This is a genomic window from Shewanella decolorationis S12 (assembly GCF_000485795.1).
GTDB lineage: Bacteria > Pseudomonadota > Gammaproteobacteria > Enterobacterales > Shewanellaceae > Shewanella > Shewanella decolorationis.
The window spans coordinates 173,015-230,685 of sequence record NZ_AXZL01000068.1 but is presented as its reverse complement, the minus strand read 5'-3'; the positions used below and the strand labels follow the sequence as shown (position 1 = coordinate 230,685).

Here is a 57,671-nt window from a genome sequence, read left to right as displayed (position 1 = left end):
ACCCAATTCTTTTTGGATGGCTTTCATCTGCTCGTTCAGATAATACTCACGCTGGCTCTTTTCCATCTGTTTTTTAACGCGGGTACGGATACGTTTCTCGACCTGTAGCAGGTCAATTTCCGACTCCATCATCGCCATTAAATATTCCAGACGCTCACCGACGTTAGTCATCTCCAGCACGGACTGTTTGTCCTCAAGCTTGAGTGGCATGTGGGCCGCCATAGTATCGGCAAGGCGCGCCGCTTCATCGATGCCAGAAAGCGAGGTTAAGACTTCAGGCGGGATCTTCTTGTTGAGCTTGATATAACCTTCAAATTGGCCAATCGCGCTGCGAACCAAGACTTCCTCTTCTTTATCTTCTAAAGGCTCAGATTCTAGATACTCCGCCTTAGCCACAAAGAAATCCGTTTCTTGGGTATAACGGGTAATACGGGCGCGGCGACCACCTTCGACCAGTACTTTTACCGTACCATCAGGCAGTTTAAGCAGTTGCAGAATAGACGCCACTGTACCGACTTCAAAGATATCGTCTTTGGTCGGCTCGTCTAACTCAGCGTCACGCTGAGCGACTAAAATAATTTGCTTATCCTGGGCCATTGCCGTTTCGAGACAACGAATCGATTTTTCTCGGCCAACGAACAACGGAATTACCATATGGGGATAGACCACCACATCTCTCAGTGGTAGCACGGGGAGTTCGATATGCGCTTCACGCTCTAAGGTCATAGTTCGATTCCGTTTAGATGAAAGGGATTAGTTAAGGAGTATATTGGGGCGCTTTAGTGGGTTTCAATGGGAAAAATAAAAAAAGGAGCCCGATGGACTCCTTGATTTTCAGATTATTAGCAATCAGTACAATTATTGTTCGCCAGAGGCAGCTTGCGCTTCGTTGCGTTCGTAAATCAAGATTGGTGCAGACTCGCCATTCACCACAGATTCATCGACAACCGCCTTCACCACGCCCTCAATCGAAGGAATATCGTACATAGTATCGAGTAAGATACCTTCAACGATTGAACGTAAACCACGGGCACCCGTTTTGCGTGACATAGCTTTATGTGCAATCGCTTTGAGCGCATCTTCGCGGAACTCTAGCTCAACCCCTTCCATCTCAAACAGCGCGTTGTACTGTTTTGTCAGCGCGTTTTTAGGCTCAGACAGAATTTGCACTAATGCTTCTTCGTCCAGCTCGGTCAGCGTCGCAACAACGGGCAGACGGCCAATAAACTCAGGGATCAAGCCGTATTTGACTAAGTCCTCGGGTTCGACTTGAGATAAGGTTTGCGAAATTGTTGCCTTATCTTTCTCGCCCTTAACCTGCGCACCGAAACCGATACCTGAACCTACATGAGCACGCTGTTCAATCACCTTTTCAAGGCCAGCAAAAGCACCACCACAGATAAACAGGATCTTAGAGGTATCTACCTGTAAGAACTCTTGCTGTGGATGCTTACGACCACCTTGAGGCGGAACCGCGGCAACCGTACCTTCGATAAGTTTCAGCAGCGCTTGCTGTACGCCTTCACCCGATACGTCACGGGTAATTGATGGGTTATCCGATTTACGGCTGATCTTGTCGATTTCGTCGATATAGACGATACCGCGCTGTGCTTTTTCAACATCGTAATCGCACTTTTGCAGCAGCTTTTGAATGATGTTTTCAACGTCTTCACCCACATAACCCGCTTCGGTTAAGGTGGTGGCGTCCGCCATAGTAAATGGGACATTCAATGAGCGCGCAAGCGTTTCAGCCAGCAGTGTCTTACCACTGCCCGTTGGACCAATCAGCAGAATGTTACTCTTGCCTAATTCCACACCATCTTTAGGAGAAGAATTTCTCAGGCGCTTATAGTGATTGTACACAGCGACAGACAGCACTTTTTTAGCCCTGTCCTGACCAATCACATAATCGTCTAAATGCGCACGCAACTCATGTGGCGTTGGCAATTTATCATTATCACGCTTAGGGGAGATTTCTTTAATCTCTTCACGAATGATGTCGTTGCATAATTCAACACATTCGTCGCATACGTATACTGATGGGCCTGCAATCAGTTTTCTGACTTCATGCTGGCTCTTACCGCAAAAAGAGCAGTACAGCAATTTACCGCTGTCACCATTATTTTTGTTGTCGCCCATTAATTACCTCATTTGCAGTCTGCTCTACTGCTTGTCTTAAACTTGCTAACCCTTTACTGGGCTTTGCTTAATAGAGCATAGCCCAGTCAAAAGTAAAAATCAGCCGCGTTTAGTCATCACAGCGTCAACTAAACCATATTCAACCGCTTGAGTCGCACTCATGAAGTTGTCGCGATCGGTATCACGTTCAATCACTTCGAGTGGCTGGCCAGTGTGCTCTGACAACATCAGGTTCAGTTTATGCTTGATGCCTAAGATCTCTTGGGCATGAATCGCGATATCAGAAGCCTGACCTTGGAATCCACCCAGAGGTTGGTGGATCATCACGCGTGAGTTAGGTAAGCAGAAACGCTTGCCCTTTTCGCCACCGGCTAATAAAAACGCGCCCATGCTAGCCGCTTGACCGATACACACAGTGCTCACATTCGGCTTAATAAATTGCATGGTATCGTAAATCGCCATGCCCGCAGTGACTGAACCACCGGGTGAGTTGATATATAAGAAGATATCTTTATCTGGGCTTTCTGACTCGAGGAATAGCAACTGCGCCACAATCAGATTCGCCATATGCTCTTCAACTTGACCCACTAAAAAGATAATCCGCTCTTTTAACAGACGAGAATAAATATCGAATGAGCGTTCACCCTTAGCCGTCTGTTCGATCACCATAGGCACTAAAGCACTTTGTATGTCTGACGCATTATGCATTATTCGTTTCCCTAAATAAAAATGGCTCGCATGAGGAGCCTCATACGAGCCATTATAAATGGCGAACTGCCAATCAAGTCAAGCTTAGGTTATGCGCGACCTGTAGCCTTGTTCATAAATTCTTCAAAAGCGACTTCTTTTTCGGTCACTTTGGCAGATTTTAGCAGTGCTTCAACAGCTTGCTCTTCAAGCGCAACGTTGCGCATGTTTTGCATCAGTTCTTTGTTGCTGTTGTAATAAGCAATCACTTCACTTGGATCTTCGTAAGCAGAAGCCATAGAAGCGATTAACGCTTGTACACGCTCATCTTCCGCTTTCAGCTCGTTAGTCTTGATAACTTCGCCTAATAACAGACCGATTTTCACGCGACGAGCCGCTTGCTCAGTAAATAATTCCGCTGGCAGTTCTGGCATGTTAGCCGTTTGACCGCCGAAACGTTGCATCGCTTGTTGACGCAGCACGTTAACTTCGCCATCGATCAGTGCTTTTGGCAGTTCGATGTCGTTGTTGGCTAATAAACCAGTGATCACTTGCTCTTTCACGTTTGCTTTTAACGCTTGCTCAAGTTCGCGGTTCATGTTTTTACGGATTTCAGTTTTCAGCGCTTCTAAGCCACCTTCGCTGATACCGAATAATGCAGCAAACTCATCGTTTACTTCTGGTAAGTTAGCCGCTAACACTTCAGTTAAAGTGATAGCAAACTTAGCCGCTTTACCTTTTAAGTTTTCAGCGTGATATTCTTCAGGGAAAGTCACGTCGATAACGAATTCTTCACCAGCTTTGTGACCTAAGATACCCGCTTCGAAACCTGGGATCATACGGCCGCTGCCTAATTGCAGTTCGAAATCGTCAGCTTTACCGCCTTCGAATTCAACACCGTCAACTGAACCAACAAAGTTCATTTTCACTTTGTCGCCGTCAGCCGCTTCACGCTCAACAGCGGCGAAAGTCGCGTGTTGCTTACGTAAAGTTTCGATCATGCTGTCTACGTCAGCATCGGTTACAGACGCTTTTGGTTTTTCTACTTCGATTGCATCTAAACCTTTCAGCTCAACTTCTGGGTAGATTTCAAAAGTCGCTACGAATTCGAATTTTTCACCGTCAGTCGCACCCGGTACGAAAGTGGGTGCGCCAGCTGGATTTAATTTCTCAGCGATGATCGCTTCGATAAAGTTACGTTGCATCACTTCACCAGTGATGTCTTGACGAATTGCGGCGCCATAACGTTTGTTGATTACAGTAACAGGCACTTTGCCAGGACGGAAACCTGGGATACGAGCACGCTTAGCTTCACGTTGTAAACTGTCTTTAACCAGTTTTTCAATTTGTTCAGCAGGAACAGAAATGGTCAGGCGACGCTCTAGGCCTTGGGTTGCTTCAACAGAAACTTGCATTGTTTTACCTCGAAATTTGTCTAACGTCCTTTGTAATAGTCGAATCTTCAACTATTCAGGTATTCGTTTCTTGATCATTAAATTTGACTACAATGCCCACCACTACTGGCTTTCGGCACAGGTCGCTGTTAGTTGATATCTATCAAGACGCGACATTATAGCCACCGTTTTGTGCTGAGTCGAGCCTCTACGGCCGAATCTAGGGTATAAAAAAAGCGACCAGTGGTCGCTTTTTTTATTTTGTACTCAAAGTACTTAAAAATGGGGTGACTGATGGGGCTCGAACCCACGACAACCGGAATCACAATCCGGGACTCTACCAACTGAGCTACAATCACCACTGAAACTGGCACGCCCGGCAGGATTCGAACCTGCGACCATCCGCTTAGAAGGCGGATGCTCTATCCAACTGAGCTACGGGCGCATGGTTTACAGACTCTGCTGTATCCTAACCTACGTGGGATAACTGAATTAGGTTATCCGCTATTACCCGCTCAAATTAACTGAATAATCATGAGCCAATAATATTAAAGTGGTCGGTGATAGAGGATTCGAACCTCTGACCCTCTGGTCCCAAACCAGATGCGCTACCGGACTGCGCTAATCACCGAAGGTCTTACATATTCTCGTATTCATTCAGAGGTTCTCTCTGGTCCACTCCCATCAAAATCATGATGCGCTATTGGACTACATTAATTACCAAGAATCTTTGTTTTCAGAGCAAATGAGCACATCTGCTTGAGAACGGAGCGCATCTTAGCCCCTCACTTTGCACCCGTCAACGATTTTTTTAAGCATTCAAACTAGATGCTGAATTATCAGGCGAATACGCCTGTTTTTATCCATTTCGCCGCGGCTTTGACCATGACACACCCGCAACGCCCTGTTAAAATAGCCGCGATTGCCACTCTCTGTGTTAACGACAGTTTTCACCATCGCCCATATAAAGGATATCCTACACCCATGACAGCCCAAATAATCGACGGCAAGGCGATTGCTCAATCCATCCGTACACAACTTCGCGAAAAAGTAACCGCCCGTAAAGAGGCAGGACAACGCGTACCAGGTTTAGCCGTTATTCTCGTGGGAGCCGACCCTGCTTCTCAGGTTTATGTTGGTAGTAAACGTAAAGCCTGTGAAGAAGTGGGATTTATTTCTCGCTCCTACGATCTCGATACCAGTTATACCGAAGAAGCCTTATTAGCCCTTATCGACGAACTCAATGATGATCCGACGATCGACGGTATCTTAGTGCAGCTTCCTCTGCCTGCGCATATTGAAGACTCTAAAGTAATCGAGCGTATTCGCCCCGATAAAGATGTCGACGGTTTCCACCCCTATAACGTTGGCCGTTTAGCCCAGCGCATTCCCGTATTACGTTCATGTACCCCCATGGGGATCATGACCTTAATCAAATCAACGGGTGTCGATACCTATGGACTAGATGCCGTTGTTGTTGGCGCATCAAATATCGTCGGTCGCCCAATGACACTGGAGCTACTGCTTGCAGGCTGCACCACAACCACATGCCATCGTTTTACAAAAAATCTCGAACAAAAGATCCGTCAGGCAGATTTAGTGGTTGTTGCCGTGGGTAAACCTGGCTTTATCCCTGGTGAATGGATTAAACCCGGCGCCATTGTTATCGATGTGGGTATTAACCGCTTAGAAAACGGCACCTTAGTGGGCGATGTGCAATATGATGTTGCTGCGCAAAATGCCAGCTTTATCACCCCAGTACCCGGTGGTGTCGGCCCTATGACGATTGCCAGCCTACTTGAAAATACCCTGTATGCGGCAGAGCAATATCACGACTAATCAGCTTCGCTATCGCGTATTAGATGATGGCATAAGCTATGGAGTAAGTTATGGCGTAAATCGCAGCATTTAAACCTGCTATTTAGCCATCTAAGCTCCAGTAGCCTGTGACGCAATAACATGAGCTTAATCAAACACGTGAGACTATAAAAAAACCTGCCATTGGCAGGTTTTTTATTATCGATGCAAATCTAACTTAAGCGGTCGGATTATTTCTTACGCCAACCTATTTCTTACGCCAAGTGGTACCGCTTGGACCATCTTCTAAAACAACGCCAAGCTCATTTAACCGATTGCGCGCAACATCAGCCGCAGGCCAATCTTTTTCGGCGCGGGCACGATTACGCTCAACGATAAGCGCTTCAATCTCTGCCACTTCATCGTCACTACCTTCGCCTTTAAAGAAGGCATCGGGCGTTTGGTGCAATAATCCCAATACATCGGCCAGTTGCTTCATGGCAACGGCCATCGCTGAAGCCTGCGCCATATCAGTGGTTTTCAAGCGGTTGATCTCACGCACCATATCGAAAAGCACTGAGTAAGCTTCTGGCGTATTAAAGTCATCGTCCATGGCCGCTTTAAATTTAGCGACAAACTCTTCCGCAGGTGCCGCTGTAACAGTCAGGTCAACATCTTTAATCGCAGTGTATAAACGCTCTAAGGCGGCACGAGCCTGCTTGAGGTTTTCTTCTGAGTAGTTGATTTGACTACGATAGTGACCCGATAGCAGGAAGTAACGCACGGTTTCAGCGTCGTAATGGCCTAATACATCACGGATGGTGAAGAAGTTACCTAAAGACTTTGACATTTTCTCGCGGTCAACCATCACCATGCCAGTGTGCATCCAGTAATTCACGTATGGCGTATCATGGGCGCAGCAAGACTGAGCAATTTCGTTCTCATGGTGCGGGAATTGTAAATCTGAGCCGCCGCCGTGAATATCAAAATGCAGACCTAAGTGCTTGCTGTTCATTGCCGAACATTCGATATGCCAGCCTGGACGACCTGGTCCCCATGGCGATTCCCATGTTGGCTCGCCCGGTTTAGACATTTTCCACAGCACGAAATCCATTGGATTTTGCTTGTTATCGTCAACCTCAACCCGTGCACCCGCCTGCAATTGCTCCAGATTCTGACCTGATAGGCGGCCATACTCAGGGAAAGAAGCCACACTGAACAGCACATCGCCATCGGCTGCCACATAGGCATGCCCGCGAGCGAGTAGACGCTCAACCATATCGATGATTTCGGCAATGTGCAGAGTGGCACGTGGCTCGAAATCGGGACGGATCATATTCAGCGCATCGAAATCCTTGTGCATTTCCCCAATCAAGCGATCGGTTAAAGTATTGCAATCTTCTTGATTTTCGTTGGCGCGTTTGATGATTTTGTCATCAATGTCGGTGATGTTACGTTGAAAATTCACTTCATAACCCGCGTAACGCAGGTAGCGAACGATCATATCGAAGGAAACAAAAGTACGCCCATGGCCAATATGACACAGATCGTATACGGTCACCCCGCATACATACATCCCAACTTTCCCGGGAGTAATTGGCTTAAATTCCTGTTTTTGACGGGTAATACTGTTGTAAATCTTCAACATCGGCATTCTCTTCAATGATAGATTCGAGTGTAAAATCAAGGGGTCAGTCTACCACGCTGACAAGGGTTTTGAATACTGCACTTTGCGTGCAATCCGAGATAAGTTAGAATCGCGCCACTATTTACTGAGAGTATGAAAACATGATCACATTACACACTAATTTTGGCGACATTAAACTGCAACTGAACGCCGAAAAAGCACCGCTGACCGTGGCAAACTTTATGAAATATGTTGACGAAGGTTTCTTCGACGGCACCATTTTCCACCGTGTAATTGACGGCTTTATGATCCAAGGCGGTGGCTTTACCGCTGAAATGAGCCAAAAACGTTGCGATGAGCCAGTGAAAAACGAAGCCAACAACGGTTTATCAAACCGTACTGGTACTATCGCGATGGCACGTACTTCTGATCCACACTCAGCGACGGCTCAGTTCTTCATCAACGTCAACGATAACACCTTCCTCGATTTCAAATCTGAAAGCATGCAAGGTTGGGGTTATTGCGTATTTGGTGAAGTGGTTGAAGGCATGGACATCGTTGAAAAAATCAAAGCTGTCAGCACTGGTAACCGTGGCATGCACCAAGATGTGCCATTAGAAGCGGTTGTGATTGAAAAAGTCAGTGTGGCCTAATTCCCTAGGATGCGGACCTTATTTATTGGCGATCTGCACTTAAGTGCCGATCGCCTCGATATCACCCAAGCCTTTAATCGTTTCCTCGATACAGAACTTGATGATGCCGATGCCCTCTATATTTTGGGGGATTTATTTGAGGTATGGGTCGGCGACGATTTAGCTGCGCCCTTTGCCCTCGAATTAGCGCGCAAGCTCAAGCAAGTCTCTCAAAGATTGCCCATCTATTTTATTCACGGTAATCGTGACTTTATGTTAGGCAAACAATTTGCTGATGCTGCAGGCATGCAAATGTTGCCCGAAGTCACTTGTTTAGATCTCTATGGTGTGAATACGGTTATCTTACATGGCGATAGCTTGTGCACCTTAGATAAAGCCTACCAACGCTTTCGCAAATTACGCAGTTTTGCCTTCGCCCGTTGGCTTTATAGCTGTTTGCCGAAGAAAAAACGTCAAGCGATTGCCAATAAGATCCGCAGCAATAGTCAGAGCAGCAATCAACAAAAAAGCTATGTCATCATGGATGTGGAACCGAGTGCGGTGGATGCGTTATTTACCCAAACCCACTGTAAACAGATGATCCATGGTCATACCCACAGACCCGCCATCCACGACTTAACTAATGACTGTAAACGAATTGTGGTCGGTGATTGGTACGAGCAAGGCAGTGTGTTGGTGGTCAGCGCCGACGGAGTGGAGTTAAAAAGCCTGCCTTTCGGCGCTAGCTAAGAAACGATTGATAGTAACGGTAATCAACAAATCATTTAGGCGCCAACATCAAAAACGTTATCGCCTCTAACTCCTAACGCCTCTAGCAAACACTTGATAGAGGCCGTTATTGGCTCTCCTCAACGAGGTTTGGATATTAGGCAACTAAAGGCTGACCACTGTGGAAATGGAACTCATCATCGGGCGCCATAATCAATTCAGCTTCCCTCTCGCCAAAATAAGCGACCCGTTCAGTAATATTTTCAGTCGAAACCAACTGCGCCAGCTTAAGATAATCCTCAAAATGACGCGCCTCAGAGCGCAGCAAGGACACATAAAACTTACTTAACTCTGGATCCAAGTAAGGCGCTAATTTAGCAAAGCGTTCACAGGAGCGCGCCTCAATATACGCACCCACAATCAACTTATCCCGCAAAATATCCTTCTCATGGGTGGTCACGTGGCTCATCATGCCCTTGGCATAACGTCCCGCACGAATATTGCGATACGGAATGTGCCGTGCATGCATCAACTCCAGCACTTGCTCAAAGTGATGGAATTCTTCTTTTATCAAACGGATCAGTGGCGGGATAAGATCCTGAGCAAAGGTAAAATGTTGATTCGGTTGTAGATTGGCAACCAGCTCGTTCTTTTTGACATCGCGAGCCAAAAACAGCTCGATATCGCGATCTTTGTGATAAACAAATTCCTCATAGGGTTTTGCCCACGCCAATAGCGATTGCCCGCTGTCTTTATCCAAGGCGTATCGCCTCAATAAGAACATCGCTGTCTGCGCGGCTTTTAGCTCACAATTACAATGGTCGATTAAGAGTTCATCTAACGAGGCAGAGGCTCTTGCTATATCAATCCAAGTTTGCGGCGTCTCACATCGAAGAAACGCATGAACAGGTGCCAGTAATTGCTGCATGGGATCACTCAAAATCATAAAAAATATCGTCATATTTTACGCGTAATTATCGACAAGCTATAGCGTTACCAGGCAGTAAACTTGACGAGTTGAACTTTTTGTTCAATAAATAATCTACACTTTAAGAACTGAGATCCTGATCACGGCACATCTCAATTCAAAGAGTAGGCAATCGGGAGTTAAAGGGATTGGAGAGCATTAACCCTGATTGCAGAGCTGTTATCAGCTCGTCTGACGTTTGGCGAGCCATCATCAATGCTGAACAAGGATAATTATAATGATACTGAATCACTTAATGGGGTTATACACTCATCCAAAACAAGAGTGGCACGCAATTGAGAAGAATCATGAGGCACTCAAAAGTAGCTTAAGTCACGTTATTCTCATTGCACTTATTCCGGCGGTTTGTAGCTTTATCGCCACCGCATATATTGGTTGGAATCCGGGGTCGGGTGATCCGATTTATCTCACACCACAAAGCGCCATGTTTATGTCTGTGGGAATGTACTTTGGTCTGATTGCGGGCGTCTTTGCCCTCGCCTATTTAGCCTACTGGATGGCAAAAACCTTCGATGCTCAACCTACTTTCACCCAGGCATTAGAACTCGCATCCTACACTGCAACACCGCTGTTTATGGTCGGTCTGGCGGCGCTCTACCCAGTACTCTGGTTTATTATGATTGTAGGGTTGATTGGCTTAGCCTACTCGGTTTATCTGCTGTACGCAGGTGTGCCCATCATTATGAATATCCCTGAAGAGAAAGGCTTTATTTACGCCAGCTCTATGGTCACTGCGGGTTTAGTGCTCTTGGTCGGTTTAATGGCCACCAGCGTTATCCTCTGGAGTATTGGCTTTGGTCCTATGTACCAATAAGGTATCAGTAGACGTTTAGTCGACATGTAAGGGATGGCTTAAAAGAAGCGATAACAGCTGATAAAAATGGTGAAATCTAAAAGATGTAAAAAGCAAAGGCCCTTAGGTTTTATATCACTAAGGGCCTTTTTATTCGTGAATGCCGTTCGTAACTAGCAGCGACAGCAATGCATCATTGCGGCAGCGATTATTGCAGCGAACGACTTGCTATTCAAACGAGTCACGCAGTGCAACTGTTAGGTTAAAAACTAAATGCTCGGCTGATGAATCTTTATTGTCAGCACAGAAATAACCTTCACGTTCAAACTGGTATGCTTTTTCCGCTGGCGCATTAGCAAGGCTGGCTTCAACTAAACCATTCACCACTTCAAGTGAGTTAGGGTTTAGCACTTCATCTACTGTCTCTGCTGCTGCAGGATTTGGATCCGTGAACAAGCGTTGGTATAAACGGAATTCAGCAGGTTTAGCTGTAGTCGCTTCAACCCAATGGATTACGCCTTTTACCTTGCGACCATCGGCAGGGTTTTTACCCAAGGTATCCGCATCGTAGCTACAGTAAACCGTGGTGATATTGCCTTCGCTGTCTTTGTCACAACGTTCAGCCTTAATCACATAAGCGTTACGCAGGCGCACTTCTTTGCCCATCACCAAACGTTTGTACTGCTTATTGGCTTCTTCTCTGAAGTCCGCCACATCGATATACAGTTCGCGGCCAAAGGCAAGTTCGCGTGTGCCCATGCTTTCATCACTTGGGTGAGAAGCCGCTTGAATCGTCTCGATTTGACCTTCTGGGTAGTTCTCAATCACGACTTTTAATGGGCGCAGTACAGCCATCGCACGTGGCGCATGCTCATTAAGCTCTTCACGGATACAAGCATCAAGCATTGCTGCTTCAATCATGTTTTCTTGCTTAGTGATACCAATACGTTGGCAAAACTCGCGGATAGACGCTGGTGTATAACCACGACGGCGCAGGCCAGCAATTGTTGGCATACGTGGGTCATCCCATCCAGAAACTAATTTACGCGTCACTAAGTCATTTAATTTACGCTTAGACATCAGCGTATATTCAAGATTTAAGCGAGAAAATTCGTACTGACGAGTACGGTTCGGCGCTTGAAAATCATCTAAATTGTCAAGAACCCAATCGTATAGACGACGGTTGTCTTGGAACTCAAGCGTACATAACGAGTGAGTAATGTGCTCCAGCGCATCGGAGATACAGTGAGTAAAGTCGTACATCGGGTAAATGCACCACTTGTCACCTGTTTGATGATGGTGAGCAAAACGAATACGGTAAATCACCGGATCGCGCATACACATGAAAGGCGATGCCATGTCGATTTTGGCACGCAGCGCACACTCGCCCTCTTTGAATTCACCCTTACGCATTTTTTCAAATAATTGCAGGTTTTCTTCAACGGAAGTGTCACGGTACGGGCTGTTTTTACCCGGCTCTTTTAAGGTGCCACGGTATTCGCGGGTTTCATCGGCATTGAGGAAACACACATAGGCTAAGCCTTTATTGATCAACTCAACCGCATATTGGTGTAATTGGTCGAAATAGTTAGAGGAATAACGAACCTCACCATCCCACTGGAATCCCAACCAACGCACATCCGCCTGAATAGAATTCACATAATCGATGTCTTCTTTTTCAGGATTGGTATCATCAAAACGTAAATTACAAAGGCCCTGGTAATCGCGCGCAATGCCGAAGTTCAAACAGATAGACTTTGCGTGACCTATATGTAAATAACCATTTGGCTCAGGAGGAAAACGCGTCTGCACGCTAGTGTGCTTACCGCTTTTCAGATCCTCATCAATGATATTACGGATAAAGTTACTCGGACGTACTTCAGTGTCCACATGACTCATGGAATTCCTCTTTGCGAACAATGGCAATTTTAACAAAACCCGCATGATCCTACAGATCTCGGCCAGTTACAATGCCCAGTATGAAAAACTATGGTTTATGGCATGGATAGTAAAACAATAAAAGCAGCCATGAAAGCTGCTTTTATCTTTGTCATTACTAAGCTGACATTTATTACTCAGCGGTTACTCGGTAATGATCCTAACACCTGGAATGATCTGTTGGGTTCTACGGCCCTTACGTTTGAGCCACAGATAGAACACCACAAGTGCCAGGAGGAAGAAACCAATCCACAGACTCGATTGCAGGGGATGCGCACTAAAGGTCGCCGCTTGGTAAGCAATGGTTGCACTGCCGTAGGCCAGTGAGAATGTCCAAGTGGCAGCAAAGGTTGCCCAGCGAGTACCAAACTCATTCACTAAGGCGCCCATCGCTGCGACACAGGGTGTATAGAGTAAGATAAACAGCAGATAAGCAAACGCCGCGACCTTAGTGGTAAAGCCTGACTGTAAGGCACTAAAGGTTGATGTTGCAACACCTTGCGCCTCTGCGGCAACATCGGTACTAGAGACATCACCCACAGATAACTTAAGCGGATCTTCCAAATCTAAACCGAATAAGTTAGCAGGAATCGTCGCCAGCGCTTCGCTGAAACTATCAGCCAATGGAGTTAACTCGCCATCGTCATGGGCGGCATTGGTATACAAGCTGTTGAGTGTACCGACCACAGCTTCTTTAGCAAAAATCCCAGTGATAATACCGACTGTCGCAGGCCAGTTATCTTGCTCAATCCCCATTGGAGCAAAGATAGGGGTGACTTTTTGGCTCGCCACACTTAAGAGTGACGCTTGGCTATCTTCATGGCCAAAAGTGCCATCAACTCCAATCGCATTGATAAAGTTGAGCAGTGTCACTACTAGCACGATGGTTTTACCCGCTCCTAAGATAAAGCTCTTAGTCCGCTTACCAGTTCGCACCATCACAGCTTTAAATTTTGGCAACTCATAGCTTGGCAGCTCCATCACCACCGCACTGCTAGTGCCGGGTAATAAGGTGCTGCGCAGTAATAATCCAGTGCCAATCGCCGCAAAAATCCCAATCACATACAGTAAAAACACTAGGTTTTGACCAGAATCAGGGAAGAAGGCCGCCGCAAATAGCGCATACACAGGTAAACGCGCACCGCAGGACATAAAGGGTGCCATCATACCAGTCACGATACGCTCACGCTCACTGCCTAAGGTACGAGTGGCCATAATGGCTGGCACCGAACAACCAAAGCCTACAATCATAGGCACGAAGGCTTTACCCGGTAAGCCAATACGGCGCATTAAGCCATCCACCACGAATGCCGCGCGGGCCATATAGCCTGAGCTTTCAAGAATGGATAAACCGAGGAATAGCGCTGCGATAACCGGAATAAAGGTAGAAACGGTTTGAATACCTTGACCGACACCACCCGCAAGAATCGTCACAAGCCATGCCGGCGCGCCGATATTGCCAAGGAATGCACCAAAATGGTCAACCAGCAATGCACCGACAAACACATCGAAGAAATCGATAAACGCACTACCAATGTTGATGCTGAACATAAACATCAGATACATGACAAATAAAAACACCGGAATGCCAAGTACAGGATGTAAAACTAATTTATCGAGTTTATCGCTCAGTGTTAGGAAGCCATCTGCTTTCACTGAACCTTGGAATACACGCTCGACAAAGTTAAAACGTGTCGTGGCGACCAGTACTTCGATGTCATGTCCTTGCTGCGCGATTTGCTGGGTGCAAGTATTCACTTCATCCTGAAGTTCAGCATTTTTACAACTGCCACAACCAGAACCATTACCTAACATCGCCAAGGCGCGGCCACGGCTTAAGTTGGGATCTTTGCTGCAAAGGAGTTGCACGCCCGCTTCAATTTGCTCATCGTAATCGAGTATTAAAGGCGCTTCGGAGACGCGGCCTTGGAGTAAATCCAATACCTGCGCTTGCACTTTGGCCACATCGGCAGGGTCGCGAGAACACACGCCAATCACAGGGCAACCTAACTCTTGGCTCATTTTCTTTAAATCGACACGGATCCCACGCTTGATAGCCGCATCGATTTTATTCAATACCACTACCATAGGGATCGACAGCTCACGAAGCTGTGCCGTCAAATAGAGGTGACGCTCAATATTGGTCGCATCGACTAAGTTAATGATGCCATCGACACGTTGTTCGGCGAGATACTGCTGAGCAATCTGCTCATCGAGGGAACAATCACAACTGTTACCCGCGGGGAGTAAATCGTAAATGCCAGGTAAGTCGGTTAAGTAAACGTCGGCGCCATTAAGGGTAAAATGACCAGTTTTTTTCTCAACGGTCACACCGGACCAGTTGCCTACTTGTTGATTCGCGCCCGTTAGTGCGTTAAAGAGTGTTGATTTTCCCGCGTTTGGGTTACCAACAGTGACGCAATGAAACTGCTTAGTCATTCGCCTTTTCCACCTCTATGATGTCTGCCAGATCTCTGCGCATACAAAGCTTACTGCCCCGAATATCTAACTCTAAACCAGAGCCCATTGGCGCTCTGCGGATCAACGAAAATCGTGTATTAGGGGTGATGCCCATGGATAATAATTTACGCTTCACTGTCTGCGGCAGATCTAATCGCCCGATTTCAGAAATAATGCCACGGTCACCGGGACTGAGTTCGCTTAACTTCATTACCTATTTCACCTTGTAACAGCTTCAGCTTGAAAAACTGCGCCCATTGTATCTGAGCGACGGCTCTAATAACTTTACCTAGATCAAGCTTTATGACTGGTAACGATAATAGTTTTCAATTGTGTTGGGTATTATGTGACAAAAATCTCAATGAATAAACGCCTGACAAAAAATAAAAATACTCACTAACTTTCTCTCGAGGTTGTGATGTAAATCTTATCCAACAAGCTATCAACAAATGCATCGCCAAAACAAAATGTGACGTTAATCACATTTATTGTTTATCTCTGCAAAATCATCGCTCTTTACTGTCAATCACCTTAAGAATGTTAAGCAGTTGTCACTTAATTGTTCTAATATTAATCAGCTAAATTAGCGATGTCGAAAGCTTGAAAAATAACAAATAAAACGCACTCGGGAATAGATGAACATGGATATTGGGTTAAAGTTCAAAAGCATAACTCAGGTTATGCTTGCTTTGATGTTATCGATACTCAGCCTTTCAACGTTAGCAACACCTTGGGATGACAAGCCGCCCGAGGAGGTCGTCGCAACTTTGGACAAAAAATTTGCCGAAGGTAAATACTCGGCTAAAGGGGCTGACACTTGCCTGATGTGCCATAAGAAAAGTGCCACTGTAATGGCAATTTTTGATGGCGTACATGGCAATCCCAATGTCAAAGATTCCCCCATGGCCGACTTACAGTGTGAGGCTTGCCACGGTCCACTCGGTAATCATAACAAGGGCGGCAAAGAGCCGATGATCACCTTCGGCCAGCATTCCCCCGTTCCCGCGCAAAAACAAAACAGTGTCTGCATGAGTTGCCATAACGACGACCAACGCATCGCGTGGAAAGGTAACCACCATGACAATGCCGATATCCCCTGCAGTAGCTGCCACCAAGTACACGTAGCAAAAGACCCTATCAGCGACAAAGCCAACGAAGTGGCGATTTGTACCCAATGCCATACCCAGCAAAAAGCGGATATGCACAAACGCTCATCCCATCCACTGCAATGGCAACAAATGGTCTGTAGCGATTGCCACAATCCCCATGGCAGTTTAAATGATGCCAGTCTGAAACAAATGAGCGTCAACGAAAACTGTTACAGCTGCCACGCCGAAAAACGCGGTCCTAAATTGTGGGAACATGCGCCAGTCACCGACAATTGTGCGAACTGCCATAACCCCCACGGCAGCGTCAACGAATCCATGCTCATTAGCAAACCGCCACAGTTATGCCAACAGTGCCACGCCTCCGATGGCCACAGCAGTAATGCTTACTTTGGTAATCAAACCAACGCCTTCACCTCGGGTAATTCCTGTATGAATTGCCATGGACAAGTGCATGGTTCAAACCATCCATCCGGCAAGTTACTCCAGAGATAACAAGGGAATGATCATGCAAATAATGAACATATCGACTCCTAGAGCTTGTTTCTCACTCACATTACTGGCTTGGGCGATTAGTGGCGTACTCAACACGGCCCATGCTGAAGGATATGAAATCCAAAAAGCGAATCGCAGCGGCGTAAAAAGTGACTCATGGAGCTGCAAGCAATGCCAGCCCAAAACAGGGCGCCAAGGCAACGCCAGCGCCACGCTCGCCTATAATGACGGCGAAGATAGCCGTTTTGGTAATCGAACTGGCACGGATAAGGATGGCTTGGTCGGTGCCGTGGGCGCCGATATGCAATACCAAGCTGAGAGTGGTTACCATACCCGGCTAGAGGCCGATAAACTGGGATTTGATACGGGTTCAGCCAAGCTCACCACAGGCCAACCCGGGCACTATCAAATTCAATTAGGTTATAAAGGGCTCGCCAATTACCAATACAATCAGCTAAAAAGCCCTTATCTCACCGATAACGATAAGATGCTCTTGCCTGAAAATTGGGTAGAGGGAGCAACGACCCAATCCATGCCGTTACTGCAATCGAGTTTAATCGAGCAGGACTTAAGCATTACGCGGGATAGATTCAACCTCGGCGGTTACTATGCTGGCCATATCTCATCGAGCAGCCGCTACAAAGCCTCGGTAAACTACCAGCATGAAAACCGCAGCGGCGCGAAAAAGACCAGCGCAAATATTCTCACTAACAGTGTGATGTTGGCGCATCCAATCGATGACAGCACAGATGAAATCAATGCCAGAGTCTATTTTGGCGGCGCTGGCTGGCAAGCGGGCATAAACAGCCAGATAAGCCAATACAAGAATGACCATCAGGCGCTGCTATGGCAATCGGCCTATACTCCCACATTTGGTGCGACCTACTTTGGGCAAAATGCCGTCGCCCCAGATAACAAGGCCTATCGGATCGCAGCCGAGGCCAGTGGTGGTCAAAATGGTCATAACATCCTAATGCACGCGGGTATCAGCAACATGTCACAGGATGAGGCTTTTCTTCCCGCGACCATTAATGGCCCCTCCCCTGTACTGCCAACCGGTAATCTGGATGCCCAAGTGGACATCCTAGATATGGTGCTTAAGTATTCAGGCCGCATCACACAGGATTTGAGTGTTCAAGCCAGTTATAACTATCAAGACAGGGAAAACAAGACAGCCCAACTGGATTTCCCACAGGTCGTGACCGACAGTTTTCATCAAGGGGCCGAACAAAATCGCCTCTACGATAAACGCAGCAAACAATTCGACCTTAAAGGAAAATACCGCCTAACCCCATCGGCCTATGCTGAGGCGGGATATAGTCGTGATGAAGTTATTTATTCTGAACTAGACAGGCAATCCGTTGACGAATCGGGGTTGTTTGCCAAACTCAGCTACCGTTATTCGCCCGCTTGGTCTGCTTGGTTAAAGGGAGAAACATTAGACCGCAATGGCAGTGAATACGATCCAGTGACCAGCACCCAAAGTCCAAGCAACCCTTGGCTGCGTAAATCCTACCTCGCGGACAGGAAACGTCAAAAAGTCACCCTACACACAGATTATCAAAGTGATATCGGCTTATCTGTAGGAGCGAGTTTACACAGCATCGACGATGACTATGACCACACCTTGGTCGGGCTCACCCAAGTCTCTTACCTTGGCTATGACGTTTCAGCACAGTATCTGATTAGCGATAATTTGAGTGTCAACGCCTATCTCAACCAAGACTGGCACGATTCCGATCAGGCTGGAAGCAATCGTTTCTCAACCCCTGATTGGTACAGCACATCTGAAGAGAAATCGACCCTGATTGGCGCGGGTATCGCCTATCAAAACCTGTTGGATAATCGTTTAGATCTGGGCTTGGACTACAGCTACTCCGACGGCCAAAGCGACACCGAAGTCACCTACGGTATCAACAGTCCCTACGGTGACTATTACAGTCGCAAGCACAATATTAACGCCTACGCCAAATATAAGCTGGCCGACAGTATGTCGTTACGCTTCGATTGGTTGTTCGAGAAATATCAAGATGCAAACTGGCAAAACCAAAACACCACTTGGGACACAGTCCCCAATGTGCTCAGTTTTGGCGACATCAGCCACGACTACAATGCTCATTACTTAGGTTTGACCTTAAGCTACCAAATGTAACTTAGGCACTGACAGCGTATTCCAAGGATAGAAATATGAACAAGTTTGCAAGATTTAGCTCACAATTCAGTCTGTTACTGGCCTTAACCACCCTGCTTACCGCCTGTGGTGGCAGTGACGGTAACGATGGCTCACCCGGTGAGCCAGGTAAACCACCCGCGATGACGATCACTAGCCTAAACATCATAGTCGATAAAGTCGCCGTGACCGACGGCATCGCCCAAGTCGATTATCAGGTGAGCAACCAAGACGATGAAGCCGTGGTCGGTATTCCCTCGGCCACCTTTATTGCAGCGCAATTACTGCCTCAGGGCGCGACAGGTGCAGGCAATAGCAGCGAGTGGCAACATTTTACCTCTGAAACGTGCGCCGCTTCTTGCCCTGGCACGTTTGTCGACCATAAAAACGGCCATTACAGTTATCGTTTTAGTACCGCATATAATGGCATGAATGGTGTGACATTCCTTAACGATGCCACCCAGCGAGTCGTCATCAAACTGGGCGGCGATGCACTAGCCGATGGCACGGCGCTCCCCATTACCAATCAACACTACGATTGGCAAACCTCGGGTAATACCCTAGCCTACACCCGTAACTTAGTTACCATTGAAACCTGTAATAGCTGCCACAGTAATTTGGCGTTCCATGGTGGACGCTACAACCAAGTTGAAACCTGCGTAACTTGCCATAACAGTAAAAAAGTCAGCAATCCTGCGGATATTTTCCCGCAAATGATCCACAGCAAACACTTAACGGGATTCCCTCAATCCATCAGTAATTGCCAGACTTGCCACGTCGATAATCCTGATTTAGCCGAGCGTCAAAACTGGCATAGGGTGCCCACTATGGAAGCTTGTGGAGCCTGCCATACCCAAATCAATTTCCCTGCGGGCCAAGGCCACCCTGCGCAAGCAGATAATAGCAATTGTGTTGCCTGCCATAATGCCGATTGGACCGCCAGCGTACACGGCAATGAAGATCAAATGGCCGCGTTAGCCCAGTTTAGTCCAAGCATCAGTAGCGCAAGCATGGATGCCAATGGCACAGTGACCGTTGCCGTGACGCTAAGCAATCCAGCAACTGGTACTGTATACAGTGAGAGCGCAGATAAGCTCAAATTTATCAGCGACCTAAGGGTCTATGCTAACTGGGGAACCAGTTTCGATTACAGTACCCGCTCCGCGCGCTCAATTCGTCTGCCTGAGTCCACACCAGTCACTGGCAGCAACGGCACTTACACTTATACCATTTCGGGTCTCACGGTTCCGGCGGGAACTGAGGCCGACCACGGCGGCTTAGCAATTCAAGGTCGAGTTTGCGCCAAAGATAAAGTACTCGTGGATTGCAGCACTGAACTTGCCGAAGTTCTGGTTATCAAGGCAAGCCACAGTTACTTCGATATGTCAGCCTTAAGTGCCACTGGCAGACGCGAAGTCATTAGCAATGCCAACTGCGCTAGCTGCCACGGCGATCAACAACTGAATATTCATGGCGCACGTAACGATTTAGCGGGCCAATGCCAACTTTGCCACAACCCGAATATGCAGGCCGACGCCACGGCGGCAAATCCCTCCATTACCTCCTTTGACTTTAAGCAGTTAATCCATGGGATCCATACCAGCCAATTTGCCGGTTTTGAGGACCTCAACTACCCAGGCAAAATCGGTAATTGTGCTCAATGCCATATCAAAGATGCAGCGGGAGTTTCAACGGTTGCCCTGCCCTTAAACTCTGCCGTTCAACCACTTGCGCTAAACAACGGCACCTTCACGAGTCCCATTGCCGCGGTGTGCAGTAACTGTCACTCAAGTGATACCACCCACAACCATATGATGCAGCAAGGTGCAGTATTTGCGGGAACAAAAGCCGACGCCACCGCAGGTACAGAAACCTGTGCTTTCTGCCACGGACAAGGCGCTGTCGCCGACATATTAAAAGTCCACCCGATTAATTAACCCTATGATGCAGGCCGAAAAGGCCTGCTACTGCAAATATAAAAGGAACTCATACTATGCAGTCATCTACCCCTAAAGAAATAGTCAGATCTCAATCACATTACCCGCTTAAAGTGACTGATAAATACCAATGACTTAGTTAGCCTTACAGGTGGGATCTAATTCCACACATTAAATACGGCTAATGAGATTTATTCCTATTTGAGACGTGTTTAATGATGATTAAAACTATTGCAGGGAAATATCATGATGAAACGGTTCAATTTCAATACCGCAACAAAAGCGATGTTGGGTGCCGGTTTACTTTCACTTCTTCTCACTGGCTGCGGTGGCAGTGACGGTAAAGACGGTGAAGACGGTAAACCAGGCGTTGTTGGTGTTAATATTAACTCGACCTCAACATTAAAAGCTAAATTCACAAATGCAACTGTTGACGCAGGCAAGGTCACCGTTGATTTTACATTGGAAAATGCCAATGGCGTGGCTGTACTCGGCTTAACAAAAGATCACGATTTACGCTTTGGTATTGCTCAGCTCACCCATGTGACTGAAGCAGCGGACGATCCAGCGAAAACTGCAGATCGTGGCTATCAATGGCAAGCTTACATCAATGCTAAAAAAGAGCCTGGTACAATTCCATCAGGTGTTGATAATCTCAATCCATCGACCCAGTACCAAGCCAACGTTGAAACAGCGAGTAAATGCGACACTTGCTTGGTTGACCACGGTGACGGTAGTTACAGTTACACCTATCAAACCAACATTGCTAATGTCACTGAGCCATTAACCGTTACTTACAGCGCTGACGCGACTCAACGCGCCACAATGGAGCTTGAGCTGCCACAACTTGCTGCGAATGCGCATTTTGATTGGCAACCTTCGACAGGTAAAACAGAAGGCATCCAAACTCGCAATGTGGTTTCTATCAAAGCCTGTTACACCTGCCACCAACCAGAAAGCTTAGAGCTTCATGGTGGTCGTCGTATCGATATTGAAAACTGTGCCTCTTGCCATACTGCAACATCTGGCGACCCAGAGTCAGGCAATAGCATTGAATTCACTTATATGATCCATGCTATCCACAAAGGTGGCGAACGTCATACCTACGATGAAACAGGCGCAGAAGTACCTGCTCCTTATAAGATTGTCGGTTACGGTGGTAAAGTGATCGACTACGGCAAAGTAGGCTTCCCATTGAAACCTGCCGCTGATTGTTCAGCTTGTCACGTTGAAGGTGCGGGTGCTCCAGCCAATGCAGACCTATTCAAAGCTGACTTAAGCAATCAAGCTTGTATTGGTTGCCATACTGAAAAACCATCTGCTCACCATAGCAGTACAGACTGTACCTCTTGCCACAATGCAACAGAGCCTTATGGCGGTACTGGCAGTGCAGCCAAACGTCATGGTGATGTACTGAAAGCCTATTCTGATACTCAAGCTATGGGCATTAAGTTTAGCAATGTGGGTGTGAATGGCACTGGTAAGATTACCTTTGATGTTCAAGTCGTTGATAAAGACGGCAATGCTATCGAAAACAAATATCTTAACCAAAGCTCACGCGTTATCGTGGCTTGGGATTCTGATAAAGATTACCCAAGCTATGCTGACGCCTCTTACAGCAACCGTCGTATCGCACTGAGCGAAGGCACTTACAACGAAGCGACCAAAACCTATACGTTAACTGGCACTAAGTTCAACCTGCCAGCGGATGCTAACGGTAAAACCTTTGAACTCTGGTCTACATTAGAAGTGTGTTTCAACAGCGGTGGTTACGGTGTTGCCGAAATCGTTCCAACCGATTGTAGTTTGCCGAACGTGCGCAAAGTGCCCGTGAAAGAAGCACCTTACCACTTCGTTTGGAAAGACAATGGTGTGGATAGCGCAGTAAAAGCTAAAACACGTCGTGAAATCATTGACCCAACTAAGTGTCAAGGCTGTCACAATCAGGAAATCCACCACTATGACAACGGCGTAAACTGCCAAACTTGTCATACATCGGATAAAACTCTGAAGACAGATGCGGCCTATCCAGGCGGCAAGATTCCAACCAGCTTTGCTTGGAAAGCGCACGAACGTGAAGGCCATTACCTCAAGTATGCGGGCGTTCAATCAGGTACTGTACTCAAGACCGATTGTTCAACCTGTCACACTGATAAAGGTATCACTCTTGGACGTGCTCCTGAGCGTGTATGGCGCTATGGCGACATCACCAACGGTGGGGCTGATATTTGGGTATCTTCAGATGCAGGTGCATGTTTAAGCTGTCACCAGAAGTATCTGTCTGATGCAACTAAGTCTCACATTGAAGCCAACGGCGGTATCTTAAATGGTACCAGTGCTGCGGATGTTCAAACCCGTGCATCTGAAAGCTGTGCAACTTGCCATACTCCAACTCAGTTACGCGAAGCACACGGTAACTAAATAAACCGCCTCTTTAGCGATTAAAGAGACTGGACAAAAAGAGAGAGGTAACCCCTCTCTCTTTTTATTTTCCACCTCACAATCCGCCGTTTTTTTGATCTAAATTTATTTTTCCCCTGTGGTTTAACTACCTCTTTAGAAATAGAAAGATCCAAGTCACACATTAGCAAAGGCCTTGAAGATTTTAGAGGCATGTTAGGTTAGCCTTTCCTTGGGGAATTCTATTTCCAGCATCCACTTAGGTTGCCTTCGAGACCAAAGTACAGACAAAGAATCTGTCGGGCGAAGAAGATAAGCACTTAAGTAATGCCAAACCTATGCAGGGAAAAAAATGATGAACACACAAAAATCAAAATTCGCACTGCTGCTTGCAGCAAGTGCCGTCACTATGGCCTTAACTGGCTGTGGTGGAAGTGATGGTAACGATGGTAAACCCGGTGAACCTGGCGGCGAGCCAGCTCCAGCCATTCAAAAACTCAATTTCACATTCAACAAATCAGTAGTGACTAACGGTGTTCCTAGTGTTGAATTCACCGTCACCAACGAAGACGATTTGCCCGTAGTTGGCCTGCAAAAAATGCGCTTTGCTGCAGCTCAACTCATTCCTCAAGGTGCAACTGGCGCGGGTAATGCCTCTCAATGGCAATACTTTGGTGATGAGACCTGTGATGTCGCGTCAACCTGTCCGGGCACCTTTGTGGACATGAAGAACGGCCGCTACAGCTACACCTTCAAAATGAACCTGACAGCCAACACTAAGATCACCTACAACGACCAGTTGGCTCAACGTGTACTTATCCGCGCTTACAACACGCCATTACCAGATGGTACCTTAGTGCCTAACAGCAACGCTTTTGTAGACTTTACCGCTGACACAGGTGCAGAACCTGGCTACAGTCGTAAAATCGTTGCCACAGAAAGCTGTAATACTTGTCACCAAGACTTAGCCAAAGTTAAACATGGCGGCGCTTACTCAGATGTTAACTACTGCGCGACTTGCCATACATCAGGTAAAGTGGGAGTAGGTAAAGAATTTAATGTGCTAGTCCACGCAAAACATAAAGACCTTACTTTAGGTTCACTTGAAAGCTGCCAAAGCTGTCACGTTGAAACTGAAGCCGCGCCAGATTGGACTAATTGGTCACGTATCCCAACTGCCGCCACCTGTGGCAGCTGTCATACTGCGGTGGATTTCGCAGCGGGTAAAGGTCACTCACAACAGCTCGATAACTCAAACTGTATCGCTTGCCACAACAGCAATTGGACTGCCGAGTTACACACAGGCAAAACCGCTGAGAAGAAAGCGGTTATGGCTCAGTTAGGTATGTCTGCCACACTCGCCGGTCAAGAAGACAACACTGCGGTATTAACCGTGTCTATCCTAGATAAAGACGGCAACGCCATTGATGCGGCAAGTGTACAAAATAAGATCAAACGTTTAGAAACTATCACTAACGTTGGTCCTAACTTCCCCATCATGGGCTACAACCCAAGCCCAGTAACACAGTATAAGAAAGTGACTAAAGACTTGGTCAAAGATGGCGCATTGCAAGCAGATGTGACCATCGTTGACGGTAAACTGGTCTTCACTACACCAGCACTGCCATTTGGAGCGGGTGATACTGACACCGCCTTTACCTTTATCGGTCTAGAAATGTGTAACACGGGTTCTACGCTAACGGCTTGTAGTGCAGATAGCACAACCACTAGTATGAAAGCCGAATTAGCCTTTGGTACTAAGTCTGGCAAAGCACCCAGCATGCGCCATGTGAACTCAGTGAACTTCAGCACTTGCCAAGGCTGTCACAGTGATACCTTTGAAATCCACAAAGGTCACCATGCAGGCTTCGTGATGTCAGAACAAGTTTCACATGCCAAAGACGCAAGCGGTAAACCAATCGTCGGTGTGGATGCCTGTGTGGCCTGTCATACCCCTGATGGTACCTACGCAAGCGGTGCAAACAAAGGTGGTTTCGAAATGAAACTGCACGTAGTTCACGGTGAGCAAGGCGTTATCAAAGAATGTACTCAGTGCCACAACGACTTCAACTTAGACGCGTTCAAAGTGAAGGGTGCACTGGCCACTTCTGCTGGTAAATACACCACCCCAATCACAGCAACTTGTACTTCATGCCACGCCCCAGAATCGATTGGCCACGGCTTAGAAAATATGGGCGCGATTGTGGACGGTGATTATACTCAAGCCAACCAAGCGGCACAGTCAGAAACCTGTTTCTACTGCCATACCCCAACAGTTGCAGATCACACTCAAGTGAAAATGTAATTTGCCCAAGCAGGGGGAGCTCGCTCCCCCTATCTTGAATTTTGTTGGGACAAATTGGGAAGCCTATTATGAAAAACAGCCACAAAATGAAAAACCTACTGCCGGCATTGATGATGTCTGCGGTCATGGCATTTGCCATCGCACCGAGTGCTCACGCCTCCAAGTGGGATGAAAAAATGACGCCTGAGCAAGTCGAAGCCACCTTAGATAAGAAGTTTGCCGAAGGCAACTACTCCCCTAAAGGCGCCGATTCTTGCTTGATGTGCCATAAGAAATCCGAAAAAGTCATGGACCTTTTCAAAGGTGTCCACGGCGCGATTGACTCCTCTAAGAGTCCAATGGCTGGCCTGCAATGCGAGGCATGCCACGGCCCTATGGGTCAGCATAACAAGGGCGGCAACGAGCCGATGATCACTTTTGGTAAACAATCGACCTTAAGTGCCGACAAGCAAAACAGCGTATGTATGAGCTGTCACCAAGACGATAAGCGTATGTCTTGGAATGGCGGTCACCATGACAATGCCGATGTTGCTTGTGCCTCGTGCCACCAAGTACACGTCGCGAAAGACCCAGTGTTATCTAAAAACACTGAGATGGACGTCTGTACAAGCTGCCACACTAAGCAAAAAGCGGATATGAACAAACGCTCAAGTCACCCTCTCAAATGGGCACAAATGACCTGTAGCGACTGTCACAATCCCCATGGGAGCATGACAGATTCCGACTTGAACAAGCCAAGCATCAACGAAACCTGTTATGCCTGTCACGCCGAGAAACGCGGCCCAAAACTCTGGGAGCATGCACCCGTCACTGAGAGTTGTGTTACTTGCCACAATCCTCACGGTAGTGTGAATGATGCCATGCTGAAAACCCGTGCGCCGCAGTTATGTCAGCAATGTCACGCTAGCGATGGCCACGCCAGCAACGCCTACTTAGGTAACACTGGTTTAGGTTCAAATGTCGGTGACAACGCCTTTACGGGTGGAAGAAGCTGCTTAAATTGCCATAGTCAGGTTCATGGTTCTAACCATCCATCTGGCAAGCTATTACAGCGCTAAGGAGACGAGAAGATGAAATTCAAACTCAATTTGATCACTCTAGCGTTATTAGCCAACACAGGTTTCGCCGTCGCTGCCGATGGTTATGGCCTCGCCAATGCCAATACTGACAAAGTGAAACTCTCAGCATGGAGCTGTAAAGGCTGCGTGGTTGAAACTGGCACATCTGGCACTGTGGGTGTTGGTGTAGGTTATAACAGCGAAGAGGATATTCGCTCAGCCAATGCCTTTGGGACATCCAATGAAGTAGCTGGCAAATTTGATGCCGATTTACGCTTTAAAGGTGAAAAGGGTTACCGTGCCAATGTTGAAGCTCATCAACTCGGTATGGATGGCGGTCGTTTGGATGTGAATGCCGGCAAACAAGGTCAGTACAATGTCAATGTTAACTATCGCCAAATTGCCACCTACGACAGCAATAGTGCCCTCTCGCCCTATTCTGGTATCGGCGGCAATAACCTGACCTTGCCCGATAACTGGGTCACCGCAGGTTCGAGCAGCCAAATGCCACTGTTGATGGACAGCCTGAACAGCCTTGAGTTATCACTGAAACGTGAGCGCACAGGCTTAGGGTTCGAATATCAAGGCGAATCCCTGTGGAGCACCTATGTTAACTACATGCGTGAAGAAAAAACCGGCTTAAAACAAGCCTCTGGTAGCTTCTTCAACCAATCTATGATGTTGGCAGAACCCGTGGATTACACCACTGACACCATAGAAGCAGGCGTGAAACTCAAGGGTGATCGTTGGTTCACTGCACTCAGTTACAATGGTTCGATTTTCAAAAATGAATACAACCAGCTGAACATTGACAGTGCCTTCAACCCCACCTTTGGTGCCCAAACCCAAGGTACGATGGCACTCGATCCCGATAATCAGGCACACACAGTATCGCTGATGGGGCAGTATAACGACGGCAGTAACTCACTGTCTGGCCGTATTTTAACCGGACAAATGAGCCAAGATCAGGCATTGGTGACGGATAACTACCGTTATGCAAATCAGCTTAATACTGATGCTGTTGATGCCAAAGTCGACCTACTGGGTATGAACCTAAAAGTCGTTAGCAAAGTGAGCAAAGACCTCCGATTAACAGGTAGTTACGATTATTACGACCGTGACAATAACACCCAAGTGGAAGAATGGACTCAGATCAGCATCAATAATGTCAACGGTAAGGTGGCTTATAACACCCCTTACGATAATCGTACGCAACGCTTTAAAGTTGCCGCAGATTATCGCATTACCCGCGATATTAAACTCGATGGTGGTTATGACTTCAAACGCGACCAACGTGATTATCAAGACCGTGAAACCACGGATGAAAATACCGTTTGGGCCCGTTTACGTGTCAACAGCTTCGATACCTGGGACATGTGGGTAAAAGGCAGTTACGGTAACCGTGACGGCTCACAATACCAAGCGTCTGAATGGACCTCTTCTGAAACCAACAGCCTATTACGTAAGTACAATCTGGCTGACCGTGACAGAACCCAAGTCGAAGCGCGGATCACCCATTCGCCGCTTGAAAGCCTGACTATCGATGTTGGTGCCCGTTATGCGCTGGATGATTATACCGATACTGTGATTGGTTTAACTGAGTCAAAAGACACCAGTTATGATGCCAATATCAGCTATATGATCACCGCTGACTTACTAGCAACCGCCTTCTACAACTATCAAACCATTGAGTCTGAACAAGCAGGTAGCAGCAATTACAGCACCCCAACTTGGACTGGCTTTATTGAAGACAAGGTCGATGTAGTTGGCGCAGGTATTAGCTACAACAATCTGCTGGAGAACAAGTTACGCCTAGGACTGGACTACACCTATTCCAACTCCGACAGCAACACTCAAGTCAGACAAGGTATCACTGGCGACTATGGTGATTATTTTGCCAAAGTGCACAACATTAACTTATACGCTCAATATCAAGCCACCGAGAAACTCGCGCTGCGCTTCGATTACAAAATTGAGAACTATAAGGACAATGACGCCGCCAACGATATCGCCGTTGATGGCATTTGGAACGTCGTAGGTTTTGGTACTAATAGCCATGACTACACCGCACAAATGCTGATGCTGAGCATGAGTTACAAGCTCTAATCTGCGTTTATTGATAGTCAAAAGCCCGCACTGCGGGCTTTTTTATTGCCAACAAAAACTTACCGCGCTTTGAATGCAAGTTCTGGCTATTCCAGAAGCAAAAATCTTGAATAAGATCAGACTCTGGAGCAAAACTCGCACTCAAAATAAGGTATTCCTTGAGTTCACAAGCACTTTAGCGGATGTTAATTCAGCCCGTTAATTTTCAGTGGATATTTGATGTCGTTCTTCACTTCTTGGCGTTTATCGCCTCTGCCTGCCTTTGTCGGCTTAAGTTTGCTCTCTACCCCTGCCTTAGCATTTGATTCAAGCGGTGGCTCGGCAAGCTTATTTATCATCGTAGGTCTTGGCGGATTTACCTTGCTCAATAGCTTAATGCAAGGGTTGTTCTTTTTTGCAGGTCAGTATCGTAATCCCATCTTTGCTAAACGCCATGTGCTGAGCGCACTCATAGTACCTCTACTCGCCTTTGCCTTAACTCTTTATGATCACAGCTCTTGGAGCGACTTTGCCCTCAATCTCGGCATGATCATTGTGGGAGTAGGATTGATTTTATTGCCGCTGCAGTTGCGTCAACTTAACCAGCCCAGTAACCAACATGCTAACTGGTTACTGAATCTTGGCGCCATACTCGTGTTAGGTATCAGTTATCTAGTGCCGCCCTGCGCACTGTTTGCGATTATTCTTGCGCATATTGCTATAGCCTCACGCCCCAACACAGAAGCCCAAAAACTCATCGCCAAAACAATGAGTTATCTTATATTAGCTGCGTCCTATGCGCTCTTTGGCTACTGGCTCTTTCATTTATTAAGCAAATTTGGGGCTTGAGGATGACAGACACTTCACGCCCAGCTATCGAGCCAAATTGCTCCGCAGAGCTAAGTGAACTGCTCCAGCAAATCCGTGCTTGCCAACAGTGTCGGACAGAGTTGCCCTTGCCGCCTAAACCTATCTTGCAAGCCAGTAGCCAAGCAAGGATCTTAATCGCTGGCCAAGCCCCCGGCGTAAAAACTCACCATAAGGGCATTCCCTTCGACGATGCTAGCGGTGAGCGGCTTAGGGTGTGGCTAAATGTCAGTCGGGAGCAATTTTATGACCCCGCGCGGTTTGCCATAGTGCCGATGGGATTTTGCTTTCCGGGAACCATTGAACGCAACGGTAAAAAGCAGGGCGATAAGCCCCCCCGCCCCGAGTGCGCTGCGACCTGGCATGAAAGGTTACTCGCCTTGATGCCACAGATAGAGTTAGTGCTGGTCCTTGGCCAATATGCGATTGAATACCATCTACACTCAAAAATGACTGTCACCCAAGCATGTGAACAATGGCAGCATTATTGGCCCAATGTGATCGTGTTACCCCACCCTAGCCCTAGAAATAACCTTTGGCTAAAACAACATCCCGAATTTGAACGAGTACTTATTCCTAAGATAAGATCACGTATCGCAGCATTATTAAATTCTTAATTGAAATAGGCACAGACCATGTATCTGCTCGATTCTGCCATCGCCAAGCAAATTGTAAGTCGTACGATGAAAATCATCGGACACAATATCAATGTGATGAATGGTCAAGGGGTGATTTTAGGATCAGGCGATCCCAAACGAATGGGTTCAGTCCACGAAGGCGCATTGTTAGCCATAGCACAAAATCGTAATGTAGAACTGAGCGAAGAAGTCGCCTCTGGTTTACATGGTGTCAAACCCGGCATTAATTTACCCTTGCATTATCAAGGACAAATCATTGGAGTGATTGGGATTACAGGCGATCCGGCCGAGTTAACCCACTACGGTGAGCTGCTAAAAATGACCGCAGAGATGATTGTCGAGCAAGCTAATTTGCAGGATAAGTTGCAGTGGGAAAACCGCCAACGTGAAGAATTTATCCTGCAACTTATTAAGGCACAAACCGATGATGATGAGCAATTGCACCGCTGGGCCAGGCAGCTCGATATTGATATCAATCTGCCGCGAGTGGCCGCCATTATTGAGGTCAGCGAAAAGCAATCCACGCCAACCCAGCACAAATCTGATGCCTTTTCTCCATTAGTCCAGAGCGGGCAAAGCACAGACGAGCATAATCCCAGAGTCAGCGAAACGCTCAAGCAAGTGCTGCATTTACTGCAAAACCCCGACAGAGGCAACTTGATTGCCATGACATCCATGTCGCAACTGGTGATCTTAAAACCCGCGTTTCTGGATGGAAAACAATGGGATCCCGAGCTTGAAAATCAACGTATCGATAAACTGCTACAACGCTTGCCCGCGCAAATGGATTTAAATTTTAAAATCGCACTTGGGCATTTTTTCCCTGAAAAAGGCGGTATTGCGCGTTCCTACCAAACCGCCCAAGAAACCTTGAGCATCGGCAAGCAACTTAACCCCGAAGGGACTAAATACCTGTTTGAAGATTACTCGTTACAAGTACTACTGTCGGGACTCAAGCATGATTGGCGTGGCCAAGCACTCACAAATGCCTATCAGCAATTAGCCAAGGCCGATAAAAACGGCCAGCTACGTAAAACCTTAGCCGCCTATATCACCCACTTTGGCGATGTGCAGCAATGTGCAGATGCACTATTTATTCATCGAAATACCTTGCGATATCGATTAGATAAAATTCAGCAACTCACTAACACCGATATCCATTCCCTGCATGGGCTATTAAGTCTTTATCTTGGGCAGTTGATAGATACCTCCAATTATCAGTTGGAGTAATAATCGTCGCGGGATAGCCCAATCAGAATTTGCGCCTAAGCCTTTCAGCCTCATAGTAATATTGCGCAATATTAATGAAAGATTTTTCCGCTTTGTCCTTTCCTATACCTAAAGGTGTCACCCATACGGTTAATCATTAAGGAAAGAAGTCCCATGCAGCCATTTCATGTCAAACTTAGCTTATTCACCACCGCTTGCCTAATGGTCGGCTCAATGTTTGCAGCCCCAATCGCCAACGCGGCAGAGCGAACCATTGCCGAATTAGTCGATGCTGTGAACGGCACGCCAGATGCGGCGAGTCGCGAAGCGGGTAAAAAAGTGAAACTGCGTAATCATACAAAAGGGTTTTGTACCTCGGGTTACTTTGCCCCAAATCCTAAATTACACGATTCACTCAACATTCCCTTTTTTAACCAAAATCCCATTAAAGTGACCGCCCGTTTTTCCCTCGGCGGTACCAATCCTAAACTTTCCGATAAAACCCCAGGGCGCTTTATGTCACTCAAAATTGATGGCGATAAAGAAAACCTGAACTTTGTCACTACCAATGTGCCGATATTCTTTGCCAGCAATCTGGATGATTTTTTTACCTTTCAGACCAAAGTGAAACAAGGTGCCGAAGGAAAACAGTGGCTTATCGATAATAAGCCCGATGCCAAAGCCTTTTTCAACTATCTAACACAACAGCCACCCAGCCCCAGCTTTGCCAATAGTCGCTACTTTGGCGTAAACAGCTTTCTGTTTACCGACAAGCAAAATAACAGCATTGCGGGTAAATGGATTTTTGAACCCGTAGCGGGCACCGCAGCACTGTCAGCCAGTGAACTTGCCAATCTGGGGGATGATTTTTTAAAGGCGGAATTACTCCAGCGCATAAACACCCAGCCAGCACAGTGGGATCTGTATATTCAGTTAGCGGAACAGGGCGATGAGATTAATAATCCGACTGTGCTCTGGCCCGAAAACCGCCAGCGCATTCTCGTCGGCAAAGTGGTGATTGATGGTAAGCGCGACAGCGATCCTCAAGTGCAACAATGCGATAAAAGCATCTTTAACCCTCTGCTCTTACCCAAAGGCATAGCAGCGTCAGATGACCCAATTCTCAATGCCCGCACCGCGGCATATGTCGAGTCCTTTATCCGTCGTCAATAAGCACGGCTCGCGGTGCGGTTCGCGTGAGCAAAACAATATTCTTAGCATTACATTCGAATTCACGGTCATTATTTTGTGCGCATGCACAAAATAATGGCCAATTCCGCCTGTAATTCCGTCGATTTACCCAAAGCTATTCAGTTTACAGTGTTCAATAATAGGCTGACCTTAAAGCAACCTTTATTTGACTTGGGGTTAAATAAAGACTGCGCCCTACAAAAACAGCCAAAACCACTTAAGAACTTCAGCCAAGACTGAACGGGACATCCTATGAACTTAGTGCTCATCCTCATCGGTGTGATTGCATTTATTGTTATCGCGACCTCAAAATTTAAGCTCCATCCGTTTTTAACCTTAATTCTGGCCGCCTTTATCGCCGCCTTCGCCTACGGTTTACCGAGTGGCGATATTGCCAAAACCATCACCACAGGCTTTGGTAATATCCTCGGTTATATCGGCCTTGTAATCGTGCTCGGGACCATTATCGGCATCATTCTCGAAAAAAGTGGCGCCGCCATTACCATGGCAGACGTCGTTATCAAAGTCTTGGGTAAACGCTTCCCCACACTCACTATGTCCATCATCGGTTATTTAGTGTCGATTCCGGTGTTTTGTGACTCGGGTTTTGTGATCTTAAACTCGCTTAAACAATCCATGGCCAACCGCATGAAGGTTTCGAGCGTGTCCATGAGTGTTGCATTAGCCACAGGTCTTTATGCCACTCATACCTTCGTGCCGCCCACACCTGGCCCTATCGCCGCGGCGGGTAACTTAGGGTTAGAGTCCAACTTAGGCTTAGTGATTGGTGTTGGTTTATTTGTTGCTGCCGTTGCCTCACTTGCGGGCATGCTATGGGCGAACCGTTTTGCCAGTGTTGAACCCGATGGTGAAGGCGCGGAAGAACTCAAAGCCCAAGCCGCTGATTTTGAAGCCTTAAAACAAAGCTATGGCACTCTCCCTAGCCCATTAAAGGCATTTGCACCGATTTTTGTGCCTATCCTATTAATTTGCTTAGGTTCTATCGCTAACTTCCCTTCTGCGCCACTGGGCAAAGAAGGCCTATTCAGCCTGTTGGTTTTCCTTGGCCAACCCGTTAACGCCCTACTTATCGGTCTGTTCCTGTCACTGCTGTTACTGAAAAGCGATAACAAGATTGCCGAGTTTAGTGAGCGCATCAGCCAAGGCCTCGTTGCCGCAGCACCGATTATTTTGATCACCGGTGCCGGTGGTGCCTTTGGCGCCGTGTTAAAAGCCACACCTATCGGTGACTTCCTCGGTAGTTCACTGTCGGCGCTAGGGGTGGGTATCTTTATGCCCTTTATCGTCGCCGCCGCGCTGAAATCGGCTCAAGGTTCATCCACCGTTGCCCTAGTGGCAACCTCGGCCTTAGTCGCGCCAATGCTCGGCGATATTGGTCTTGGTAGCGATATGGGCCGTGTGTTAACCGTAATGGCCATTGGTGCTGGCGCCATGACAGTCTCCCACGCCAACGACAGCTTCTTCTGGGTGGTGACTCAATTTAGCCGCATGAGCGTTAAACAAGCCTATAAAGCACAAACCATGGCGACCCTTATCCAAGGCGTCACCGCAATGCTGACCGTGTATGTACTAAGCTTAGTGCTGCTCTAAGCCGCACTTTTCTCATCCTTGGGCGCATCCGTGCGCCCAAAAAGCTGTAGGATTTTGAATGAAGATAGTTATCGCCCCCGATTCCTTTAAAGAAAGCTTAAGCGCACTCGATGTAGCTAATGCGATCGAACAAGGCTTAACACAAGTGATCCCAGACTGTGAGATTGTCAAAATCCCCGTCGCCGACGGCGGCGAAGGCACTGTGCAATCTATGGTCGATGCCACTGGCGGCAGCATTGTCAATTTAGAGGTCATGGGGCCGCTCGGCCATAAAGTCAAAGCCCATTACGGCATTTTAGGCCAGCAAGCCAAAAACACGATTGCGGTGATTGAAATGGCCTCCGCCTCGGGTTTACACCATGTACCGAGGGACCAGCGTAACCCGCTGCTCACCACCAGTTATGGTACGGGCGAGCTGATTTGTGATGCGCTCAATCGCGGGATAAAACACATTATTTTAGGCTTAGGCGGCAGTGCGACCAATGATGGCGGCGCAGGTATGGCCCAAGCGCTGGATATTTTACTGCTGGATAAACAAGGTAAAACCTTAAGTGCGGGCGGCGCGGCGCTCTCTCAGCTTGCCAGTATCGATATGAGCCATGCTCATCCACTACTGAAAGAATGTACCTTTGAAGTGGCCTGCGATGTCGATAATCCGCTTTGCGGCGAGCGCGGCGCCTCGGCCATATTTGGCCCACAAAAAGGCGCAACACCCGAGATGGTGAGCACCTTAGATGCAGCACTAAGCCACTATGCCGATGTGATTGCCCAAAGCGGCGTCACCGATCACCGCAACCAAGCAGGTGCGGGCGCAGCGGGCGGTATGGGGCTGGGCGTAATGGCCTTTTTAGGCGCAGAGCTTAAACCCGGTGTCGAGATTGTGATGCAAACGGTGGGATTGGCAGACAAAATTCGCGGCGCGGATCTTGTTATCACGGGCGAAGGCCGAATCGATGGCCAGACCATCTTTGGCAAAACTCCTATGGGCGTCTTAAAACAAGCGCAGCTGCAAAATATTCCGACTATCGGAATTGCCGGTTGCCTTGGCGACAATGCTAATGCCGTGCTAGAGGAAGGTATGGCGGCGATTTTCCCCATCATTCCACACTTAAGTCCACTGGACGATGTACTGGCTAACGCCAAAACAAATCTGACCAATACCGCCCGTAACATTGCCGCGGTCTTGATGCTGGGCCAGCGTTAACTTTACCTTAGTGTTGTGATAGCTCACGACAGACACCCAAGGCGCTATTCATAGCGCCTTTGTTTATTCTGTAACCCAAGCACTAACTCAAGTGGTGTTTTAGTGCTTGATGCCTAAAAGGCCTTGCAGTAAAGTGAGCTCCCTTTTTGGTAATCCGTAAACGGGTTTAAGCGCCATGTATTTGGTTATACTCTTAATCACCTTTGCGGTTTCACTATAAGAATTAATAGACGGCAAGCCCCATGACCCAAAAACTCCCTCGCCAAGCCATCGCATCCGAAGACAGTTTGATGCGAATTTTCACTGTGCCCGAAGATGCGGAATCCACCTTAAGCATTATCGAGCAGAAGCTTTCCGAGGACTTAGCCGGCTTTTTGGGTGACAGCATTGCCGCGCTGGAAAAGCCGCTCTCCGAAATCGAGACCGATTTTCAAGCCTTTGAAATTCCAAGCCAGCCGCGTTTTGTCTCCGACTACACCGACGAAATCATGCAGAATCTCGTGGCGCATTCGGTGCATACGGCGGCGCCCAGTTTTATCGGCCATATGACCTCGGCACTGCCCTATTTCGTGTTGCCACTGTCGAAAATGATGGTGGGGCTGAATCAAAACTTGGTCAAAATCGAAACCTCCAAAGCTTTTACGCCGCTTGAGCGCCAAGTGCTCGGCATGATGCACCATTTGATTTACGCCCAAAATGATGATTTTTATCGTAATTGGATGCACAGCGCCAACCATTCCCTCGGCGCATTTTGCTCCGGCGGCACAGTGGCTAACATCACAGCCCTGTGGATTGCCCGCAACCAATTACTCAAGGCCGATGGCGACTTTAAAGGCGTGACCCGCGAAGGCTTAATCAAGGCGCTGCGCCACTATGGCTTCGATGATTTAGCGATTCTGGTCTCCGAGCGCGGCCACTACTCCTTAGGTAAGGCCGTCGATCTGCTCGGTATCGGTCGCGACAATATCATCAGCATCCCAACCGATGGCAATAATAAAGTCGATGTTGCCAAAATGCGCGAAGTCGCCGCCGAACTGGCGAATAAACGCATCAAAGTCATGGCGATTGTTGGGGTAGCAGGCACAACCGAGACGGGCAATATCGACCCACTGCGCGAACTTGCCGCCTTAGCAAGTGAGCTAAACTGCCACTTCCATGTGGATGCGGCTTGGGGCGGCGCAAGCCTATTATCCAATAGATACCGTCACTTGCTCGATGGTATTGAACTCGCTGACTCAGTCACCATCGATGCCCATAAGCAAATGTATGTCCCCATGGGCGCGGGTATGGTGTTATTTAAAAACCCTGAGTTTGCCCATGCCATTGCCCACCACGCCGAATATATTCTGCGTCGAGGCTCCAAGGATTTAGGCAGCCAAACGCTCGAAGGCTCACGCCCCGGCATGGCCATGTTAGTGCACGCCTGTTTGCAGATTATCGGCCGCGATGGTTACGAAATCCTGATCAATAACAGCCTTGAAAAAGCCCGTTATTTTGCCGAGCAAATCGACGCACACCCTGACTTTGAGCTAGTCACCGCGCCAGAGCTGTGCCTGCTCACCTATCGTTATGTACCCGCGGAGGTGCAGGCCGCCATGCAAGTGGCGATTGAACAAGGCGATAAGGTGAAACTCGCGCGCTTTAATGAGCTGCTCGATGGCCTAACCCAATTTATTCAAAAACACCAACGCGAACAGGGTAAATCCTTCGTCTCCCGTACCCGTATTCAACCCGCGCGCTACTTTAGACAGCCCACAGTGGTGTTTCGCGTCGTATTAGCTAATCCTTTGACTAGCCATGAGATCCTAAATCAAGTGCTTATCGAGCAAGGTGAAATTGCCGCTTTGGATAAAGAGTTTTTACCCGCGCTATTAGCTATGGCCAATGAATAGCGAGCGATTTAGCGTAAGCTTTAAATCTATTTCAAATACAGAGTGTTAATCGCAAACAGCCGCAAATATTTGCGGCTGTTTTTGTTTGCAGGCTAAATTGGCAGAAAGCTTGGTGAGATAACAAAGATTAAAGGTTTATGTTCAGTCGTGGATACGCCGAATTCCATTGCTTCCGTGACACGCCGTGAAGCCATCCATGGCGGCTCTGCGATGATATCCATATCATCGAAGGTCACGTCAGCAATCGAATCCGGCTTTGGAAAATTTCTGCATAATCAGTGGTTAGAGTGAATACTAATACGCCATCACAATGATGTTAAGACTAAATAAACATTTGGAATAGGCCATGACCACACTTACACTAATCTTACTGGTTATAATCCTCTCGAATTAAAGTAACATTTATCAGCACTCCCCTTTCCGAAGTATTTTTCGTACTCCTGAGCAGCATATGAGTCCATCATACCTGAGATATAGTCAGTAACTAAACGAGTTTTACAGTCGTTAATTGAGCGCAATTCTGGTGGGAGCAATATATTACTTTTATTATATTTTTCATCAGAATACACCTCGAATAAACCTCTAATAATTTGCTCACCACGTCGTTCATAGAGCTGAATGTCTTTCTTTCTAAGTATCGCTTTAAACAGTAATTTTTTAAGACCTTCCGCTAGTTTTGCATGGTGTTTATAACCCAAGCAACCACCCACTAGCCCAATGTCAGAGCATAAAGTATTAACTATTTTGGAGGTCAACTCTTTCTTTAGAACAATAGCATATTCTTCTGATGTACCGCTTCGGCTAGCTTTCATTGCTTCGGCTTGTGCATCTTGTGCAATTTTAGACATTGTAGGGTATGCGTCTTTAAATTTATCGCTAATGCTAAATTCATGAACAATTTCACCTAAGCTGATCATTCCAAAACTTAATGCGTCTTCTAAGTCATGAGCAGCGTAAGCAATTTCATCGGCTAAATCCATTATCTCCGCATCGATACTTTTGGTAACAGTAACCTCTTTGCTTTCAAGCTCTGCTTTTAAAAAATTATAATCAGAATCATATAAGAACTTTTTACTATTCTGTTGCTTATTAAAGAAGTATTTAGTTATAGCCATTAAAGTACGGACGTTAAGGTTTAACCCTTGATACGCATAATGTTTTTTCTCTAGTATTCGCAAAATCCTGAATGCTTGTGCATTCCCTTCATAACCACCACATCCACTACTCAATTCGTTAAGTACAATTTCACCATAATGCCCAAAAGGAGGATTACCAATATCATGTGCAAGGGAAGCAGTTTCAGCCACAACCGTATGTTGTAGTTTGAGATCATAAGCGATGGAACGAGCAATTTGTGCAACTTCTAAACTATGAGTAAGTCGATTTCGATTGAACTTATTAGCATCTACTCCCAATAATTGCATCTTGCCTTGCAAACGTCTAAACGATGAAGAATATAGAACTCTCGCATAGTCCCGCATCAAGTCATGACGGTTTACAGAACGACCATCATCGTGAACATGCACGCGATACTCTAATTTAGAGATTATATTCTCTTGCTCTTTTGCATAGTCAATTACTTCAATATCGTACATCAATTTACCCTTACTAAAAATCGAACTATTACTTTTAGTTCAGCAACATAATTTACTTTTGGAAGACATTCAATCTGCAATTTAATTTAGCGAGACACCCATTGTTAAATTTCTAAACGTGGTTGTAAGCATTACTCGGTTTGCTTTGCATGACTTGCAAACAACACAAAAGCGGAGGGAGTTCACCTCCCCTCGGAGTTGCCGCAGGGCGAATAGACAAATTGCGTGAGTCTTGCCATGGATGGCAAGCTAGCTTTCGCAGGTGCAGGGACGCATCCTTCGGAAGCGATAGCAAATTTGGCAATGAGCACAAGGGGCTTTCAACTCCGTTAGGGGCGTCTTGGAGCATCCAAGGAGGATAGGACGAGCAGTCCTCCTTGGTCGGGTGTGAGGTGAAGCCCCACGACTTTGACTTTGCTCTTAAATAAATTAACTAAGCAAGGTAGCTTAACGAGCCACCCATTGTTAAATCCTTGGCATATCCTAATTGTAAGTAACAGACCATCTTCCATACCAACGGCTTAATGGGATTGGGGTGCAGGGGTGAAACCCCATGACCTCGCTGTTGGTTTTTACACCATGACAGAGTAATCTAGCCAAAATCGACAATGGGGTGTTCTATGGACAGAAAATCGTTATTGCTAGTTACACTTATCCTGCCTTTTTCGGCCAATGCTGCCGTATACCAATGTGCCGACGGAAAATATCAGGCCGATCCCTGTGATGAAAATAGCCAACCCGTAGATCTCAGCGGCGTCGGTAGCGTCGTTAAAGGCCCTGATATTGCCCATGCAAACGCTGTTACTCACTCGGATAAAAAACAAGAAATTAGCGATTTTATTGATAAACAACGTATTAGCCGTGAAATCACTAAACTAGAGAACGACCGAAAACTCATTATCGACCAAAGGGATAAACGTATTGTTGAGCTGAGAAACGATAGAAGTTACGCCAATAACAATCTTGCCGGAGCGACTTGGGAGCAAAGCTTGGCACAAGAAATGTCGGCGGTGGCGCAGCAAGCTGATACACAGGTTGCGTCTATCGATAGGCAAATAGAACAATTACGACTCAAGTTAAAGTAGATAAAGCGCAGCCACTCAAGCTTCCCCATGCCAAATAGATAAAAACCAATACAAGGAATGGCGATGTACTTTATTGCGGCTTTTGGCCTATTGATGCTGTTCTTTAGCCTTGTAATGGTCATCAAGCCTGCGGCTTTCGCTAACGGTATTATCGCATTTAGCGAGCAGCCCTACTTCCATATTGTTGAGGTGGTTAGCCGAATTATTGCGGGTGTGATTTTTATCCAATATTGCGCCGATACCCGATTTCCACAGATCTTTTTGGCGATAGGCATTGTCTTACTCTGTGTGGGAATAGGCTTGGCATGCACGCCGCCGAGTAAACATCGTAAATTTGCCCTATGGTCAGCCCAAGCATTTAAGAATCAATTTCGCTTAATCGGTGTTGTTTCCGTCCCGCTGTCTTTGCTACTGATTTATGCCGCTGGCGTTGCCTAAAACTCAGTAATAATCCACCCAACTTTCACGACGTTAGCAACCAAGTGTAAAAGCGCAAGATTCGGGTCGAGTTGCATCCCCTAACCCTTCACTATGTTTCTATCGGCGCATATTGGCCGAGGCAATCAATGGAGACATATCTATGGCAGTGTTACAGGGAAAGGTCGCAATCATTACTGGGGCAAGTTCGGGGATTGGCTATGCCACCGCAAAACTTTTTGCCCGTGAAGGCGCAAAACTGGTACTGGGGGCGCGTCGCGGCGCCATATTGGCCTCATTGGTGGATGAGATCATCACTCAAGGCGGTGAAGCGGTTTATCTGGCGGGCGATGTGACCGACGAGGTGTATGCCAGTGATTTAGTGGCACTTGCCGTTGAGCAGTATGGTGGATTGGATATCGCCTTTAATAATGCCGGTATTAATGGTGAGTTAGGCGTAGATTCGGATGCGCTTAGCCGTGCCGAATGGGAAAACACCCTAACAACCAACCTTACCAGTGCATTTTTAGCGGCAAAATATCAATTGCCACAAATGCTTAAACGTGGCGCAGGGTCGATTATTTTTACATCTTCCTTTGTTGGCTATACCATAGGCTTTCCGCAAACGGCGGCCTATGCGGCGAGTAAAGCGGGGATGATTGGCTTAACCCAATCCTTGGCCGTTGAGTATGGCGCGCGCGGGATTAGAGTCAATGCGCTATTACCAGGCGGCACAGATACGCCGATGGGGCGGGAGTTTGCTAATACTCCAGAGGCCCTGGCCTTTGTGAAAAACCTCCATGCCCTCAAGCGCCTCGCAGATCCCGCGGAAATTGCCCAATCGGCGCTATATCTCGCCTCCGATGCGGCCAGTTTTACCACAGGGATCGCCTTATTGGTCGATGGTGGTGTGTCCATCTGTAAAACCTAGGGAATGGATAACGATGACCCAAGATTACGAACGAATTGCGCGTGCCATTGACTTTATTCGTCAGCATGTGGGTCATCAACCCTCACTGGCAGAGATTGCGGCGCACGTCCATTTAAGTGAATTCCATTTCCAGCGGCTCTTTAGTCGCTGGGCTGGGATCACTCCCAAACGTTACTTGCAGGCCTTAACCCTAGAGCGGGCAAAACAGTTATTGCTGCAGCCGTCCCACTCGACCTTAAGTGCCAGTTATGAGTTAGGCCTGAGCAGTGGCTCGCGCTTATACGATCATTTTGTGCAACTCGAGGCGGTCACCCCCTTCGAATATCGCCAGCAGGGTTTAGGGATCAGCATTGCCTATGGCTATCATCCTACGCCCTTCGGGTTGGCCTTTATCGCCCAAACGGCCCGGGGCATTTGCCAGTTTGATTTTGTCGATATGCAGCAAATTCAATCGCCATTGGAACGTCTAAAGCAGAGCTGGAGTCAGGCCACCATTTATGAAGACGCGGCGCAAACGGCAAGCTTAATTGATCACCTCTTTAGCCAGTACTTTGCGGGCTCGAGTGCCGCAGAGGTTAATTTAACAGCACCTAATACTCAGGCTATACACCAAGGCGAGCCAGCCCCGCTCTCACTCTGGGTAAAAGGCACTAACTTTCAGCTCAATGTGTGGCGCGCCCTGCTGAATTTACCTAAGGGAGAGGTCGCCTCCTACGGAGATATTGCCAAGGCCATTGGCAAGCCTAAGGCCTCACGCGCGGTCGGTACGGCGATTGGTGCCAATCCGGTGGCATTACTTATCCCCTGCCATAGAGTGCTACGCCAAAGTGGTGAACTTGGCGGTTATCGCTGGGGTGAAACCCGTAAACATGCCATATTGGCAAGGGAAGCGGCCTATTGTGAGTAAAAGATCTACCAGCAGGTGTAACTGAGCATTCCAGTGCTTAACGGCGCTCGACTCTTAACTTAGCTCTAATTCTAACTGCGCGACGACCCAATTCTTAACCATTAAATCAACAGGGAGGCAAACATGCCGACGCATTCCCCATCCCAAATGGGACCTAACCCGAATGACAAATCCCCCTTAAAAGGATTCCCTCAGGTGGGTTTTCTGAAGAACTTTATTAGCCGTGACAACATTATCGTCGGCGATTACACCTATTATGACGACCCTGCGGGGCCAGAACGTTTCGAGTCAAACGTGCTTTATCACTTTGACTTTATTGGCGATAAGCTGATTATTGGTAAATTTTGTGCCATTGCACGGGATGTTAAATTCATTATGAATGGCGCCAATCACCAAGTGTCGGGCTTTTCCACTTATCCCTTTTATATCTTCGGCAATGGTTGGGAGAAGGCGGCGCCAGCGCCCGAGGATTTACCCTTTAAGGGCGACACCCGCATAGGCCATGATGTGTGGATAGGTTATAACGCCACCATTATGCCTGGAGTAAACATTGGCCACGGCGCCATTATCGCCAGTCAAGCCGTGGTCACTAAGGATGTGCCGCCCTATGCCATCGTCGGCGGTAACCCCGCGACTGTGATTAAATTGCGATTCGAGCCAGAAGTAATAGACAAATTACTCGCCATTGCGTGGTGGGACTGGCCGATTGAGAAAATCAGCGAGCATTTACCTGCCATTGTAGGCGCCGATCTTAGTCAATTAGCCCGCTTGGCCGATGGGATACATACGCGGTCCTAAGCGTTGGTGTCAGAAAACAACGCACAGAACTTCCCAAAAAACACGGCAAAGCGCAATTTTGTACAAAAGTATCGAGGCGTTCTGGGTTACTATCTGGCAAAACAAGCGTTAAACGCCTTGGTCTTGATAAACCAACTCGCCCATTCATCCAGTCGATAAAGGAGGCCGAATGAACACTGAACATGCGGCCTACCACATAGCCAATGAGCTTGGGGGCCTTGAGCTACTTAATGCCCGCTACCATAAGCAAAATTTTAGTCGCCATACCCACGAAGGTTACACGGTTGGCGTGATTGAAACGGGTGCCCAGCGTTTTTATCGCACTGGTGGCAACCATATAGCACCCAAGCACAGCATTATTCTTGTCAATGCCGACGAAGTGCATAATGGTTGTAGCGCCACCGAGAACGGCTGGTCCTATCGTGCTATGTATCCCGTCCCTGCTCAATTTGCCAATATGACTCAGGAGTTCACTTCAAGTCGCGGCGCGCCCTATTTCCCGCAACCCGTAGTGCAGGATCCCGAGCTTGCCGAATTGCTGCGCCTCACTTTTAGCACCTTAGATACCTCGGACAATCGGCTATTGCGCGAAAGTCTGGTCTATTCGAGCCTGACGCAACTTATGACGCGCCATGGCCGAAATTATCCCAGTGAACACTTGGGGGCAAACGCTAAACCCGCATTAGCCTTGGTGAAATCCTTTATTGACGATCATCCCACGGCCGATATCTCCCTCGAAGAGTTGGCCACACTCGCGGGATTAAGCCCCTATTATTTGCTCAGACAATTTCAACGTTGTTATGGTCTGCCGCCCCACGCCTATCAGACTCAAGCTAGAGTCAGACTGGCAAAACAAAAAATAGGCCAAGGAATCAAACTGCTGGATGTTGCCATGGAATGTGGTTTCCATGATCAAAGCCATTTAAACCGCCATTTTAAAAAGACTGTCGGGATCACCCCAGGGCAATTTGCCAAGGAGATTGGCCGCAATATTATCCAAGCTTAAGCCCTGATTTTACGTTAGCCTTAACCCCTTATATTCTTTTTATCCCAGCCGTAGTGAGGAGTCAGAGTGTCTGAGCCGTATATTGTCCACCCCCACACATCCAGTAAGACCAAGGCGTTTTTCAAGGGCACACTCGCCATGTTGCCACTCACCATTGCCGTGGTGCCTTGGGGGATCCTCGCAGGCTCGTTCGCGATTGAGGTCGGTCTGACACCAATAGAAAGTCAGGCCATGTCGGCTATTATTTTTGCGGGCGCCGCACAATTGGTCGCACTCGGTATGGTTAAGGCGGGGATTGGTCTGTGGAGCATTTTAATCACGACTTTGCTGATCACTTCGCGTCACTTGCTGTATGCCATGGCGATGCGCAGCCAAATCAGCCCCTTATCACTGAAATGGCGCCTCACTCTGGGCTTTTTACTGACCGATGAACTCTTTGCCATCGCCAACCAAGGCAAGCTGCATAAATTCGATCCTTGGTACGCGCTGGGCGGCGGCCTGAGTTTTTACCTCGGTTGGAACCTCGCCACCCTGCTCGGCATTATCGCCGGCAATGCCATCGATAACTTGGGTGAATTAGGGCTCGACTTTGCCATTGCCGCAACCTTTATTGCTCTGGTTGTACCTACGGTGAAAAAGCCTTCCATCCTAGTCTGTGTGCTGGTTTCGCTCACCTTAGCCGTGGTATGCGCCGTACTGGATCTTCAGGCGGGACTGTTAATTGCCGCCCTCTCGGGAATGAGCGCTGGCGTGCTCTATGCCAAAGTCACGGGCGAAGATGAACCAGCCCCAAAAACCGACACGACTGCCACCCAAGCTGAGAAAACCCTATGATCTGGTTAATGATTTTTTCAATGGCGGCGATGGTGTTTATCAGTCGGCATTTACTGCTCGAGCCAAAACTACCGCTAAGGCTAAGTAAAAATACGCAGACCTTTTTGAGTTATTCGGCGCCCGCCGTACTCACGGCCATCTTTGCACCTATCGTATTCGTGCAGGAGGGAAAACTCGATTTAAGCTTAGATAACAGCTACTTGATATGCGCTGTGGTCGCAACGGTATTAGCATTTGTCACGCGTAATACCCTATTGACCACAGTGCTGAGTATGGGATTATTTTTCACTATTCATTAAGGCGTTAATCTTACCGTCTATACAACCGTAAAAATACCTTTAAGACAAAGCTAAAATACAAGAGAATAGTGACTTAATGATATTTTTCACATAAAGTCAAAAAGTCACTACTTGGATTGATTAAGAAGTCCTTGCCAACAATAGATGTCATTTCCGCCTCAGAAACCAGTGGATTATTAATCTTAAAAACGATCCTGCGATTAATATTGCTTTTTAATAAAAGATCACAGTGTCTTTGGTAAAAAAATGTATCAAACTGGCCATTTTCAATAATTCGCTGTAGGCCGACTTGTATTCTTTTTGCTAAACGAGGTTGACTTGGAGATACGTAATAATAGGTAGCTAATGGAATATAAAGTAAAATATTATCGTCTAAGATTAAATCGGGATATTTTTTATTAAATTGCTCCACTTCCTGAAAGATTTCATTAACTCCACGACCAAATGTAACAAAACGCCCAACAGATAACATATTGAATAAATTATCATATTGAGTGCTCTCTATCACATTGAATCCTGCTTTTTGCATGGCAACTTTAGTCGACCATTGACTACCCGAGCCCGTATCTAATGCCATTAACTCTGCTAAAGTCTTTACATTCGCCATCAGTGCTAAATTATCTTTCTTGATAATAAATAGTCTAAATCCTTGGATCCCTTTGCGGATTGGTATTTTTACGGGAATAAGCTGCTGATCCCAAGTAGCATTAGAGGCTTCTGCCATTACATTAATATTTTTACCTTCTAATAACTCCCTAAAGATTCGATTCCGACTCATAACAACACCAGACATCTCTAGCGTAGCCTCACCAAAATCATCCTTAGTTGCATCAATAACCAATGCCAATAGATCATAGGTATATTGATATCTATGATCATTATCGGACTCGGGAGGATTAATGATAAAAGCGTCAGTTGCGAATGACTGTGAAGGAAAAAAGCATGTACCAATATAAACCAGCATAATTAAAAAACTAAAATGCCTAAATATCATCATGTACATGCCCACTACATATATGAAAGCCGTCCCTATCGTTTGATTCTAGCAGAACGTATCAACAGCGAGTAATAGACTGCACTATTTTTGTGCATTTTGTGAATCCATCTGGCAAATATAATCCTCTAATTCCTGCCCGGGCGTCGGGTCAAAATGGCGGTTAAGCCTTAATAATCCAGTAATACGATCGACCCGAAAGTTACGAAAATCTTGGCGCAATTCACACCAGGTCAGCAAGGTCCAAGTGCCACGCCAAAAATAGATGGCGAGCGGCCGCACTTCGCGCTCGGTCAGGGCTTGATTCACATCTTGATAGAAGAGTTTGACGTATTCACGGCGCTGTGCCGCATTACGCAGCGGATCGAGAAACTGAAACTCGTTGGAATCTAAATAAAAATCCGGCGAAAACATCAAGGATTGATAGGCTTGCAAACGCTTAGGTAGCACGGCTTCCACTTTTATCATCGCCTGACGCGCCGCACTGCCAAGCTCTTTGCCGCCCCATGTTTGCACCATGCGCATGCCGACTTGAATCGCCTCTAATTCGGCCTCGTTAAACATCAGTGGCGGCACATTCACTTCGTGGCGCAATAGATAGCCCACGCCCGCTTCCCCTTCAATGGGAATGCCGCTCAAACACAAATCCTGCACATCGCGGTACACTGTGCGGGTCGATACTTCTAAACGATCCGCCAGCTCTTGGGCGGTCGTCAGTCGTCGATGTTTAAGAATTTGCACTATTTGAAATAGGCGGTCGGCACGGCGCATGGACAGTAATCACACCTTAAATTGGCTTGGCTGCGAAAGTTAAGGGATCTTACCCGCTAAAGTGGGCCAGCCCAAGCGATAGTGTATTGGCACAGTGTTATTGATTCAGCCTACACAATCCCGATATAAATCTCGACCTTATCGGCGCTTCGATACACTTCAAAATCCGTTTGATAATCACGCTGGTGCGGGCAATCAGGCGCACTAAAGTAGTGCCAAATCTGTCCCCAAAGATCAACCACGCAGTGGGGCATTTCCCCCTCGGCACTGAACTTAAGGTAATTTCCCTCACGTAGCAGCAACGCAGTAAAAGGGCCGGTCTCGCTGACAGACTCAACGCTTTTACCCACTAAAACCGAATAGTCTCCCGTCATATCGGATTCATAGTCGTAGTAAACCCCATACATGGGAGAGTAGAGCATCGTCGTGAGTTGTGATGACTCAAAGAATGTCTGCCAAAGCGCTGCAATCTTGCCGCCCTCAGCCGCCATTTCGGCGTTATTATTGGTGCGCGTACTCAGCCCAAGCATAGGTTGAGCCGCCATAAAAACCTGTTCCATTATCCTTTCACCTTCATCACTGAAATTTGCTGTTGCTTGTTTAAGGCTATCGCTAGACGTTATTGCTCGTCGCTATTATCCGCAGAACTGACTTTATCCACTTAAATTAAAGAACTGCTTAAAAATCAGTACCAAGAGCCGTGCCAAGGCACGACTCTTTAGGATATTCATTACTGATTTTGCGACCAGAGACCGACTTTATTGCCTTCGCTATCCACAAACAGCGCGATATAACCACAACTGCCGCCCTTGATAGGCGTCACAGGCAATAACATAGTCACATTGGCGGCCACGAGTTTATCCACTAAAGGTTGCAATTGCGCGCTGAAATGCAGGTATACAGTGCTACCATCCATCGACGGTTTGCTCATGCTGCATTTAACCAAACCAATGCTGGCGGCGCCTTCATCCTCTGTTTCAATCGTGGCGTATTGCATGTCTTCCATATCGTCACGCTTAAATTCAACCCCGAAATGTTGTTGATAAAAAGCGATGGCACGATCCATATCACTGACAGGAATTTCACCCCAGACTAACGGTGCAATTGATAACATTTTCACTTTCTCCTTGTTGAAAAATGCCAATGATTCATCATGTTATAAGAGTAAATCACCAGCGGACGACAACAAGAATAAAACAAGGCTACTGACAACATCATGTCAGTAGCCTTTGAGTGAAGCTGATTTTATTGAGTGCGCTCAAGGCGCTTATTTAGGCAAACTCGCCTGATGGGCTGAGATAAATGCGTCCATCGCCTGAGTTGCCCGTGCTTGGGCGCTGGCCAAGGTGTCTTGCGCCGTCATAGGCTCAACCACCTCGTAATAGCACTTAATTTTAGGCTCAGTGCCCGACGGCCGTACTATCACCCGCGCGCCATTTGCTAAGCGGTAAGTTAATACATCACTGGCGGGCAGATTGATTTTCTCGACCTTGCCATCGGCAAAACGGCGCTCTAACGCCTTGAGATCATCAGTAGACACCACGGCATGCTCACCAATTGCTAACGGCGGATGTTCACGCAGATAGGCGCCGATATTGGGCGTGTCGGGTTTTAAGGCAATGCTGACTTGGGCATTGAGATGGAACCCCTGCTCGCGGTAAATCTGCTCGAGTCTATCCCAAATGGTTTGCCCTTTGGCGGCAAGCTCGGCGGTTAATTGGGCGAAGGCGACGAGAGCAGACAAGCCGTCCTTATCCCACACCATGCTACCCACGGTGTAACCCAGTGCCTCTTCGTAGGCAAACAGAAATTGATTGTCAGGCTGACTCTGCGCAATTCCCACATTCATCAGCCACTTAAAACCGGTGAGCGTGGTATAGCTTTCAACGCCAAAGCCTTTGGCAATTTTAGATAACAAACTAGAAGACACTATGGTAGTGCCCACCAGACGTTGATCCTTGCTCGCATGGCTTAACAGATAATGACCAAAGAGCACGCCTACTTGGTCACCCGTTAGCATTTGATATTCGCCATCATCTTTGCGTACAGCAACCGCAAATCTATCGGCATCGGGGTCATTGGCACAGGCGAGCATGGTGCCATGCTTTTTCGCTTCGGCGATGACTAAGTCCATCGCGCCCTTTTCTTCCGGATTAGGGAAGTTAACCGTTGGGAAATCCCCATCGGGCTCGCGCTGCGCCGCCACCGAATACACTTGGGTAAAACCCGCATCCTTGAGCACGGTTTCCGCCATTTCAGCGCCCACACCGTGCATGGCGGTATAGGCAAGGCTGACCTTTTCGGGCGCTGTGTTATTTTGCAGCACATTGGCGTGCCTCACGCCGCGGCGATAGGTTTCGTAATAATCCTCCTGCAACCAAATAAGCTTGCCCTGTTTGGTAGCCTCCACCTGATCCATAAACGGAATAGCTTGGGTTGCCGCCAGCTCAATCTTAGCGGCGATGCCTGAGTCATGGGGCGGGATAATCTGCGCGCCGTTTTCCCAATACACTTTGTAGCCGTTGTATTGTGGTGGGTTATGGCTGGCGGTCACCACAATGCCCGCAGCGGCATTAAAATGCTTAACCCCAAAGGCCACCAGCGGCGTTGGCGCGACTTTGGCGGTGAGTCGCACCTTAATGCCCATCGCGGTAAGCACACTGGCGGTATCATGGGCGAAAGTGCGTGAATCGTGGCGGCCATCGTAACCAATCACGACCCCGCGCTCGGCCGCATCTTTAATTTGTTCGAGTAAATAGGCACCAAGCCCAGCTGATGTTTGACGGATCACTAGGCGATTCATGCCCATGGGACCTGCACCCACCACACCGCGTAATCCGGCGGTTCCAAATTCTAAACGTCCCGCAAAACGAGCTTCGAGTTCGGCATCATTTCCGGCATCGATTAAGGCTTGCAGTTGTGCCTGAGTACGGGGATCGGGGTCATTTTCGAGCCAATGCTTAACCTGTAATTGCAAATGGGTATTCATAGGGGGCCTCAGTGAAAATCATTTTCAATTACCTTAGGAAAATCCATGCCGAAGAACAAGCAAATTTGCACTAATTTCACCGTCATCCCATGAGTTTTAATCTTTCAGGATTAGTTTTTGAGCGATTTAACCATTGATTTACAAAGTAAAATCAATACTCTTGGAGATTCACATAACTGGACGCTAACCCAGCCCTAAGCAATACAAGCGTCTTACGCTTAGTTGCTTAATAGCCCTAGAACGGTGAAGCTAAATAACCGCTAACAGAATAAAATACGCACTATCCATGCTTTAAGCCAGATAGTGCGTGAGTTGTAGAGCCGTTTTGATTAGGACATGTGAAGTTTCGAAATTCAATATTGCCCCTTGTGGCAGGGCTTGATTGGCATTTCTGCACTGTTATTGTCCAATAAAGGAGAATAACGACATTGCATGAACATTGCCTTGCAGAAACACCAAGCTATTTCGGCAAAAATTCCCAAAACATCAACACGCCCTAGTCATTTACAGTTTAAAGATGTTGTCCCTCGCGTCGCGGTCAATCAATTTCACAAAGGGATCGACACCGACATAGCTTGGTTTTTCATCCAACGTAAGAGTGAGTTTATTTTCGCCACTGACTAAATGATGTTTTTCAAGCAACAAAATTTGCTTTTCATCTTTTAGCTTATCTGGGTCCACACTAAATGCCCCGATATCAACCTGCATATCCAAAGGCTGTTCGGTTTCTTCACCTTTACCACTGGCAACTTTACGACTCGCATAAATAGTTAATTCAACTTGCGTTTTTCCATTAGGAAGAACCGTTGCCACTGCATTCGTTAACCGCAAATCATAGAGCGTGATCTCATTAAAAGATTCATCGATAAACCGAGACTGAATATCATCGGTCCCCTGCTTGAGATAACTCACTAAATCTACTGTGGTAGGGAAAGGATCATTACGGTACTGATAGCGAGTTAAGAAGGCTTTGAGATTAGCGTTTAGCTTAGCTTCACCCAACACATCCTTAATAGCCATCATCACCACAGAACCTTTTTGGTAATGAATGTACTGCTGGTTTTCACTACGCAATAACGGCTGTTCTTTTATCGATTCAGATGAGCGGCCACGCAGATAGCGATCAAGCTCATATTTCAAGAACTTGCGGATCATTTTATCGCCATACTTATGCTCTAACACCATCAGCGCCGAATACTGTGACAGACTTTCAGAGATCACCGCACTGCCCTGAACATCCGCAGCCCCCACTTGGTGTCCCCACCACTGGTGAGCGACTTCATGGGCAGTGACATAATATACAGGGTCGATATTATCCTCATTGCGTAAATCGGTAATAAAGCCAATACGCTCTGAGTAAGGCACAGTATTCGCGAAACTTTGTGCGAAACTTCGGTATCCAGGAAACTCCATAATACGCATTTGTTTATGCTGATACGGGCCAAATGCCGTAGTGTAATAATCGATTGAATCCTTCACCGACTCCACCATCCGAGCTACGTTCCAAGGATGATCCACATGGTAATAGACCTCTACGGCAATCCCATTATGTTCAACCTTTTCAACTTGATAGCGACCGGAGATAATGGCATAGAAGTTCACCATTGGACTGTCCATTAAATAATGGAAGTACTGGCGACCATCTTGCTGCCACTGCTTTTGCAAATAACCTGGCGCGAGGGCAATTTGATCCGCACTGGTCGAAACCGTCGCTTCAAATTGGATAAAGTCGCCATCTACGCCAAAGAAGTTTTGTCGATAATAACGACTGTCTTCCAGCTTGTTCGCCCGCTCTTTTTCTGTCAGTCCGCGTTTTTGGCGCTCATGGCGATCCATAAGCTCGTAACCATCTTGATAACCAAATAAGGGTAATAGCTCAAGATTATTGATAAAAGTGCCATTTTCTACGACAGACAAATCAAAACCAGACTCGGCAATACCGACAGACTCACGCACTAATTCGATATTTCCTGCAACTGTCTGCCCCGGCAACACTGGCGCAGAAAAACTTAACCAGGTATTACGGAAACGACGATCAAACTCGCCTAACGTCGCATTAGGAATAGTGATCTTTACCGTGTCAGCTTGGGTGTGCTCGGGCAGTTGCACCAGCATCTTTTCAATTGGCTTATCCGATTTATTTTGCCATTCAAACATTACCTTAGCGGCTATTTTGCGTTGCTCAGGAAAAATATCGATATTCGCATTAACCTTAGTGGTCACTAAAATAGGCATGCCTTGATATTGCTTGAACGTCTTTTCGTAATCGGCTTGTAAATCTGTGGTTTCGTCTTGGGTAAGGTAATGATTAACCACCTTAGTTTGATAGAACAGGTAACTACCAGATCCAATAAATACCACTAAGCCCGCCACAACGATGGCCTTGCCACTGAGACCAAGCTGATAACCCAATAATCCTAATCGAGTTTTAAGACTTTGTTGCGGTCCTCTGTGGTATAAACCATAGCCCAACACGAACAGTATTAAGCTAAAAGCGCCCCAATAAATCATGTACAAACTATGGCTTAGCAGACCCCAACCATAGCCGTTCATATCCGAGTAACTTAAGCTAGGTGATTGGGCAAAGTTATACAAACTATGGCCAAATCCCCAATTTGCCATCACGAATGTCGTCAGGTAATAAGCCACAAACAGCCCCATACCTGCATATTTGTTCGGGCTAAGCACTTGTAAGAAAAATGCCAGTATTGAAGAGAGTAATAATGGCAGTAAATAATAAAACCCAAGACGAATAAGGTATTGAGATATTTCTAAATTACCTTGGCCCTTTATCAGTTGGAACACTATTGTGGTTGACATCGCCAGCACATACAGCAAGGTCATCACAATAAGTACTGCAACTAACTTTGACGCCCAAAAACATAGATTAGACACAGGCGCACTATCAACAATATCCCCCATGCCAGAGGTACGTTCGCGCCAGACAATTTCAGCGCTGTAATAAATCAGTACGATAACCATTAATAATCCGGTCGCACCGGCAATGTTATCCACCATATCCTGAGTTAAAGGCCAGTTAGAGGTACCGTACCATCCAAAATCATCAAACATTGGGCCAACTAAGTTGAATACTGTTAACACCCCTAGTACCAAAAAGGGGGCAGTTAACAGCACTTGCTTCACCTCAAACTTAACCCGAGTCCAAAATTGCAAGCGCGCGTTGATTTCAGTGCGAGTCGATAGCCCAGATAAAGGGACTAATTCAGGGATCTTTTCAACTTTGATGGATTTTTTATCGCGTTTTTTCGTTAATGTGGGCTGGCGGAAAATTCCTGACAAAGCCAGTAATACGCAGGCGATCGCAAGCCACAGCGCTCGATTTTGTAGCACGAGTCCTGACAATTCGAGTAACTGGTGATTCTTCTCACTAATCGTCCAATAACGGGTCACTTCATCGAACGTGCGCAGTGCAAAGGGGTCGAGTAATGCCGCGATAGTACGATACTGCGGTTGGCTCGCCATTTCACCTGTCAGCGTGTAAAGCACCAACATAGCCACGGCCGTCAAATATAAGGCCATCAAAGATCGGAAACGGCTTGCCATGGCATAAAATAGGCATGAAATCAGCAGTAAACTTGGAACCGATAACTGAAAATAAGGTATCAAATAGTGGCTAAGGACAAAGGGCCCAAAGCGACTCCCGTCAACCCAAGGCATAAATGAACCTAATATCAAGCCAATAGGTACAAAGGCGAATACGGCAAGCACTACCATAAAGCTGCCTAAAAAACGCCCAAATTGATAGGCGAAAGGCGATAGCGGTTTACTGTAAATCAGCTCCTCCATTAAATGCTGATGATTACGAATGGCGGTGCTACCGACAAAATTTACAACAGCAAACATAGAAATAAGCCCCATGATGAGCAAGGTTTGGCTAATACCAAAAGGGCTATTTTTCAACACTTCACCACCGCTACCAATTTGAATATTATTGGAGGCAACTGATAAAAAGCTCATTAAAAACAATAACAAAGAAACAACATAAAATGATGGCTGACGCAAATAATAACGCCACTCAAATCTCAACATAGATAACAGCATAGGGAGTCTCCTTAAGCTGCCTGATGGCGATGGCTGTGCAATGTTGAGAAATACAAATCCTCAAGCCCTGCAGCGGCTGGCGTGAACCCATCAGGGCATGTATCGGCCATCACATTTAATACCGTTCGGCCAGCAAGTAATCGTTTTGAGATGACCGGTAATACATTCTCAAGTTGTTGCGCTTCCGCTTGATCAACGGTTTTAGTCCAAATCTTCTCAGTTAACTCACTGACCAATTGCTGTGGATTCCCCTGTAATAGGATTTTTCCCGAGGCGAGCACCGCCATATTCGGGCAGAGTTCCGACACGTCCTCAACGATGTGAGTTGAGAGGATAACGACTTTTTCCTCGCCCAAACTCACTAATAAATTGTGAAAACGATTGCGCTCTTCAGGATCGAGCCCTGCGGTTGGCTCATCAACAATCAATAATTTAGGATCGCCAAGTAACGCCTGTGCAATCCCAAAACGTTGCCGCATACCGCCGGAAAAGCCACTTACCGCCTTATTTTTATGTTGATATAAGTTAGTATGGGCCAATAAGCCCTCCACGATTTCTTTGCGTTGCTTGCTTTGATTGATGCCTTTTAACACCGCTAGGTGGTCCAATAAGTCAAAGGCGCTAATCCGCGGATAAACATTAAAGTCCTGCGGTAAGTAACCTAAGGTTTTACGCAATGCCTGTGGATCCGCTAAGACATCAATACCGTCGAAAACGATGCTGCCACTGTCAGCGCTTTGCAGTGCAGCAATAGTTCGCATCAAAGAAGATTTACCCGCTCCATTCGGGCCTAGTAGGCCAAACATCCCCTTCGAAATGGTTAAGTTAACCCCATCGAGCGCCCTAACACCGTTATCATAGGTTTTGGTTAAATTTGTAATAGCTAGCATGCTTCCCTCTTGCTTTTATGTTTAAAATAACGCCAAGTTATCACAAATATTTAACCAAAACACCAGTTACTAATGTATTCAGTCACTTACCGAATGACCGACTAAATAATGCAAAGAGAAACAATCGATAGAATTAAAAGCAAAGGGCCCGAAATGGGCCCTTTAATATTGAAATGACTGATAATAGTGAATGAGGTCACTTTATCCATACCGCAAACACTAAATACAATTCCTTACACAAATTGCGTCTTAACGGGAAGGCAGCGTGCCATCAAACACTCGCACTTTAATATTCTTCTTCAGATTTTCCTGATCCTGTTGCCATTCCTGCCACTGTGTGAGGCTTATGCTCAGCTGCAAAGAAAAATCTGTAGAGATCCATTGTGTCTGTCCCTGCGCATATTGTGGCAGTGGCACAATATTTTTAGGGCCATTGAAGGATTCAGAGCATTGGAATGACTTGAAGTACACTTGGTCGATCGCCAGATCGAGCTTACTCGGCGTCGTCATACATTGGCCGCTTCCAGGCTCTTGGTAGGAAGCAAATTGGTACATAATCGCTGGGGTATTATTGCTGCTATCGGGCACGGAAGCCGTTTGATGGCAAGATAAGCAACTACTTAGGGCATTATCCGCCGGACCGTTTAGCCTGCCATTACAACCTAGATGCCCTGCATTGGTTTTCTCATTTAAACGTCCAACCACCTCTTGAAATACCGCGCTATCTTTAAGGCCTGACACCGGGTTTTGTGGAAAGGCGGCCGCGCCTACGTTTGCAGGAGGAGTATCATTGCCCCACATAAGTCCAAGGGGTGAGATCCGGTTCCACGGATTTTTCTCTTTTGCCTTAAATTGGCCGTCGGCCACAAAGGTGCCATAGGCCCAGCCTACTGGGGAGCGACTGTCACGCACTGCGATATCAAACTGTAGCAAATACACATCGGCGACCGAACGGGGACACTGCTCCGTTTCTTGCTGGAAGCTACAGGCACTACCATCGGCATTTTTACATTCACAGAAATCACTCGAACTGATATTGGCTTGCCATACTGGCACATTTTCTAAGAAGGGATAGTTATTGGGCGTCGCCGTAGTAAACAACAATTTGCCAATCACACTGCCTTCATTAAAGGCAAAATTGGCTTGGGGCATCACAGGCGCAGCAGCCCCCGTCCACACCTTAGCCAAGCTGCCAGCAGCCTGTGGGTTATAAAAGCCGACAGCCCACATGGTTGTTTTAATATCGCCTTGGTCTTTCACCGCCATAGTGACGGGGGCTTCACGGGTTAATCCATGGATAAATTCGCGTCCACTCATGGGATCGTAGGTTTGATAAGGAATATGGTACCAAGCACGTACCTTGTTATTACACAGATCCCAGTCGGTATTGATGTCGCCACTGTCGATATTGCCCGCTTGGATATACTGCATAACCGCCCAAAGATAATTCCACGCTTGGGTATTCTTATCCTTTTCAGAGAGATTTTTATCGAAGGGATTGAACTTGAGCCATGGCATTTCCTGATCGGCTTTAGCTGCTGAGTAGGCATCACTTAGCTTAAAAATCGGCCCCTTCCAACCAGGATAGGCCTGATTGATGATCACTTGGTTATCCCACATGCCGGTTTTGGTAAAAGCCGGGTCTTGAAAGTAACTCGGGTAAGTTCCCGTACAAGTGGAGCTTGAAGGGGGTGGTGTTTGGCCGGTTTGAGTTCCAGCGGCGTGAGCATTGGCTCCCAGCAAAGCGCCAATCAATAAACTCGCAAGAGGTAGTTTCATCGCTTCATCCTTGAAAGTATTCGTCATCTTTAGTGTTTGCACCTTAACGATGCCAATTAAGCATAGACTAATTTCCCAAGTCGCGATTTTGCCTTCAGTAGAGAGTAAAAAAGCCATTTAGCATGGGCTAAATGGCCTTGATCGATTCCTAAGTCATTATGAGCTTACTTCTGCTCGCGCGTCTTCCACAGGGAGAATAATACCCCCGCCAGCAAGAGGCCGAAGGTGACGCCAAGGGATAAGGCAGTTGGGATCTTAAAGTCCACAATGCCTTCATGATTAAAGTACACCAGTCCGACTTTCACGCCGATAAACACCAACACCACCGATAGCGCGTATTTGAGGTACTCGAAACGATGCACCATGGCCGCGAGGGCGAAATACAATGCCCGCAGACCTAAAATCGCAAAAATATTAGAGGTATAGACGATAAAGGGATCTTGGGTAATCGCAAAAATTGCCGGGATACTGTCCACTGCAAACACCAGATCCGCGGTTTCGACTAAGATCAACGCCAAGAACAAGGGCGTTGCCCACCAGCCTTTGCTGAGTTGATGATCCTCTCCCCTTACCCAAAACTTCTCTTGATGAAGGCTTGGGGTAAAACGCATTTTAGAACGTAACCACTTGTAAAACTTATTATCTTGGATATCACCATGCTCATCATCGGAAAAGAGCATCTTAATACCCGTGAAAATCAAGAACAGGCCGAATAACACCAACACGCCTTGGTACTGCGCCACCAGCGCCGCGCCTAAGCCAATCATAATGGCGCGCAGCACGATAACGCCCATAATCCCCCAGAATAACACTCGGTGTTGATACAAACGGGGAATGCCTAAGCTACTGAAAATAAGCGCGATAACGAAGACGTTATCCATAGATAAGGACTTTTCGATAAGGTAACCCGTGAGGTATTCCATCCCCGCGGTCGAGCCCTTGTACCACCATAACCAAGCGCC

45 protein-coding genes and 3 tRNA genes (2 of these 48 running past the window's edge) are annotated in these 57,671 nt (G+C 47.0%); 26 read left to right on the top strand and 22 right to left on the bottom strand.

Translation table 11 applies throughout. The features are described from left to right. The 7 genes from lon to SHD_RS12870 form a co-directional block, all read right to left on the bottom strand. A protein-coding gene (lon, locus tag SHD_RS12900) for an endopeptidase La (RefSeq protein WP_023267523.1) crosses the window boundary here: on the bottom strand, window positions 1–726 show its start. 1,632 nt of this gene lie to the left of the window's left edge; the window shows 726 of its 2,358 coding nt (coding positions 1–726); its start codon is at window positions 724–726; the stop codon falls past the left edge of the window. Window positions 727–858: 132 nt separating this feature from the next. After that, entirely contained in the window at window positions 859–2,139 is a 1,281-nt protein-coding gene (clpX, locus tag SHD_RS12895) for an ATP-dependent protease ATP-binding subunit ClpX (protein WP_011717549.1), read from the bottom strand. A 99-nt stretch (window positions 2,140–2,238) separates the two neighbouring features. Next, the gene (gene clpP, locus SHD_RS12890; RefSeq protein ID WP_011717550.1) at window positions 2,239–2,847 is read right to left on the bottom strand and encodes an ATP-dependent Clp endopeptidase proteolytic subunit ClpP; all 609 of its coding nucleotides are present in this window, start codon (window positions 2,845–2,847) and stop codon (window positions 2,239–2,241) included. Between the two features lie 89 nt (window positions 2,848–2,936). Beyond that, window positions 2,937–4,241: a trigger factor gene (gene tig, locus SHD_RS12885; protein ID WP_023267521.1), complete on the bottom strand. Its 1,305-nt coding sequence runs from the start codon at window positions 4,239–4,241 to the stop codon at window positions 2,937–2,939. Window positions 4,242–4,503: 262 nt separating this feature from the next. After that, window positions 4,504–4,579: transfer RNA gene (locus SHD_RS12880), tRNA-His, on the bottom strand. Between the two features lie 9 nt (window positions 4,580–4,588). Further along, window positions 4,589–4,665 (bottom strand) — tRNA-Arg (locus SHD_RS12875). A gap of 109 nt (window positions 4,666–4,774) precedes the next feature. Continuing rightward, window positions 4,775–4,851, bottom strand: a tRNA-Pro gene (locus SHD_RS12870). A gap of 353 nt (window positions 4,852–5,204) precedes the next feature. On the opposite strand from SHD_RS12870, the gene folD reads away from it, so the two are divergent. After that, complete coding sequence (gene folD / locus SHD_RS12865) at window positions 5,205–6,059, top strand: bifunctional methylenetetrahydrofolate dehydrogenase/methenyltetrahydrofolate cyclohydrolase FolD (RefSeq protein ID WP_011623249.1); 855 nt, start codon at window positions 5,205–5,207, stop codon at window positions 6,057–6,059. A gap of 226 nt (window positions 6,060–6,285) precedes the next feature. Here the strand turns inward: folD and cysS are convergent, their stop codons facing one another. After that, window positions 6,286–7,665 carry a cysteine--tRNA ligase gene (gene cysS, locus SHD_RS12860; RefSeq protein ID WP_039978331.1) on the bottom strand — a complete coding sequence of 460 codons (1,380 nt, stop codon included), beginning with the start codon at window positions 7,663–7,665 and terminating at the stop codon, window positions 6,286–6,288. A 140-nt stretch (window positions 7,666–7,805) separates the two neighbouring features. Here cysS and SHD_RS12855 point away from each other — a divergent pair, with 140 nt between their 5' ends. Together SHD_RS12855 and SHD_RS12850 are read left to right on the top strand one after the other, a co-directional pair. Continuing rightward, on the top strand, window positions 7,806–8,297 hold the full coding sequence (locus SHD_RS12855) for a peptidylprolyl isomerase (RefSeq protein ID WP_023267518.1): 492 nt from the start codon (window positions 7,806–7,808) through the stop codon (window positions 8,295–8,297). A 9-nt stretch (window positions 8,298–8,306) separates the two neighbouring features. Beyond that, a complete protein-coding gene (locus tag SHD_RS12850) occupies window positions 8,307–9,026 on the top strand; it encodes a UDP-2,3-diacylglucosamine diphosphatase (protein ID WP_023267517.1) in 720 nt (239 codons plus the stop codon). A gap of 136 nt (window positions 9,027–9,162) precedes the next feature. On the opposite strand, the gene miaE is transcribed toward SHD_RS12850, so the two are convergent. Beyond that, on the bottom strand, window positions 9,163–9,933 hold the full coding sequence (miaE, locus tag SHD_RS12845; protein ID WP_039978362.1) for a tRNA isopentenyl-2-thiomethyl-A-37 hydroxylase MiaE: 771 nt from the start codon (window positions 9,931–9,933) through the stop codon (window positions 9,163–9,165). A gap of 277 nt (window positions 9,934–10,210) precedes the next feature. Here miaE and SHD_RS12840 point away from each other — a divergent pair, with 277 nt between their 5' ends. Further along, window positions 10,211–10,807, top strand: a complete 597-nt coding sequence (locus SHD_RS12840) for a Yip1 family protein (RefSeq protein ID WP_039978328.1) — start codon at window positions 10,211–10,213, stop codon at window positions 10,805–10,807. Window positions 10,808–11,014: 207 nt separating this feature from the next. On the opposite strand, the gene glnS is transcribed toward SHD_RS12840, so the two are convergent. The 3 genes from glnS to SHD_RS12825 all read right to left on the bottom strand — a co-directional run bounded on the left by glnS (window position 11,015) and on the right by SHD_RS12825 (window position 15,395). Further along, on the bottom strand, window positions 11,015–12,685 hold the full coding sequence (gene glnS / locus SHD_RS12835; RefSeq protein ID WP_023267514.1) for a glutamine--tRNA ligase: 1,671 nt from the start codon (window positions 12,683–12,685) through the stop codon (window positions 11,015–11,017). A 183-nt stretch (window positions 12,686–12,868) separates the two neighbouring features. Further along, complete coding sequence (feoB, locus tag SHD_RS12830; RefSeq protein WP_023267513.1) at window positions 12,869–15,163, bottom strand: Fe(2+) transporter permease subunit FeoB; 2,295 nt, start codon at window positions 15,161–15,163, stop codon at window positions 12,869–12,871. Next, complete coding sequence (locus SHD_RS12825; RefSeq protein ID WP_011623257.1) at window positions 15,156–15,395, bottom strand: FeoA family protein; 240 nt, start codon at window positions 15,393–15,395, stop codon at window positions 15,156–15,158. The genes feoB and SHD_RS12825 overlap by 8 nt, the downstream gene beginning before the upstream one ends. 424 nt (window positions 15,396–15,819) lie before the next feature. Here SHD_RS12825 and SHD_RS12820 point away from each other — a divergent pair, with 424 nt between their 5' ends. The 14 genes from SHD_RS12820 to panP all read left to right on the top strand — a co-directional run bounded on the left by SHD_RS12820 (window position 15,820) and on the right by panP (window position 37,352). Beyond that, on the top strand, window positions 15,820–16,785 hold the full coding sequence (locus SHD_RS12820) for a DmsE family decaheme c-type cytochrome (protein WP_023267512.1): 966 nt from the start codon (window positions 15,820–15,822) through the stop codon (window positions 16,783–16,785). 13 nt (window positions 16,786–16,798) lie between these two features. Continuing rightward, window positions 16,799–18,937: an MtrB/PioB family decaheme-associated outer membrane protein gene (locus SHD_RS12815; RefSeq protein WP_039978325.1), complete on the top strand. Its 2,139-nt coding sequence runs from the start codon at window positions 16,799–16,801 to the stop codon at window positions 18,935–18,937. Between the two features lie 35 nt (window positions 18,938–18,972). Further along, window positions 18,973–20,892, top strand: a complete 1,920-nt coding sequence (locus tag SHD_RS12810) for an OmcA/MtrC family decaheme c-type cytochrome (RefSeq protein ID WP_023267510.1) — start codon at window positions 18,973–18,975, stop codon at window positions 20,890–20,892. Window positions 20,893–21,138: 246 nt separating this feature from the next. Continuing rightward, window positions 21,139–23,313, top strand: coding sequence for an OmcA/MtrC family decaheme c-type cytochrome (locus SHD_RS12805; RefSeq protein ID WP_023267509.1), 2,175 nt, complete (start codon window positions 21,139–21,141; stop codon window positions 23,311–23,313). Window positions 23,314–23,644: 331 nt separating this feature from the next. Beyond that, window positions 23,645–25,597: an OmcA/MtrC family decaheme c-type cytochrome gene (locus SHD_RS12800; protein WP_023267508.1), complete on the top strand. Its 1,953-nt coding sequence runs from the start codon at window positions 23,645–23,647 to the stop codon at window positions 25,595–25,597. Between the two features lie 68 nt (window positions 25,598–25,665). Beyond that, a complete protein-coding gene (gene mtrA, locus SHD_RS12795; protein ID WP_023267507.1) occupies window positions 25,666–26,655 on the top strand; it encodes a decaheme c-type cytochrome MtrA in 990 nt (329 codons plus the stop codon). Window positions 26,656–26,667: 12 nt separating this feature from the next. After that, window positions 26,668–28,761 (top strand): MtrB/PioB family decaheme-associated outer membrane protein, encoded by a 2,094-nt coding sequence (locus SHD_RS12790; RefSeq protein WP_023267506.1) that lies wholly within the window; start codon window positions 26,668–26,670, stop codon window positions 28,759–28,761. 219 nt (window positions 28,762–28,980) lie between these two features. Further along, entirely contained in the window at window positions 28,981–29,589 is a 609-nt protein-coding gene (locus SHD_RS12785; protein ID WP_023267505.1) for a hypothetical protein, read from the top strand. 2 nt (window positions 29,590–29,591) lie between these two features. Continuing rightward, window positions 29,592–30,224, top strand: a complete 633-nt coding sequence (locus SHD_RS12780; RefSeq protein ID WP_023267504.1) for a uracil-DNA glycosylase family protein — start codon at window positions 29,592–29,594, stop codon at window positions 30,222–30,224. 18 nt (window positions 30,225–30,242) lie between these two features. After that, the gene (locus SHD_RS12775) at window positions 30,243–31,475 is read left to right on the top strand and encodes a sugar diacid recognition domain-containing protein (RefSeq protein ID WP_023267503.1); all 1,233 of its coding nucleotides are present in this window, start codon (window positions 30,243–30,245) and stop codon (window positions 31,473–31,475) included. Between the two features lie 153 nt (window positions 31,476–31,628). After that, window positions 31,629–32,627 carry a catalase family peroxidase gene (locus tag SHD_RS12770; RefSeq protein ID WP_023267502.1) on the top strand — a complete coding sequence of 333 codons (999 nt, stop codon included), beginning with the start codon at window positions 31,629–31,631 and terminating at the stop codon, window positions 32,625–32,627. Window positions 32,628–32,897: 270 nt separating this feature from the next. Further along, on the top strand, window positions 32,898–34,256 hold the full coding sequence (locus SHD_RS12765) for a GntP family permease (RefSeq protein WP_023267501.1): 1,359 nt from the start codon (window positions 32,898–32,900) through the stop codon (window positions 34,254–34,256). A 58-nt stretch (window positions 34,257–34,314) separates the two neighbouring features. Next, window positions 34,315–35,460: a glycerate kinase gene (locus SHD_RS12760; RefSeq protein WP_023267500.1), complete on the top strand. Its 1,146-nt coding sequence runs from the start codon at window positions 34,315–34,317 to the stop codon at window positions 35,458–35,460. 242 nt (window positions 35,461–35,702) lie between these two features. Further along, entirely contained in the window at window positions 35,703–37,352 is a 1,650-nt protein-coding gene (panP, locus tag SHD_RS12755) for a pyridoxal-dependent aspartate 1-decarboxylase PanP (protein ID WP_023267499.1), read from the top strand. Between the two features lie 374 nt (window positions 37,353–37,726). Here the strand turns inward: panP and SHD_RS12750 are convergent, their stop codons facing one another. Then, complete coding sequence (locus SHD_RS12750) at window positions 37,727–38,947, bottom strand: deoxyguanosinetriphosphate triphosphohydrolase family protein (RefSeq protein ID WP_023267498.1); 1,221 nt, start codon at window positions 38,945–38,947, stop codon at window positions 37,727–37,729. Window positions 38,948–39,567: 620 nt separating this feature from the next. Here SHD_RS12750 and SHD_RS12745 point away from each other — a divergent pair. The 8 genes from SHD_RS12745 to SHD_RS12710 all read left to right on the top strand — a co-directional run bounded on the left by SHD_RS12745 (window position 39,568) and on the right by SHD_RS12710 (window position 45,224). Beyond that, entirely contained in the window at window positions 39,568–40,032 is a 465-nt protein-coding gene (locus tag SHD_RS12745; RefSeq protein ID WP_023267497.1) for a hypothetical protein, read from the top strand. 63 nt (window positions 40,033–40,095) lie between these two features. Then, entirely contained in the window at window positions 40,096–40,470 is a 375-nt protein-coding gene (locus SHD_RS12740) for a hypothetical protein (protein ID WP_039978324.1), read from the top strand. Window positions 40,471–40,612: 142 nt separating this feature from the next. Then, window positions 40,613–41,380 (top strand): SDR family oxidoreductase, encoded by a 768-nt coding sequence (locus SHD_RS12735; protein ID WP_023267495.1) that lies wholly within the window; start codon window positions 40,613–40,615, stop codon window positions 41,378–41,380. Between the two features lie 13 nt (window positions 41,381–41,393). Further along, a complete protein-coding gene (locus SHD_RS12730; protein ID WP_023267494.1) occupies window positions 41,394–42,287 on the top strand; it encodes a bifunctional transcriptional activator/DNA repair enzyme AdaA in 894 nt (297 codons plus the stop codon). A 147-nt stretch (window positions 42,288–42,434) separates the two neighbouring features. Then, window positions 42,435–43,085, top strand: coding sequence for a Vat family streptogramin A O-acetyltransferase (locus tag SHD_RS12725; protein WP_023267493.1), 651 nt, complete (start codon window positions 42,435–42,437; stop codon window positions 43,083–43,085). Between the two features lie 169 nt (window positions 43,086–43,254). After that, on the top strand, window positions 43,255–44,091 hold the full coding sequence (locus SHD_RS12720) for an AraC family transcriptional regulator (protein ID WP_023267492.1): 837 nt from the start codon (window positions 43,255–43,257) through the stop codon (window positions 44,089–44,091). 138 nt (window positions 44,092–44,229) lie between these two features. Continuing rightward, a complete protein-coding gene (locus SHD_RS12715; RefSeq protein WP_235056967.1) occupies window positions 44,230–44,925 on the top strand; it encodes an AzlC family ABC transporter permease in 696 nt (231 codons plus the stop codon). Then, window positions 44,922–45,224 carry an AzlD domain-containing protein gene (locus tag SHD_RS12710; RefSeq protein ID WP_023267490.1) on the top strand — a complete coding sequence of 101 codons (303 nt, stop codon included), beginning with the start codon at window positions 44,922–44,924 and terminating at the stop codon, window positions 45,222–45,224. Before SHD_RS12715 ends, SHD_RS12710 begins: the two co-directional genes overlap by 4 nt. A 73-nt stretch (window positions 45,225–45,297) precedes the next feature. Here SHD_RS12710 and SHD_RS12705 read toward each other — a convergent pair whose 3' ends face one another. The 9 genes from SHD_RS12705 to SHD_RS12665 form a co-directional block, all read right to left on the bottom strand. Next, entirely contained in the window at window positions 45,298–46,227 is a 930-nt protein-coding gene (locus SHD_RS12705) for a hypothetical protein (RefSeq protein WP_023267489.1), read from the bottom strand. A 75-nt stretch (window positions 46,228–46,302) separates the two neighbouring features. Beyond that, on the bottom strand, window positions 46,303–46,989 hold the full coding sequence (locus SHD_RS12700) for a helix-turn-helix transcriptional regulator (RefSeq protein ID WP_023267488.1): 687 nt from the start codon (window positions 46,987–46,989) through the stop codon (window positions 46,303–46,305). A 110-nt stretch (window positions 46,990–47,099) separates the two neighbouring features. Beyond that, a complete protein-coding gene (locus SHD_RS12695; protein WP_023267487.1) occupies window positions 47,100–47,549 on the bottom strand; it encodes a GyrI-like domain-containing protein in 450 nt (149 codons plus the stop codon). Between the two features lie 170 nt (window positions 47,550–47,719). Then, on the bottom strand, window positions 47,720–48,103 hold the full coding sequence (locus SHD_RS12690) for a VOC family protein (protein WP_039978319.1): 384 nt from the start codon (window positions 48,101–48,103) through the stop codon (window positions 47,720–47,722). A 153-nt stretch (window positions 48,104–48,256) separates the two neighbouring features. After that, the gene (locus SHD_RS12685; RefSeq protein WP_023267485.1) at window positions 48,257–49,978 is read right to left on the bottom strand and encodes a phospho-sugar mutase; all 1,722 of its coding nucleotides are present in this window, start codon (window positions 49,976–49,978) and stop codon (window positions 48,257–48,259) included. Between the two features lie 504 nt (window positions 49,979–50,482). Next, entirely contained in the window at window positions 50,483–54,040 is a 3,558-nt protein-coding gene (locus tag SHD_RS12680) for an ABC transporter permease/M1 family aminopeptidase (RefSeq protein WP_039978317.1), read from the bottom strand. An 11-nt stretch (window positions 54,041–54,051) separates the two neighbouring features. Continuing rightward, window positions 54,052–54,930: an ABC transporter ATP-binding protein gene (locus tag SHD_RS12675; RefSeq protein ID WP_023267483.1), complete on the bottom strand. Its 879-nt coding sequence runs from the start codon at window positions 54,928–54,930 to the stop codon at window positions 54,052–54,054. Window positions 54,931–55,179: 249 nt separating this feature from the next. Continuing rightward, window positions 55,180–56,709: a hypothetical protein gene (locus SHD_RS12670; RefSeq protein WP_039978360.1), complete on the bottom strand. Its 1,530-nt coding sequence runs from the start codon at window positions 56,707–56,709 to the stop codon at window positions 55,180–55,182. A gap of 164 nt (window positions 56,710–56,873) precedes the next feature. Next, window positions 56,874–57,671, bottom strand: the 3' portion of a protein-coding gene (locus tag SHD_RS12665) for a TerC family protein (RefSeq protein ID WP_023267481.1). The gene runs 180 nt beyond the window's last position; the window shows 798 of its 978 coding nt (coding positions 181–978); its start codon lies beyond the right edge, outside the window — the gene reads right to left on this strand; its stop codon occupies window positions 56,874–56,876.

What these genes read in the sequence shown, in the direction of transcription:
- SHD_RS12710 (WP_023267490.1), top strand. Translation starts at nt 44,922, where the DNA reads ATGATCTGGTTAATGATTTTTTCAATGGCGGCGATGGTGTTTATCAGT.
- SHD_RS12770 (WP_023267502.1), top strand. Translation starts at nt 31,629, where the DNA reads ATGCAGCCATTTCATGTCAAACTTAGCTTATTCACCACCGCTTGCCTA.
- SHD_RS12820 (WP_023267512.1), top strand. Translation starts at nt 15,820, where the DNA reads ATGAACATGGATATTGGGTTAAAGTTCAAAAGCATAACTCAGGTTATG.
- clpP (WP_011717550.1), bottom strand. Translation starts at nt 2,847, where the DNA reads ATGCATAATGCGTCAGACATACAAAGTGCTTTAGTGCCTATGGTGATC.
- clpX (WP_011717549.1), bottom strand. Translation starts at nt 2,139, where the DNA reads ATGGGCGACAACAAAAATAATGGTGACAGCGGTAAATTGCTGTACTGC.
- SHD_RS12740 (WP_039978324.1), top strand. Translation starts at nt 40,096, where the DNA reads ATGTACTTTATTGCGGCTTTTGGCCTATTGATGCTGTTCTTTAGCCTT.
- SHD_RS12800 (WP_023267508.1), top strand. Translation starts at nt 23,645, where the DNA reads ATGATGAACACACAAAAATCAAAATTCGCACTGCTGCTTGCAGCAAGT.
- tig (WP_023267521.1), bottom strand. Translation starts at nt 4,241, where the DNA reads ATGCAAGTTTCTGTTGAAGCAACCCAAGGCCTAGAGCGTCGCCTGACC.
- SHD_RS12760 (WP_023267500.1), top strand. Translation starts at nt 34,315, where the DNA reads ATGAAGATAGTTATCGCCCCCGATTCCTTTAAAGAAAGCTTAAGCGCA.
- SHD_RS12805 (WP_023267509.1), top strand. Translation starts at nt 21,139, where the DNA reads ATGATGAAACGGTTCAATTTCAATACCGCAACAAAAGCGATGTTGGGT.
- SHD_RS12735 (WP_023267495.1), top strand. Translation starts at nt 40,613, where the DNA reads ATGGCAGTGTTACAGGGAAAGGTCGCAATCATTACTGGGGCAAGTTCG.
- SHD_RS12700 (WP_023267488.1), bottom strand. Translation starts at nt 46,989, where the DNA reads ATGCGCCGTGCCGACCGCCTATTTCAAATAGTGCAAATTCTTAAACAT.
- SHD_RS12670 (WP_039978360.1), bottom strand. Translation starts at nt 56,709, where the DNA reads ATGAAACTACCTCTTGCGAGTTTATTGATTGGCGCTTTGCTGGGAGCC.
- SHD_RS12840 (WP_039978328.1), top strand. Translation starts at nt 10,211, where the DNA reads ATGATACTGAATCACTTAATGGGGTTATACACTCATCCAAAACAAGAG.
- SHD_RS12750 (WP_023267498.1), bottom strand. Translation starts at nt 38,947, where the DNA reads ATGTACGATATTGAAGTAATTGACTATGCAAAAGAGCAAGAGAATATA.
- SHD_RS12695 (WP_023267487.1), bottom strand. Translation starts at nt 47,549, where the DNA reads ATGGAACAGGTTTTTATGGCGGCTCAACCTATGCTTGGGCTGAGTACG.
- SHD_RS12850 (WP_023267517.1), top strand. Translation starts at nt 8,307, where the DNA reads ATGCGGACCTTATTTATTGGCGATCTGCACTTAAGTGCCGATCGCCTC.
- SHD_RS12725 (WP_023267493.1), top strand. Translation starts at nt 42,435, where the DNA reads ATGGGACCTAACCCGAATGACAAATCCCCCTTAAAAGGATTCCCTCAG.
- SHD_RS12780 (WP_023267504.1), top strand. Translation starts at nt 29,592, where the DNA reads ATGACAGACACTTCACGCCCAGCTATCGAGCCAAATTGCTCCGCAGAG.
- SHD_RS12775 (WP_023267503.1), top strand. Translation starts at nt 30,243, where the DNA reads ATGTATCTGCTCGATTCTGCCATCGCCAAGCAAATTGTAAGTCGTACG.
- SHD_RS12675 (WP_023267483.1), bottom strand. Translation starts at nt 54,930, where the DNA reads ATGCTAGCTATTACAAATTTAACCAAAACCTATGATAACGGTGTTAGG.
- SHD_RS12765 (WP_023267501.1), top strand. Translation starts at nt 32,898, where the DNA reads ATGAACTTAGTGCTCATCCTCATCGGTGTGATTGCATTTATTGTTATC.
- glnS (WP_023267514.1), bottom strand. Translation starts at nt 12,685, where the DNA reads ATGAGTCATGTGGACACTGAAGTACGTCCGAGTAACTTTATCCGTAAT.
- SHD_RS12790 (WP_023267506.1), top strand. Translation starts at nt 26,668, where the DNA reads ATGAAATTCAAACTCAATTTGATCACTCTAGCGTTATTAGCCAACACA.
- SHD_RS12810 (WP_023267510.1), top strand. Translation starts at nt 18,973, where the DNA reads ATGAACAAGTTTGCAAGATTTAGCTCACAATTCAGTCTGTTACTGGCC.
- SHD_RS12715 (WP_235056967.1), top strand. Translation starts at nt 44,230, where the DNA reads ATGTTGCCACTCACCATTGCCGTGGTGCCTTGGGGGATCCTCGCAGGC.
- SHD_RS12815 (WP_039978325.1), top strand. Translation starts at nt 16,799, where the DNA reads ATGCAAATAATGAACATATCGACTCCTAGAGCTTGTTTCTCACTCACA.
- SHD_RS12785 (WP_023267505.1), top strand. Translation starts at nt 28,981, where the DNA reads ATGTCGTTCTTCACTTCTTGGCGTTTATCGCCTCTGCCTGCCTTTGTC.
- SHD_RS12690 (WP_039978319.1), bottom strand. Translation starts at nt 48,103, where the DNA reads ATGTTATCAATTGCACCGTTAGTCTGGGGTGAAATTCCTGTCAGTGAT.
- SHD_RS12825 (WP_011623257.1), bottom strand. Translation starts at nt 15,395, where the DNA reads ATGAAGTTAAGCGAACTCAGTCCCGGTGACCGTGGCATTATTTCTGAA.
- SHD_RS12855 (WP_023267518.1), top strand. Translation starts at nt 7,806, where the DNA reads ATGATCACATTACACACTAATTTTGGCGACATTAAACTGCAACTGAAC.
- SHD_RS12680 (WP_039978317.1), bottom strand. Translation starts at nt 54,040, where the DNA reads ATGCTGTTATCTATGTTGAGATTTGAGTGGCGTTATTATTTGCGTCAG.
- SHD_RS12705 (WP_023267489.1), bottom strand. Translation starts at nt 46,227, where the DNA reads ATGTACATGATGATATTTAGGCATTTTAGTTTTTTAATTATGCTGGTT.
- mtrA (WP_023267507.1), top strand. Translation starts at nt 25,666, where the DNA reads ATGAAAAACAGCCACAAAATGAAAAACCTACTGCCGGCATTGATGATG.
- cysS (WP_039978331.1), bottom strand. Translation starts at nt 7,665, where the DNA reads ATGTTGAAGATTTACAACAGTATTACCCGTCAAAAACAGGAATTTAAG.
- SHD_RS12685 (WP_023267485.1), bottom strand. Translation starts at nt 49,978, where the DNA reads ATGAATACCCATTTGCAATTACAGGTTAAGCATTGGCTCGAAAATGAC.
- panP (WP_023267499.1), top strand. Translation starts at nt 35,703, where the DNA reads ATGACCCAAAAACTCCCTCGCCAAGCCATCGCATCCGAAGACAGTTTG.
- folD (WP_011623249.1), top strand. Translation starts at nt 5,205, where the DNA reads ATGACAGCCCAAATAATCGACGGCAAGGCGATTGCTCAATCCATCCGT.
- SHD_RS12745 (WP_023267497.1), top strand. Translation starts at nt 39,568, where the DNA reads ATGGACAGAAAATCGTTATTGCTAGTTACACTTATCCTGCCTTTTTCG.
- feoB (WP_023267513.1), bottom strand. Translation starts at nt 15,163, where the DNA reads ATGACTAAGCAGTTTCATTGCGTCACTGTTGGTAACCCAAACGCGGGA.
- SHD_RS12730 (WP_023267494.1), top strand. Translation starts at nt 41,394, where the DNA reads ATGACCCAAGATTACGAACGAATTGCGCGTGCCATTGACTTTATTCGT.
- miaE (WP_039978362.1), bottom strand. Translation starts at nt 9,933, where the DNA reads ATGCAGCAATTACTGGCACCTGTTCATGCGTTTCTTCGATGTGAGACG.
- SHD_RS12720 (WP_023267492.1), top strand. Translation starts at nt 43,255, where the DNA reads ATGAACACTGAACATGCGGCCTACCACATAGCCAATGAGCTTGGGGGC.